At 46.9% G+C, this 57,671-nt stretch carries 49 protein-coding genes, 2 pseudogenes and 2 other annotated features (1 of these 53 running past the window's edge); of the genes and pseudogenes, 40 read left to right on the top strand and 11 right to left on the bottom strand.

Annotation, left to right across the window (positions count from 1 at the left end; genetic code table 11):
• The 4 genes from AC0QUU_RS00255 to murC form a co-directional block, all read right to left on the bottom strand.
• On the bottom strand, nucleotides 1-120 hold the start of the coding sequence (locus tag AC0QUU_RS00255) for a ribose-phosphate pyrophosphokinase (protein ID WP_474543789.1). Its footprint begins 1,065 nt before the window's first position; only the first 120 of its 1,185 coding nucleotides appear in the window; it begins with the start codon at nucleotides 118-120; the stop codon falls past the left edge of the window.
• A complete protein-coding gene (locus AC0QUU_RS00250) occupies nucleotides 93-1,118 on the bottom strand; it encodes an ATP-binding protein (RefSeq protein WP_474543787.1) in 1,026 nt (341 codons plus the stop codon). Before AC0QUU_RS00250 ends, AC0QUU_RS00255 begins: the two co-directional genes overlap by 28 nt.
• 13 nt (nucleotides 1,119-1,131) lie before the next feature.
• Nucleotides 1,132-2,163 carry a DnaD domain protein gene (locus tag AC0QUU_RS00245; protein WP_474545489.1) on the bottom strand — a complete coding sequence of 344 codons (1,032 nt, stop codon included), beginning with the start codon at nucleotides 2,161-2,163 and terminating at the stop codon, nucleotides 1,132-1,134.
• 247 nt (nucleotides 2,164-2,410) lie between these two features.
• On the bottom strand, nucleotides 2,411-3,790 hold the full coding sequence (gene murC / locus AC0QUU_RS00240) for a UDP-N-acetylmuramate--L-alanine ligase (RefSeq protein WP_474543786.1): 1,380 nt from the start codon (nucleotides 3,788-3,790) through the stop codon (nucleotides 2,411-2,413).
• Between the two features lie 246 nt (nucleotides 3,791-4,036).
• On the opposite strand from murC, the gene AC0QUU_RS00235 reads away from it, so the two are divergent.
• The 3 genes from AC0QUU_RS00235 to spoVG all read left to right on the top strand — a co-directional run bounded on the left by AC0QUU_RS00235 (nucleotide 4,037) and on the right by spoVG (nucleotide 6,822).
• Nucleotides 4,037-5,311, top strand: a complete 1,275-nt coding sequence (locus AC0QUU_RS00235; RefSeq protein ID WP_474543784.1) for a glucose-1-phosphate adenylyltransferase — start codon at nucleotides 4,037-4,039, stop codon at nucleotides 5,309-5,311.
• Entirely contained in the window at nucleotides 5,308-6,426 is a 1,119-nt protein-coding gene (gene glgD, locus AC0QUU_RS00230; RefSeq protein WP_474543782.1) for a glucose-1-phosphate adenylyltransferase subunit GlgD, read from the top strand. The genes AC0QUU_RS00235 and glgD overlap by 4 nt, the downstream gene beginning before the upstream one ends.
• Nucleotides 6,427-6,534: 108 nt before the next feature.
• Nucleotides 6,535-6,822, top strand: a complete 288-nt coding sequence (spoVG, locus tag AC0QUU_RS00225) for a septation regulator SpoVG (RefSeq protein WP_474543780.1) — start codon at nucleotides 6,535-6,537, stop codon at nucleotides 6,820-6,822.
• Nucleotides 6,823-6,899: 77 nt separating this feature from the next.
• Here spoVG and AC0QUU_RS00220 read toward each other — a convergent pair whose 3' ends face one another.
• Complete coding sequence (locus AC0QUU_RS00220; RefSeq protein WP_474543778.1) at nucleotides 6,900-7,598, bottom strand: RluA family pseudouridine synthase; 699 nt, start codon at nucleotides 7,596-7,598, stop codon at nucleotides 6,900-6,902.
• Between the two features lie 108 nt (nucleotides 7,599-7,706).
• On the opposite strand from AC0QUU_RS00220, the gene AC0QUU_RS00215 reads away from it, so the two are divergent.
• The 9 genes from AC0QUU_RS00215 (at nucleotide 7,707) to AC0QUU_RS00175 (ending at nucleotide 17,895) form a co-directional block, all read left to right on the top strand.
• Complete coding sequence (locus AC0QUU_RS00215) at nucleotides 7,707-8,990, top strand: 5-bromo-4-chloroindolyl phosphate hydrolysis family protein (RefSeq protein WP_474543776.1); 1,284 nt, start codon at nucleotides 7,707-7,709, stop codon at nucleotides 8,988-8,990.
• 58 nt (nucleotides 8,991-9,048) lie between these two features.
• A complete protein-coding gene (locus AC0QUU_RS00210) occupies nucleotides 9,049-10,188 on the top strand; it encodes a toxic anion resistance protein (RefSeq protein ID WP_474543774.1) in 1,140 nt (379 codons plus the stop codon).
• 120 nt (nucleotides 10,189-10,308) lie between these two features.
• Nucleotides 10,309-10,574 (top strand) — a binding site (T-box leader).
• An 87-nt stretch (nucleotides 10,575-10,661) separates the two neighbouring features.
• Nucleotides 10,662-12,104 carry a proline--tRNA ligase gene (gene proS / locus AC0QUU_RS00205; protein ID WP_474543772.1) on the top strand — a complete coding sequence of 481 codons (1,443 nt, stop codon included), beginning with the start codon at nucleotides 10,662-10,664 and terminating at the stop codon, nucleotides 12,102-12,104.
• Nucleotides 12,105-12,346: 242 nt separating this feature from the next.
• Nucleotides 12,347-12,769 carry a 30S ribosomal protein S12 gene (rpsL, locus tag AC0QUU_RS00200; protein ID WP_087150353.1) on the top strand — a complete coding sequence of 141 codons (423 nt, stop codon included), beginning with the start codon at nucleotides 12,347-12,349 and terminating at the stop codon, nucleotides 12,767-12,769.
• A gap of 184 nt (nucleotides 12,770-12,953) precedes the next feature.
• Nucleotides 12,954-13,424: a 30S ribosomal protein S7 gene (gene rpsG / locus AC0QUU_RS00195; protein WP_009243127.1), complete on the top strand. Its 471-nt coding sequence runs from the start codon at nucleotides 12,954-12,956 to the stop codon at nucleotides 13,422-13,424.
• A 21-nt stretch (nucleotides 13,425-13,445) separates the two neighbouring features.
• Entirely contained in the window at nucleotides 13,446-15,563 is a 2,118-nt protein-coding gene (fusA, locus tag AC0QUU_RS00190) for an elongation factor G (protein WP_474543769.1), read from the top strand.
• Between the two features lie 118 nt (nucleotides 15,564-15,681).
• Nucleotides 15,682-16,875, top strand: a complete 1,194-nt coding sequence (tuf, locus tag AC0QUU_RS00185; RefSeq protein WP_474543767.1) for an elongation factor Tu — start codon at nucleotides 15,682-15,684, stop codon at nucleotides 16,873-16,875.
• A gap of 328 nt (nucleotides 16,876-17,203) precedes the next feature.
• Nucleotides 17,204-17,617 carry a hypothetical protein gene (locus AC0QUU_RS00180; RefSeq protein ID WP_474543766.1) on the top strand — a complete coding sequence of 138 codons (414 nt, stop codon included), beginning with the start codon at nucleotides 17,204-17,206 and terminating at the stop codon, nucleotides 17,615-17,617.
• Nucleotides 17,618-17,661: 44 nt separating this feature from the next.
• Nucleotides 17,662-17,895 (top strand): hypothetical protein, encoded by a 234-nt coding sequence (locus AC0QUU_RS00175; RefSeq protein WP_474543764.1) that lies wholly within the window; start codon nucleotides 17,662-17,664, stop codon nucleotides 17,893-17,895.
• A 358-nt stretch (nucleotides 17,896-18,253) separates the two neighbouring features.
• Here AC0QUU_RS00175 and AC0QUU_RS00170 read toward each other — a convergent pair whose 3' ends face one another.
• Nucleotides 18,254-19,600, bottom strand: coding sequence for an MATE family efflux transporter (locus AC0QUU_RS00170; RefSeq protein ID WP_474543762.1), 1,347 nt, complete (start codon nucleotides 19,598-19,600; stop codon nucleotides 18,254-18,256).
• A 21-nt stretch (nucleotides 19,601-19,621) separates the two neighbouring features.
• Nucleotides 19,622-20,059 carry a MarR family winged helix-turn-helix transcriptional regulator gene (locus tag AC0QUU_RS00165; RefSeq protein ID WP_474543760.1) on the bottom strand — a complete coding sequence of 146 codons (438 nt, stop codon included), beginning with the start codon at nucleotides 20,057-20,059 and terminating at the stop codon, nucleotides 19,622-19,624.
• A 199-nt stretch (nucleotides 20,060-20,258) separates the two neighbouring features.
• Between AC0QUU_RS00165 and AC0QUU_RS00160 the strand changes: the two genes are divergently transcribed.
• The 10 genes from AC0QUU_RS00160 to AC0QUU_RS00115 all read left to right on the top strand — a co-directional run bounded on the left by AC0QUU_RS00160 (nucleotide 20,259) and on the right by AC0QUU_RS00115 (nucleotide 30,481).
• Entirely contained in the window at nucleotides 20,259-21,137 is an 879-nt protein-coding gene (locus AC0QUU_RS00160; RefSeq protein ID WP_474543758.1) for a YitT family protein, read from the top strand.
• Nucleotides 21,138-21,311: 174 nt separating this feature from the next.
• Nucleotides 21,312-22,163, top strand: a complete 852-nt coding sequence (locus AC0QUU_RS00155; protein WP_474545488.1) for an energy-coupling factor transporter ATPase — start codon at nucleotides 21,312-21,314, stop codon at nucleotides 22,161-22,163.
• On the top strand, nucleotides 22,148-22,996 hold the full coding sequence (locus tag AC0QUU_RS00150; RefSeq protein WP_474543757.1) for an energy-coupling factor transporter ATPase: 849 nt from the start codon (nucleotides 22,148-22,150) through the stop codon (nucleotides 22,994-22,996). Before AC0QUU_RS00155 ends, AC0QUU_RS00150 begins: the two co-directional genes overlap by 16 nt.
• Nucleotides 22,989-23,813, top strand: a complete 825-nt coding sequence (locus tag AC0QUU_RS00145) for an energy-coupling factor transporter transmembrane component T family protein (protein ID WP_474543755.1) — start codon at nucleotides 22,989-22,991, stop codon at nucleotides 23,811-23,813. The genes AC0QUU_RS00150 and AC0QUU_RS00145 overlap by 8 nt, the downstream gene beginning before the upstream one ends.
• Before the next feature lie 47 nt (nucleotides 23,814-23,860).
• A complete protein-coding gene (gene truA / locus AC0QUU_RS00140; RefSeq protein ID WP_474543753.1) occupies nucleotides 23,861-24,601 on the top strand; it encodes a tRNA pseudouridine(38-40) synthase TruA in 741 nt (246 codons plus the stop codon).
• A 259-nt stretch (nucleotides 24,602-24,860) separates the two neighbouring features.
• Nucleotides 24,861-25,592 (top strand): glucosamine-6-phosphate deaminase, encoded by a 732-nt coding sequence (gene nagB / locus AC0QUU_RS00135; protein WP_474543751.1) that lies wholly within the window; start codon nucleotides 24,861-24,863, stop codon nucleotides 25,590-25,592.
• Nucleotides 25,593-25,674: 82 nt separating this feature from the next.
• Nucleotides 25,675-26,463: a copper homeostasis protein CutC gene (locus AC0QUU_RS00130; RefSeq protein ID WP_474543749.1), complete on the top strand. Its 789-nt coding sequence runs from the start codon at nucleotides 25,675-25,677 to the stop codon at nucleotides 26,461-26,463.
• Between the two features lie 182 nt (nucleotides 26,464-26,645).
• Nucleotides 26,646-27,965: a transposase gene (locus AC0QUU_RS00125; RefSeq protein WP_474543747.1), complete on the top strand. Its 1,320-nt coding sequence runs from the start codon at nucleotides 26,646-26,648 to the stop codon at nucleotides 27,963-27,965.
• Between the two features lie 265 nt (nucleotides 27,966-28,230).
• Nucleotides 28,231-28,477, top strand: a binding site (T-box leader).
• A gap of 151 nt (nucleotides 28,478-28,628) precedes the next feature.
• Nucleotides 28,629-29,852: a tyrosine--tRNA ligase gene (gene tyrS / locus AC0QUU_RS00120; RefSeq protein ID WP_474543745.1), complete on the top strand. Its 1,224-nt coding sequence runs from the start codon at nucleotides 28,629-28,631 to the stop codon at nucleotides 29,850-29,852.
• Between the two features lie 110 nt (nucleotides 29,853-29,962).
• Nucleotides 29,963-30,481, top strand: a complete 519-nt coding sequence (locus tag AC0QUU_RS00115; RefSeq protein WP_474543743.1) for a flavin reductase — start codon at nucleotides 29,963-29,965, stop codon at nucleotides 30,479-30,481.
• A 156-nt stretch (nucleotides 30,482-30,637) separates the two neighbouring features.
• Here AC0QUU_RS00115 and AC0QUU_RS00110 read toward each other — a convergent pair whose 3' ends face one another.
• Entirely contained in the window at nucleotides 30,638-31,861 is a 1,224-nt protein-coding gene (locus tag AC0QUU_RS00110; protein WP_474543741.1) for a 6-phosphofructokinase, read from the bottom strand.
• A 156-nt stretch (nucleotides 31,862-32,017) separates the two neighbouring features.
• Here AC0QUU_RS00110 and AC0QUU_RS00105 point away from each other — a divergent pair, with 156 nt between their 5' ends.
• From AC0QUU_RS00105 to AC0QUU_RS00030, 16 genes and pseudogenes are all read left to right on the top strand, one after another.
• Entirely contained in the window at nucleotides 32,018-33,034 is a 1,017-nt protein-coding gene (locus tag AC0QUU_RS00105; protein WP_474543739.1) for a glycosyltransferase family 2 protein, read from the top strand.
• A 74-nt stretch (nucleotides 33,035-33,108) separates the two neighbouring features.
• Entirely contained in the window at nucleotides 33,109-33,720 is a 612-nt protein-coding gene (rbr, locus tag AC0QUU_RS00100) for a rubrerythrin (RefSeq protein ID WP_474543737.1), read from the top strand.
• A gap of 79 nt (nucleotides 33,721-33,799) precedes the next feature.
• A complete protein-coding gene (locus tag AC0QUU_RS00095) occupies nucleotides 33,800-35,545 on the top strand; it encodes a S8 family peptidase (RefSeq protein ID WP_474543735.1) in 1,746 nt (581 codons plus the stop codon).
• Nucleotides 35,546-35,784: 239 nt separating this feature from the next.
• Nucleotides 35,785-36,530, top strand: a pseudogene (locus tag AC0QUU_RS00090) (iron-containing alcohol dehydrogenase); the annotation flags it as partial.
• Nucleotides 36,527-36,748 carry a flavodoxin gene (locus tag AC0QUU_RS00085; protein ID WP_474543733.1) on the top strand — a complete coding sequence of 74 codons (222 nt, stop codon included), beginning with the start codon at nucleotides 36,527-36,529 and terminating at the stop codon, nucleotides 36,746-36,748. The pseudogene AC0QUU_RS00090 and the gene AC0QUU_RS00085, both read left to right, overlap by 4 nt.
• Nucleotides 36,745-37,149, top strand: a complete 405-nt coding sequence (locus tag AC0QUU_RS00080) for a hypothetical protein (protein WP_474543731.1) — start codon at nucleotides 36,745-36,747, stop codon at nucleotides 37,147-37,149. Before AC0QUU_RS00085 ends, AC0QUU_RS00080 begins: the two co-directional genes overlap by 4 nt.
• 202 nt (nucleotides 37,150-37,351) lie before the next feature.
• On the top strand, nucleotides 37,352-37,606 hold the full coding sequence (locus AC0QUU_RS00075) for a hypothetical protein (RefSeq protein WP_474545602.1): 255 nt from the start codon (nucleotides 37,352-37,354) through the stop codon (nucleotides 37,604-37,606).
• Nucleotides 37,607-37,686: 80 nt separating this feature from the next.
• On the top strand, nucleotides 37,687-39,162 hold the full coding sequence (locus tag AC0QUU_RS00070) for an AAA family ATPase (protein ID WP_474543729.1): 1,476 nt from the start codon (nucleotides 37,687-37,689) through the stop codon (nucleotides 39,160-39,162).
• A gap of 11 nt (nucleotides 39,163-39,173) precedes the next feature.
• Nucleotides 39,174-39,881, top strand: a complete 708-nt coding sequence (locus tag AC0QUU_RS00065) for a hypothetical protein (protein WP_474543727.1) — start codon at nucleotides 39,174-39,176, stop codon at nucleotides 39,879-39,881.
• Between the two features lie 126 nt (nucleotides 39,882-40,007).
• Nucleotides 40,008-41,822 (top strand): ABC transporter ATP-binding protein, encoded by a 1,815-nt coding sequence (locus AC0QUU_RS00060; protein ID WP_474545601.1) that lies wholly within the window; start codon nucleotides 40,008-40,010, stop codon nucleotides 41,820-41,822.
• Nucleotides 41,815-43,605, top strand: a complete 1,791-nt coding sequence (locus AC0QUU_RS00055; RefSeq protein WP_474543725.1) for an ABC transporter ATP-binding protein — start codon at nucleotides 41,815-41,817, stop codon at nucleotides 43,603-43,605. Before AC0QUU_RS00060 ends, AC0QUU_RS00055 begins: the two co-directional genes overlap by 8 nt.
• 45 nt (nucleotides 43,606-43,650) lie before the next feature.
• Nucleotides 43,651-44,121: pseudogene (locus AC0QUU_RS00050) on the top strand (NUDIX hydrolase); the annotation flags it as partial.
• Nucleotides 44,101-44,673 (top strand): flavodoxin family protein BilS, encoded by a 573-nt coding sequence (gene bilS / locus AC0QUU_RS00045; RefSeq protein ID WP_474545600.1) that lies wholly within the window; start codon nucleotides 44,101-44,103, stop codon nucleotides 44,671-44,673. The pseudogene AC0QUU_RS00050 and the gene bilS, both read left to right, overlap by 21 nt.
• A gap of 241 nt (nucleotides 44,674-44,914) precedes the next feature.
• Nucleotides 44,915-49,375, top strand: a complete 4,461-nt coding sequence (locus tag AC0QUU_RS00040) for a LamG-like jellyroll fold domain-containing protein (RefSeq protein WP_474543723.1) — start codon at nucleotides 44,915-44,917, stop codon at nucleotides 49,373-49,375.
• Between the two features lie 638 nt (nucleotides 49,376-50,013).
• On the top strand, nucleotides 50,014-50,427 hold the full coding sequence (locus AC0QUU_RS00035; protein ID WP_474543721.1) for a hypothetical protein: 414 nt from the start codon (nucleotides 50,014-50,016) through the stop codon (nucleotides 50,425-50,427).
• 73 nt (nucleotides 50,428-50,500) lie between these two features.
• Entirely contained in the window at nucleotides 50,501-51,838 is a 1,338-nt protein-coding gene (locus AC0QUU_RS00030) for an MATE family efflux transporter (RefSeq protein ID WP_474545599.1), read from the top strand.
• A 321-nt stretch (nucleotides 51,839-52,159) separates the two neighbouring features.
• On the opposite strand, the gene AC0QUU_RS00025 is transcribed toward AC0QUU_RS00030, so the two are convergent.
• Complete coding sequence (locus tag AC0QUU_RS00025) at nucleotides 52,160-53,473, bottom strand: IS30 family transposase (RefSeq protein ID WP_087210550.1); 1,314 nt, start codon at nucleotides 53,471-53,473, stop codon at nucleotides 52,160-52,162.
• Between the two features lie 240 nt (nucleotides 53,474-53,713).
• On the opposite strand from AC0QUU_RS00025, the gene AC0QUU_RS00020 reads away from it, so the two are divergent.
• Nucleotides 53,714-54,586: a metallophosphoesterase gene (locus tag AC0QUU_RS00020; protein ID WP_474543719.1), complete on the top strand. Its 873-nt coding sequence runs from the start codon at nucleotides 53,714-53,716 to the stop codon at nucleotides 54,584-54,586.
• A 154-nt stretch (nucleotides 54,587-54,740) separates the two neighbouring features.
• Complete coding sequence (locus AC0QUU_RS00015; RefSeq protein WP_474543717.1) at nucleotides 54,741-55,016, top strand: PqqD family protein; 276 nt, start codon at nucleotides 54,741-54,743, stop codon at nucleotides 55,014-55,016.
• Between the two features lie 397 nt (nucleotides 55,017-55,413).
• Here the strand turns inward: AC0QUU_RS00015 and AC0QUU_RS00010 are convergent, their stop codons facing one another.
• Nucleotides 55,414-56,565 carry an IS91 family transposase gene (locus AC0QUU_RS00010; RefSeq protein WP_474543423.1) on the bottom strand — a complete coding sequence of 384 codons (1,152 nt, stop codon included), beginning with the start codon at nucleotides 56,563-56,565 and terminating at the stop codon, nucleotides 55,414-55,416.
• The gene (locus tag AC0QUU_RS00005) at nucleotides 56,558-57,409 is read right to left on the bottom strand and encodes a tyrosine-type recombinase/integrase (RefSeq protein WP_474543715.1); all 852 of its coding nucleotides are present in this window, start codon (nucleotides 57,407-57,409) and stop codon (nucleotides 56,558-56,560) included. The genes AC0QUU_RS00010 and AC0QUU_RS00005 overlap by 8 nt, the downstream gene beginning before the upstream one ends.
• Nucleotides 57,410-57,671 lie beyond the last annotated feature (262 nt).

Below are 57,671 nucleotides of genomic sequence, written 5' to 3'. Positions count from 1 at the left end.
GCGCCATCTGACAAGATAGTCGTTGACTTTCTCTCCCAGCTCTTCGCATCCGGGCAGACAAATCATCCCCAGACTTCCTACCGGAATATTTTCTAAGATTCGTTCTGTTCGACGTAACATGAATGATCCTCCCTGTGTTTTATCTTCTTTTTAATACGTATATCATCACCGACTATTTTCAACAGTGAATAGCTGCTGGTAATTCTGGAAAAGGACCGTTCTGTGTACAGGTCGGCAAGGGATTCCAGCGACAGATTTGTTGAAATAATCGTTGATTTCCTGTGTAAAAGCCGCTCGTTAATGCAGGTAAAAAATTGTGAAGCAATAAACTGATTTGTATATTCACTGCCCAGATCATCGATAATCAGAAGATCGCAGCTGAAAATATACTCGTTCATATTTTTTGCATCGGCATCTTTCCTGTCAAAGGCTGTCTGAGCAAGAGCGTTAAAAAGCTGAGGCGCCGAAAGATAAAGCACTGAGAATTCTTTTTCCATGATTTTTCGCGCAATGCATGTGGATAAATATGTTTTTCCAACTCCTACACTGCCGTAGAAAAACAGGTTGCGGAATTCCGTGCCGAATGTGTCTATAAACTGATGGCAGACTTTGAGTGTATCCTCCATCATGGCGCGCGCCGAACGGCCGGTTTTTTTATCATAATAGGATGTGGGATAAAAATCAAGCCTGAAATTGTCAAAAGAAGCGTCTGCGGACAATTCTTTTATATTGGACTGATCATATAAAAGGTCAATTACGGCCTTTTTGAAACAGTGACATTTTTCGCTGCCGATATATCCGGTATCTTTGCAGTCTCTGCATGTATAAACCGGATCCAGGTAGTCTTCCGGATATCCCGCGGACAGGAGAAGCTTTTTCTTGCTGCTGCGGAGAATTGCCAGTTCTTCTTTCAGTGAGGAGACAGCTTTTTCATCTCCGTTTAAAAGTTTTTTCCCGTACTGAACGGAAAGAATGGCAATTGAATCATCAAGCGCTTTGAATTCCGGGAGCTTTTCACATACTTCATTGTAATGCGCGGTCTGTATATCGTGATTCTTTAACTGCCGCTGCTCATACTCGCGCATGATGCTGTAATACTGTGAGTTTTTTAAAGCCATGAATCTGCTCCTTCTAATTACTGTTTAACAGTTGTTCTTCCAGGGCGTCCATATCATAAGTACGCCTTTCGAAATTGTTCATATTTTTTACTGCGGCCCGTGGTCTGGACGCTGTCCTTCCGGCGTTTTTTTCCTTCTGATATGCATCATCAAGAGCGGAGATATCCGAGAGATGTTTTACTCCGTTCTGACGCCATCTGCCGAGGATTGTATCGGCATATTCAAAACTGGGCTGATGGGTAGCCGAGATTGTACGGCGGCAGGCTTCCTGAATTATATCAGAAGAAAAGCCGTATTCTTCCGCCCACTTTTTAATATATGTAAGTTCCGATGCTGCAGGCCCCCGGTTCTTGATGCCGAATGCATTGAGCACAGTGTAACAGTTCCGGCTGTAGAGCATGGATTGCTCTTTCGCCTGAGAAACAGTCTCTATGCCTTCCTCGACCCAGGAGAAGGCAACCTTCTGGATATAATGCATACTCTTATGGCCGTTTTCCACACAGGTTTCAATCAGATATTCGATCAGATCTGCAGACATATGCAGTGTTTCGTAAAAATAAGTAATTGTATCCACATCTGTACGTGTCAGTGTCTTGCCCAGATATTGCTCCGCGATAAAAAGAAGTGATTTAAGCTCCTTTTGTGTGCGGAATGCGTCCAGGGGAACGGCTTTGCTTCCAGAAGAAACGGCGCTTTTTGCCGCCGGTGTTTCCGGCATGGAAACAGGAGCGCTTTCTTTTCTGGAAAAAGAATTTCTTCGAAGCTCCAGCCCTGTGATTTTGCCGTCGGAATCCCGGACTACAGTCAGAAGACCTGCAGATTCCCAGTAGCGGAATGCGCGCAGAATATCCTTTTCAGTATTGTTCAGGCAGTCTGCAATAGTAGAAATTGTAATGGACGAACAGGGGTCGTCCAGGTGGCGCAGCAGAAAAAGATACACCTTAACAAATTCACCATTGGCATCGGCCATATAATGGTCTATAAAATCATTCGGCAGCAGAGTTGCATTTGTCTGAAATTTGTTTTTTAATGTCAGTGTTTTCATAAACATCAGGTCCCACTTTCTATATCAGTCCCGGAAAACAGCAGCGTATAAAACAAACAGAAACGCTGCGGCAGGAATGCCGGGGCATTCCTGCGCTAAAAGGCATAAAGCGGACTTCCGTCCCGTCCGCTTCGTTACTCCAATAATATATCATTATATCATCGGGTTAAAAAGTACTTTTTCGTGGGTAACTCCGGGTTTTTTGTAGATAACTCTGTGCAGAAAATGTGGATAACTCTGGAAAGCCCTATTTTTTAAGGAGATCTTCGCCTACCGTTACAATATCTCCGGCTCCCATTGTAATAAGGAGATCTCCGGGAGAACAGTTTTCCTTCAAAAAGTTTTCTATTTCTTCAAAACTGGGGAAATAATGGGTATCTGTTCCCAGTTTTGCCGTCTCTTTAGCCAGATCGGCGGAAGAGATCCCCAGCGTATCGGTTTCCCTTGCGGCATAAATATCTGCAAGCACCAGATGATCTGCATGGGAGAGCGCTTCTGCAAATTCATGGAAGAATGCCTTTGTACGTGTATACGTATGGGGCTGAAATACACACCATACACAGTTGTGCGGGTGATGTTTTGCAGCCTTCAGCGTGGCGCTGATTTCTGTAGGATGATGTGCGTAGTCATCTACGATGGTGACTCCGTTGAATTCCCCTTTATATTCGAAACGGCGGTCTGTTCCGGTAAAGGAAAGCAGGCCTTCCCTGATCGTTTCCATGGGGATATCCAGCAGTTCTGCTACCGCAATGGCAGAAAGCGCATTTGACACGTTGTGATCGCCTGTAACGGAAAGGGTGATATGTTCCTGTGAACCGTCCCGGCGGATCATATTAAAGGCAACATGGCCCTGATCGTCATAGGAAATATCAGCGGCATGGTAATTAAAATCAGCAGAAGAACCGTAGGTTATCACCTGACAGGAAAGTCCCCGGCAGATTTCTTCATAATTTTTAATATCGCCGTTGATGACAAGCGTGCCGTCATCAGGAAGCAGTTCCGCAAACTGGCGGAAAGAGTGCCGGATATCTTCCAGATCTTTGAAGAAATCCAGGTGATCTTCTTCAATATTCAGGATGACGCTGATTTTCGGGAAAAAATGAAGAAAGCTGTTGGTATATTCACAGGCTTCTGTAATAAATGTCCCGGAATTTCCAACCCGGATATTTCCTCCGATTGCTTTCAGAATACCGCCTACGGATATGGTGGGATCCAGATCTCCGGCAAGAAGGATGTGTGAGATCATAGAAGTTGTAGTTGTCTTGCCGTGGGTTCCGGATACCGCGATGGGCGTTTCGTAATTTTTCATAAGCTGTCCCAGCAGCTCGGCACGGGTGAGCATGGGGATCTTTTTCGCCACCGCTTCAATCAGTTCGGGATTGCTGCGGCTGATGGCCGCTGTATATACCACGCATTCAATTTCATCGGTAATATTTTCTGCTTTCTGCCCGTAAAGAATATGTGCGCCTTCCGATTCCAGCTTACGGGTCAGAGGAGATTCTTTGGAATCAGAACCGGATATGGTAAATCCTTCTTCCAAGAGAATTTCTGCGAGGCCGCTCATGCTGATGCCTCCGATTCCGATAAAATGAATGTGTATCGGTTTCTTAAAGTCAATTTTGTACATATGGATTCCTCTTCTCATTAAAAAATCATAGTATTTCACGTATTTGTGAAATCAAAATCAGTTTTTTTCAGTCATAAACAGGTATCATCTTCTATATTATACTATATATAAAAGAAATTTAAAGAAGTTCTTTTTGTGTGAAGTTCACAAAAAGGTGTAAAAAAATAGAAAAAAATTGTAAATAATATTGGCGAAAAACAAATATATGGTATAATAAATGCATCTAACCAGAAATGAGGTGACGCAATGTTTAAAAAGGAAATGATTGCCATGCTGTTGGCGGGCGGACAGGGCAGTCGACTGGGAGTTCTTACGGCAAAGGTTGCAAAACCTGCTGTGGCTTTTGGCGGTAAGTATCGTATTATTGATTTTCCGCTGAGCAACTGTATTAATTCCGGAATAGACACTGTGGGGGTGCTGACTCAGTATCAGCCGCTGAGGCTGAATACACATATCGGTATCGGTATCCCGTGGGATCTGGATCGTAATGTGGGAGGCGTATCAATCCTGCCCCCTTATGAGAAGAGCTCCAACAGTGAGTGGTATACAGGAACAGCAAATGCTATTTATCAGAATCTGAATTATATGGAAACCTATAATCCGGATTATGTTCTGATTCTTTCCGGCGATCATATTTACAAAATGGACTATGAAGTTATGCTTGATTACCACAAGGCAAATCATGCGGATGTAACAATAGCGGCAATGCCGGTGCCGATTGAAGAGGCAAGCAGGTTCGGTATTGTTGTGACAGACACAGACGGAAGAATTAAGGAATTCGAGGAGAAACCGGAAAAACCCAGCAGTAACCTGGCATCAATGGGTATTTATATTTTCAGCTGGCCGGTTTTGAGAGATGCGCTGATTCAGCTGAAAGATCAGCCGAACTGTGACTTCGGAAAACATGTTATTCCGTACTGTCACCAGAAAGAGGACAGGCTGTTCGCATATGAGTACAACGGATACTGGAAAGATGTGGGAACGCTCAGTTCATACTGGGAAGCTAATATGGAACTGATCGATATTATACCGGAATTTAATCTCTATGAAGAATTCTGGAAGATCTACACGAACAGCGCGAATATTCCACCTCAGTATATCGCGGAGCAGGGGGTAGTAGATCGCTGTATCATTTCCAATGGTTCGGAGATATATGGGGAAGTTCACAGCTCCGTGCTGGGCGGCAGCGTGACGATCGGAAAAGGAAGCGTGGTCCGGGATTCCATTATCATGCAGGGCGTGAAGATCGGAGAGAACTGTGTGATTGACAAGGCGATCATTGCAGAGGATGTGACCATTGGCGATAATGTCGCAGTGGGTATCGGAGCGGATGTGCCGAATAAGATGAAACCAAATATTTACAGCGGCGGGCTGGCTACGATCGGAGAAAATTCGATGATCCCGTCCGGTGTGCAGATAGGAAAGAATACCGCCATTAGCGGTGTGACATCAGCGGAGGATTACATCGATGGAGTGCTGGAAAGCGGTGAAACATTGATAAAGGCAGGTGACAGATTATGAGAGCAGTAGGTATTATTTTAGCAGGCGGAAACAGCCGGAAGATGCATGAGCTGACGGCAAAACGCGCGGTGGCGGCCATGCCCATTGCAGGCAGTTACAGAGCCATAGATTTTGCGCTCAGCAATATGACCAATTCTCATATTCAGAAGGTCGCAGTGTTGACTCAGTATAATGCAAGATCGCTTAATGAGCATCTGAATTCCTCAAAATGGTGGGATTTCGGAAGAAAGCAGGGCGGTCTGTTCGTGTTTACACCGACCATAACAGCAGACAACGGTTACTGGTACCGGGGAACCGCGGATGCGATCTACCAGAATCTTGATTTTCTCAGGAAATGTCATGAGCCTTATGTAATCATTACTTCCGGCGATGCGGTGTACAAGCTGGATTATAATAAGGTACTTGAATATCATATTGCGAAAAAGGCAGATATTACCGTAGTGTGCAAGGAACTGGAACCGGGCGAGGATGCGACCAGATTCGGTACAATCCGTATGAATGAAGCCTGCAGAATAGAAGAATTTGAAGAGAAGCCCATGGTGGCTCATTCCCAGACAGTGTCCACGGGAATTTACGTAATTCGGAGAAGACAGCTGATTGATCTTGTCGAGCACTGCGCGGAGGAAGAGAGACATGATTTTGTAACCGATATATTGATTCGTTATAAGAATCTGAAGAAAATATACGGTTATAAAATAAACAGCTACTGGAGTAACATTTCAACTGTAGACGCATATTATCAGACGAATATGGATTTCCTGAAACCGGAAGTGCGGAATTATTTCTTCAGAGAGCTTCCAAGCGTTTACTCAAAGGTAAGCGATCAGCCGCCCGCAAAATATAATCCGGGTGCGGTTGTGAAAAACAGCCTTGTGGGAAGCGGAAGTATTATTAATGGTACAGTAGAAAATTCCGTTATTTTCAAAAAGGTATTTGTAGGAAACAATTGTGTGATCAAAAATTCCATCATTCTGAACGATGTGTATCTTGGGGACAACACGTACATTGAAAACTGTATCGTGGAGAGCCGTGACACGATAAGAGCGAATACAAGACATGTAGGAGAAAATGGTGTGAAAGTAGTAGTAGAAAAGAACGAAAGGTACGCAATATAGCAGGTTCGGAAAAAGAACCGCAGGACGCACGAAAAAGGGAGGATAAAATCTGTTTGGGTATGTGCGCCCTGTACAGGCAGTGCGGCCGGAGAAAGGAGACCTGAGAGTATGCAGATAACAGATGTACGTGTGCGCAAAGTCGCAAAAGAGGGGAAATTAAAGGCTGTCGTTTCTATCACGATTGATGATGAATTCGTTGTACATGATATCAAGGTGATAGAGGGCGAAAAAGGATTGTTTATCGCAATGCCGAGTAAAAAAGCAGTGGACGGGGAATACCGTGATATTGCTCATCCCATTAATTCAGGAACAAGAGAAAGAATACAGACAACAATTCTCAATAAATATGAAGAGTCATTGGAAGCGGAAGAACCGGTTCTGGTTGACGAGATGTAGATAAAAAGACGGGAAAAAGTAAATATGGAAAAGTATCGGGCTGCCGCATTAATGCGGCAGCCCGATTGCTGCAGACGTTATTCCGGCAGTTCAAAAACCATCCTGCGTCCGTCCCGGGGATGGCGGAATTCAAGACGGTATGCGCAGAGCCTGAGGGGCTCTGCGTTTTTGCTGTCTGCAGGTGAATTTTCACGGACCGGATTTCCGTATTTTCTGTCTCCTGCCAGCGGGTGTCCGAAATGCGCCATCTGCACCCGGATCTGATGATGGCGCCCGGTGTCCAGCCGGATTTCAACAAGCGCCGAGGCGGGGGCGGTTTCTTCGTATTTCTTTTTTACCTGATAGTGAAGCCGTGCCGGCTTGGCGCCGGGAGTATCCTTTGTACAGACCCGTGAGGTATTGGTGCGGCCGTCTTTTATCATATAGTTTTCCAGCATGCCCTCGGCAGGTTCCGGTATGCCGGTGACAACGGCACGGTAGTATTTTCCGAAACCGGAGGAGGTAAGCTGCTGATTTAGATTCTTTGCGGCAGCAGGAGTCTTGGCAAATACAAGCAGCCCTTCTACCGGCTGATCAAGGCGGTGAATGACAGCCAGATAGGGCTCTCCGCGGGAAGAGGAAAGCTTTTTGGATCCGGAAGCCAGGCGTGTCTTAAGAAGACTTACCATATCCGGTGTACGGATGCGCGCGCTCTGAGTAGGAAGCCCGGCGGGCTTGCGGCAGACAATAATATCTGAATCTTCATATATAATTTCCGGTGAAATAACCTGTGCCATTTTCCTCTCCTTTTCCGTTTTCGCTTATCTTGACTTTTCTACTGCCTGAGGCTAAACTGATTATCATATAAAAGAATTTCGGAGTCAAGCTCTTTAAGGAGGAAATCCATGATAAATAATGAATGGGAAAGATTTGGTGAGGATATCCGCAGAACAATACAGAATGCTGTGGATTCCCGTGATTTCAGCAGGCTGAATCAGACGGTATCGGATACCATAGGCCAGGCCATGAATACGATTTCCCGGGGACTGAATAACGGCGGATGGTACAGAGAGCCGGGAGACGCCGGACGCTGCGGTCCGGGCGGAGGATTCGGATCAGAAAACTGGAATCAGGCCGGGCAGAACCGGTACGGAGAGACAGCTGGAACGGCAGCATACGCCGGCAGCGGAAGTGAGTATGGAAAAGGGAATACAGAGGTGAAAAGCAGAAGCTCCGCCCTTTATCTCAAAGGGACTTCTGCCAGAATAGGGGGTGCGTTTCTGGCTGTGACAGGCGGGGTGTTCGGCCTTATCAGCATTGCGTTTCTTCTGTTCATAGTAATCAGCAGTATTGCTGCAGGATGGGATGTGCTGAATGTGGCTGGTTCGGCTGCAATCGGTATTTTTACAATTGCGTTTGCGGTTATGTTTGGCGCGGGACTTGGGATGTCCTCGGAAGCCGGCCGCTTCCGCCAATATGTAAAGATTCTTCAGGAAAGGGAGTACTGTGATATAAAAGAACTGGCTGGACGGACGGGCCGGTCGGCCAGGGCGGTTATCAAAGATCTGAAAAGAATGATAAAAAAAGGATGGTTCCGGCAGGGGCATCTGGATGAACAGGAAACCTGCCTGATGGTCAGTGATGATGCATACAGACAATATACAAGCCTGATGGATCGGGTGCGCAGGGAAAAGGAGGAAAAGGCCGCGGCTGATGCCAGAGCGCGGCAGGAACATGAAAAGCTTTCCCCGGAGGTGCAGAAAATTCTGGCGGCAGGAGATGAGTATGTGAGAAAGATCCGGGAGGCTAATGACGCTATTCCCGGAGAGGAGATTTCGGCAAAGATATCAAGAATGGAAATGCTGGTGGGCCGTATTTTTGACCGGGTGGAGCAGAATCCGGATTCTGTTGACGATATCGGCAAGCTGATGGAATACTATCTCCCCACAACGATCAAACTTCTGGAAGCTTATGAGGAACTGGACGCCCAGCCTGTTCAGGGAGAAAATATTCTGTCATCCAGGCGGGAGATAGAAAAAACAATAGATACGCTGAATACTGCTTTTGAGAAACTGCTGGACGATCTGTTCCAGGATACTTCATGGGATGTATCGTCAGATATTTCAGTGCTTGAAATGATGCTGGCCCAGGACGGGCTGACTGAAGACGGGCTGAAAAAGAAGCGGTAAAAGTACAGGCTGAGAATAGTTGAAAATAAAAGAAAATGCAATCACGGAGGCTAAGATTATGGGCAGCGAATTTAAAGATCTGGACACAGCACCTACATTAACATTGGATCCATTTCAGACACAGGAGGAGAAGAAACCTCCGGTAGTTCAGCAGCAGGAAGATCCTGCGATGGATGACAGTATTCTTACGGAAGAGGAACGCAGACAGGTAGACGCATTTGCCAGTCAGATTGATCTGACAAATTCCACACTGGTGCTTCAGTATGGGGCGGGAACCCAGAAAAAGATGGCTGATTTTTCTGAGTCTGCCCTGGAAAATGTGAGATCAAAAGATCTGGGAGAAGTAGGGGAGCTGCTTTCCGGTGTGGTTACAGAACTGAAGAGTTTTGACGAGGAAGAAGAAAAAGGTTTTTTCGGTTTTTTCAAAAAGACATCCAATAAAATTCAGGCCATGAAGGCCAAATATGCGAAAGCTGAGGAAAATGTCAGTCAGATTGTCAAAGCGCTTGAAAAACATCAGGTACAGCTTATGAAAGATACAGCCCTGCTGGATAAGATGTATGAGCTGAATCTCACATATTTTAAAGAACTGTCCATGTACATTCTGGCGGGAAAGAAAAAACTGGCGGAAGTCAGAAATACCCGGCTTGCGGAACTGACGGCAAAGGCGCGGACTTCCGGCCTGCCTGAAGATGCCCAGGCCGCGAAAGATCTGGACTCAATGTGCAGCCGGTTTGAAAAAAAGATTCATGACCTGGAACTGACAAGAATGATTTCCATTCAGACGGCGCCTCAGATCCGCCTTGTTCAGAATAACGACACATTAATGGTAGAGAAGATTCAGTCCACGATTGTTAATACAATTCCTTTGTGGAAAAGCCAGATGGTGCTGGCTCTTGGAGTGGAGCACTCATCCCAGGCGGCGGCGGCGCAGCGTCAGGTGACGGATATGACAAATGAACTGCTCAGAAAAAACGCGGAGAAGTTAAAAATGGCCACCACAGAAACGGCCCGGGAGTCTGAACGGGGCATTGTGGATATGGATACGCTGAAAGCCACAAATGAGTCGCTTATCTCTACCCTGGATGAGGTGATGAATATACAGAAAGAAGGCCGGCAGAAACGGCAGGAAGCAGAAGCGGAACTGCGTAATATGGAGCAGGAGCTGAAGAAAAAACTGCTGGAAATACAGGGCTGAAGCAGTGAAGAACGGCAGCGAAGCAAAAAGGGATGCCTGCATGCTTGACAGAACGGCTCTTTTTCGTTAGAATCACATTTAACGCCAGATACTGGCGGAATATGCTTTACAGTATGAGTAGGGCGGGCGATGAACGGGATTAGTATATATGAGAAAATGCCACAGAGAGAAGGCGGATGGTGCAAGCCTTTTGCAGGACTGTATAGAACCGGCCCGGGAGCTTCTGCATGAAAGTGCAGCGTATATTCTGCGTTAAGGGATAAAGAGTGAACAGGATACAGAGGATCTGTGCCGGCAGTGTGCATATTTGCGGACAGGCACTGTGGCAGACGATTTTAAGTATAATGTTAATTAGGGTGGTACCGCCGGGATATCCGGTCCCTTGCTGTGAGGGACTTCAGATGTCCCGGCGTTCGTTGTTTTTTGAAAGAACGCATTTAGAAATACAAGAATGCGGTAAAGGAGAAGAGAAGATGGCAAAGGAAAAGAAGCTGGTACAGTCAATCACTTCAAGAGATGAAGACTTCGCTCAGTGGTATACAGACGTTGTTCGTGAGGCAAAACTGTGCGACTACTCAGGAGTGAAAGGATGTCTGAATTATCTGCCGAACGGATATGCTCTGTGGGAGAATATTCAGGCGGATCTGGACAAAAGATTTAAAGACACAGGAGTGGAAAATGTATATCTTCCGGTATTGATCCCGGAGAGTCTGCTTCAGAAAGAGAAGGATCATATTGAAGGTTTTGCGCCGGAGGTTGCATGGGTGACCCACGGCGGTATGGAGCCGCTGCAGGAGCGCTTCTGTATCCGACCCACATCTGAGACGCTGTTCTGCGATGTGTGGAGCAAAACGGTGCAGTCCTACCGCGATTTGCCGAAAGTATGGAACCAGTGGTGCTCCGTTCTTCGCTGGGAGAAGACCACAAGACCGTTTCTGCGTTCCAGAGAATTCCTGTGGCAGGAGGGGCACACCATCCATGCCACATATGAGGAAGCAGAAGAGCGTACGAAAATGATGTGGGAAGTATATAAGAGCTTTGTGGAGGAAGATCTGGCGATTCCGGTTGTGGCGGGAAGAAAGACAGACAGCGAGAAGTTTGCCGGAGCACAGGATACCTATACAATCGAGGCACTGATGCATGACGGACAGGCGCTGCAGTCTGCCACCAGCCATTTCTTCGGGAATGCATTCCCGGATGCGTTTAATATCAAATACGCAGACAAGAATAACGAACTGCACAGTGTATATGAGACATCCTGGGGACTGTCCACAAGAATTATCGGAGCTATCATCATGGTACACGGTGATGACAGCGGTCTGGTGCTTCCGCCCAGAATCGCGCCTGTGCAGACAAGAGTCATTCCGATCGCCCAGCATAAAGAAGGCGTGCTGGATAAGGCGAATGAGCTGCTGGATGCTCTGAAGGCAGCAGGATACCGCGCGAAGATCGATGATTCCGAGAAGAGCCCGGGCTGGAAATTCAGCGAGCAGGAGATGCTTGGCATTCCCACCCGTATTGAAATCGGACCGAAAGATATCGAGAACGGACAGGTCGTAGTTGTCCGCCGCGATACAAGAGAAAAGATCGTTGTTGCCATTGATGAGATTGCTGAAAAGCTGGGAGAGATCCTGGAGACAATTCAGAAAGACCTGTATGCGAAAGCAAAAGCATTTCTTGATGATCATATCAGCACAGCTGTTACAATGGACGAGATGAAAGATGCCGTTCAGAATAAGAAAGGTTTCGTCAAAGCCATGTGGTGCGGCGAGGAAGAATGCGAGGATGAGATCAAGGCTCAGACGGGCGGGGTCACATCCAGATGCATTCCCATGGAGGAAGAACATCTTTCCGATGTGTGCGTATGCTGCGGCAAACCGGCGAAACACATGGTATACTGGGGAAGAGCATATTAAAATCCGAATATTCAGACAATATGGGCGAAAGGGGACTGTCCCCTTTCGCCCATATTGTCTGAAATTTTCAAATCATTGTAAAATCCCTTGACTTTCCATATTAAACGTAATAAAATGATCAGGCGTGCATGAAAATGCATCCTTATTTTCGTGTGCGAAAAAGGATAATGACATATAATTATCCGCAGCCCCTCACGGAATAGCCCGTGGGGAAACGAATAATTCATAGGAGGTGAAAAGGAATGCCAACATTTAACCAGTTAGTTAGAAAAGGACGTCAGACTTCTGAGAAAAAGTCTACAGCACCGGCACTTCAGAAAGGATACAACTCTCTGAGAAAACGTGCGACAAACACATCTTCACCGCAGAAGAGAGGTGTCTGCACAGCTGTTAAGACTGCTACACCGAAGAAGCCTAACTCAGCTCTGAGAAAGATCGCCAGAGTTCGTCTTTCTAACGGAATCGAAGTAACAAGCTACATTCCGGGCGAGGGACACAACCTTCAGGAGCATAGCGTTGTTATGATCCGTGGAGGAAGAGTTAAGGACCTGCCTGGTACAAGATACCACATCATCCGTGGTACACTGGATACAGCAGGTGTTGCGAAGAGACGTCAGGCGCGTTCAAAATACGGCGCTAAGAGACCGAAAGACGCAAAGAAATAAGTAACTGATAGTTAAATCGTATCACAAACAGAACTATGATTATCGTAAGGTTGCGGATTAAACATCTATAAATAGAGTCCCGCGGCCGCGAGCACATGAAATGCGATTCCATAGAAAGACACATGTGAGTACCGATGAATTAATCCCGGTTTGACCGGAAAATATGATTAAGGAGGGAAGGACCGTGCCACGTAAAGGACATACTCAGAAAAGAGATGTATTAGCGGATCCGATATACAACAATAAAGTTGTTACCAAACTTATCAACAACATCATGCTGGATGGTAAGAAAGGCGTAGCACAGAAAATTGTATACGGCGCATTTGAGAGAGTTGAAGCAAAGGCTGAGAAGCCGGCAATCGAGGTGTTCGAGGAAGCTATGAACAACATGATGCCGGTTCTGGAAGTTAAGGCAAGACGTATCGGCGGTGCAACATACCAGGTGCCGATCGAGGTTCGTGCCGACAGACGCCAGGCGCTCGCTCTTCGCTGGCTGACAATGTACTCCCGTCAGAGAGGCGAGAAGACAATGGAAGAAAGGCTGGCAAATGAGATTCTTGACGCAGCAAACAACACAGGCGGAGCTGTGAAGAGAAAAGAAGATATGCACAAGATGGCAGAGGCAAACAAGGCGTTTGCTCACTATCGTTTCTAATTATCTTAGGAGGAAAAAACCTTGGCTGGAAGAGAATATCCATTAGAGAGAACCAGAAACATCGGTATCATGGCGCATATTGATGCAGGTAAGACTACACTGACAGAGCGTATTCTCTACTATACCGGTGTTAACTATAAGATTGGTGATACTCATGAGGGTACTGCTACCATGGACTGGATGGAGCAGGAGCAGGAAAGAGGTATCACGATCACATCAGCCGCTACCACATGCCACTGGACTCTGGAAGAGAAAACAAAACCGAAGCCGGGAGCCCAGGAGCACCGTATCAATATCATTGATACTCCGGGACACGTTGACTTTACTGTAGAGGTTGAGCGTTCACTTCGTGTACTGGACGGCGCTGTCGGCGTTTTCTGTGCGAAGGGCGGTGTTGAGCCTCAGTCAGAGAACGTATGGCGTCAGGCTGATACGTACAATGTACCGAGAATGGCATTCATCAACAAGATGGACATTCTTGGAGCTGATTTCTACAACGCAGTAGATCAGATCAAGACAAGACTTGGGAAAAATGCTATCTGTCTTCAGCTCCCGATCGGAAAAGAAGACGAATTCAAAGGTATTATCGACCTGTTCGAGATGCAGGCTTATATCTATAATGATGATAAGGGTGATGATATTACAGTATGCGACATCCCGGAAGAAATGCAGGATGAGGCTGAACTGTACCACACAGAGCTTGTAGAGAAAATCTGCGAATTGGACGACGATCTGATGATGGAATACCTGGAGGGCGAGGAGCCGTCCGTAGATGCAATGAAAGCAGTGCTGAGAAAAGCTACATGTGAATGTACAGCTGTTCCGGTTTGCTGCGGTTCTGCATACAGAAATAAAGGTGTTCAGAAACTTCTGGACGCGATTCTTGAATTCATGCCTGCTCCGACAGATATACCGGCTATTAAGGGTGTTGACGATGACGGTAACGAAGTAGAGAGACACTCTTCAGACGAAGAGCCGTTCTCCGCTCTCGTATTCAAGATCATGACAGACCCGTTTGTAGGTAAACTTGCTTACTTCAGGGTTTATTCAGGAACAATGAACTCAGGTTCTTATGTTCTGAATGCAACAAAAGGCAAAAAGGAACGTGTCGGACGTATCCTTCAGATGCACGCAAATCACCGTGCAGAGCTGGACAAAGTTTATTCAGGAGATATTGCTGCTGCAATCGGATTTAAATTCTCCACAACCGGAGATACAATCTGTGACGAGCAGCATCCGGTAATCCTTGAGTCCATGGAATTCCCGGATCCGGTTATCGAGCTTGCCATTGAGCCGAAGACAAAGGCTTCTCAGGGCAAACTTGGTGAATCTCTTGCAAAACTTGCAGAAGAAGACCCGACATTCCGTGCTCATACAAACCAGGAGACAGGACAGACGATTATCGCCGGTATGGGCGAGCTTCATCTGGAGATTATTGTTGACCGTCTTCTCCGTGAGTTCAAGGTAGAGGCCAACGTAGGCGCACCTCAGGTTGCTTACAAAGAGACAATTACCAAACCTGCGGATATCGACAGCAAATATGCAAAACAGTCCGGTGGACGCGGACAGTACGGACACTGTAAAGTTAAATTCGAGCCAATGGATGCAAACGGTGAGGAGACATACTCATTTGAGTCCACTGTTGTCGGAGGATCTATTCCGAAGGAATACATCCCGGCTGTAGACGAAGGTATCCAGGACGCTATGAAGTCCGGTATCCTCGGAGGATTCCCGGTAGTAGGCGTTCACGCGAACTGCTACGACGGATCCTACCATGAGGTCGACTCTTCCGAGATGGCGTTCCATATCGCTGGTTCTCTTGCATTTAAGGATGCTATGAAACAGGGCGCTCCGGTACTGCTTGAGCCGATCATGAAGGTTGAAGTAACAATGCCGGAAGAGTATATGGGCGATATCATCGGTGACCTGAACTCCCGCCGCGGACGTATCGAGGGTATGGATGACCTTGGCGGCGGAAAGATTGTACGTGCATTCGTTCCGCTTTCCGAGATGTTCGGATATTCTACAGATCTTCGTTCCAGAACACAGGGACGTGGTAACTACTCGATGTTCTTCGAAAAATACGAGCAGGTACCGAAGTCTGTACAGGAAAAAGTATTATCCAATAAAAATGATTAAATCATATAAAAAAGCTTGAAAAACGGCTAGGTTTGAAATATAATCAAACTTAGCCGGGTAAAATCGAAGTAAGTAAAATGCCTGAAAACAGGCGATATTTTTAAGGAGGACATTCAAAATGGCAAAAGCTAAATTTGAAAGAACAAAACCGCATTGTAATATTGGTACAATCGGCCACGTTGACCATGGTAAAACAACTCTGACAGCTGCTATTACAAAAGTACTTTCTCACAGAGTATCTGGTAATGCAGAGGTTGCTTTCGACAACATCGATAAGGCTCCGGAAGAGAGAGAGCGTGGAATCACAATCTCTACAGCACACGTTGAGTATGAGACAGAGAATCGTCACTATGCACACGTTGACTGCCCGGGACATGCCGACTACGTTAAGAACATGATCACAGGTGCTGCTCAGATGGACGGCGCTATCCTTGTAGTTGCTGCTACTGACGGTGTTATGGCTCAGACAAAAGAGCATATCCTTCTGTCCCGTCAGGTTAACGTTCCGTATATCGTAGTATTCATGAACAAATGCGATATGGTAGACGACGAAGAGCTGCTTGAACTCGTAGAGATGGAGATCCGTGAGGTTCTCAACGAGTATGAGTTCCCGGGAGATGATACACCGGTTATTCAGGGTTCTGCTCTGAAAGCTCTTGAAGATCCGGACAGCGAGTGGGGCGACAAGATCATGGAGCTCATGGACGCTGTTGACGAGTGGATTCCGACTCCGGAGCGTGATACAGATAAGCCGTTCCTGATGCCGGTAGAGGACGTATTCTCTATCACAGGACGTGGTACAGTTGCTACAGGTAGAGTAGAGCGTGGTACACTTCACATTTCTGATGAAGTAGAAATCATCGGTATCCATGAGGATGTTAAGAAGACAGTTGTAACAGGTATCGAGATGTTCCGTAAACTGCTCGATGAGGCTCGCGCAGGTGATAACATCGGTGCTCTTCTTCGTGGTGTTCAGAGAACAGAGATCGAAAGAGGACAGGTTCTTATCAAACCGGGTACAGTTACATGCCATACAAAATTCACATGCCAGGTTTACGTTCTGACAAAAGATGAGGGTGGCCGTCATACACCGTTCTTCAACAACTATCGTCCGCAGTTCTACTTCAGAACAACAGACGTAACAGGTGTTTGCGAGCTTCCGGAAGGCACAGAGATGTGCATGCCTGGAGATCACGTTACAATGACAGTTGAACTGATCCACCCGGTAGCTATGGAAGAAGGTCTGAGATTCGCTATCCGTGAGGGTGGCCGTACAGTAGGATCAGGTACAGTTGCTTCCATCATCGAGTAATCATATCTGATAACAGAATATTGATGCGAATACAACCCCAGAGACTTCGGTTTCTGGGGTTTTGTAGTATATAAAATAATTAGGAAATTGGGAAAGCAATGACGAATATATAGAAAATAGCCACATCGATACTTAGTCTGAAGTATGTTTATGATAACAGTTTAATAACAAAATTAAAAGCAGTAAATCAATCGAAAGTGTCTGCGTTTATAAATCAATCGAAAGTGTCTGCGTTGTTCTAATTTACAGGGTTCCGGGTACAGTGTATAATGTAAGAAAAAATGATTGCGATTTAACTCTCTGCTGAATGTCCAGGAGGTGTTACGAAATGAGAAAAATCAGAACTGTTTGGCTCACATTGTTCCTGTCTTTTAATATATTGTCAGGCTGCGGGAAACAGGAGCCGGATATTGATCTGGCGAGTATTGACATAGCTGAGATCGATAAAATCGAACATACAGGAACTACAGGCGGGCAGGACGGAGGATTTTCATATTCTCTTTCAGAAAGTGAAAACAGCAGTTTTATCGATCTGTTGAATCAGGTGGAACTGGGTAATGCCGTGGATGAAAGAGAAGCATTATCAAATGGAGCAGTTTCTTATTACACACTTTATTTTACAGATGAAGAAACGCTGACAATCAGTCCGGGACGATATTTTAAGATTGGCGATACATATTATGAGTTCAGTAACTATGATGAATTGTGGGATGAGTTTATAGGATTCAATAGTATACATTAGAGGCGACTCCGGAGCAGTTATATTCAAATAATCATAGTATAGACATGTTTGTCTATGAAGGCGCCGCATATGTAAATGCTGCAGACGTAGATTGGATAAAAAATGAAATTTTTGAAAAGGAAAAGTGCAGCAGGAAAATAAACAGTTTCAAAATAACAAAGGATTTCCAGAAAATAAATATTTCGGCAGGAGCAGCAGGGACAGTGGGTTTTCTTAATATTTTTTTAATTCTTCCAGGAATTCTGTACAGACCTGAAACATATGGTATTCTTTTATAGAAGGAAACATATGTAAAGGAGCAGACAGGATGACGGGAGATATTTTAAGATTTTTTGCGGCTATAATATTAGGAATGCATTTGTTCGATAAATACAGACAGGCCAGGCGACAGGGAGAAAGTCTCAGCTTCGTCTGGGGAGGAAGGTCTGCATTAATTGCAGCGGCATTTGTTGCCTTGAATCTGCTGATCGGCTGCTGACAGGAAGCAGCGAAGCGGCTGTTCGGTTATGGATAAGCAGATTGCGAATATCCGGTTGAATATGAAAATTTTATTTGAAAGTAAAAGAGGAAAGATATTTCAGATTACAGAGATATCTTTCCTCATTTTGTCTTTAAAACAGCAAATTATTTTTAGTTTTAGCCTGCCGTATCCGGCTGATGGAGTTCCTGCCGCAGTTTCCTCAGTATTACTGCTGACAGCAGCGCTGCCAGAAGAGAGGTGCCAGCCATGTTAATCCACAGACCTGTAAGACCCAGCGGCCAGAAGACGCCGATCAGGATCACCGGAAAGATCAGCGCGGTTGACACAGAGATCAGCGTGGCCGGGAGAGGTTTTTCTACTGCCAGCATATAGCTCTGGGTGGCAAAGGAAAACCACCGGGTGAGATATGTTATGGAAAACAGCTGCAGTGCCGTAACGGCCAGAGCCAGAAGTTCCGGATCGGGTGACGGAACAAACAGCCGGGTAATCTGTTCCGGCGCAATGAAGAGTACCAGAGCTGACAGAACAGAGATAAAAGCGCTTGCCAGAAAACAGCAGCGTTCAATGGCCCGTACGCGGGAAAATTTACGGGCGCCCCAGTTATAGCCTACAGCAGGCTGCAGAGAATCGCACATGCCATAGAGGAGGGGCTGGATGAATCCGTCTGCAAACATCAGGATCCCATATACAGAGACTGCCATAGTGCCGCCCAGCCGCACCAGGATGGCGTTCATCAGTATAGATGTAATCCTTCCCGCGATATTGTTAAGAAAATTGGGGCTGCCGCAGCTCAGTATCTGGCGGAACATCTGCAGGTGAAAACGGGGACGGCAGAAGCGCAGCAGCGCTTTTCCGCGGAAAAACGGGATAAGAGCAATCAGCGCGCAGATAAACATGCCGGTACATCCTGCAAGTGCCGCTGCCCACACGCCCCAGCCAAATGCGTCCAGAAACAGAATTTCCAGCAGTCCGCATAAAAGGGACATGAAAATATTGAGGAACATGCTGCCACGGATGTAGCCGCAGATCCGCAGATAGTTGTCCAGAGCAAAGACTATGGTGGTGCCTGGGGAGCAGACCGCATAGACCCGCAGATACTGGACGGCCTGGCCGGCAAATGTGCCTTCCGCGCCCATAAGGCGGATCAGAAGAGGTGCTGCCAGATACATGGCGGCTCCGATCAGGATGCCGGTCAGCAAAATGAGAAGGCAGGCACAGGTGAAAATGTTGTCAGCCCGTTCCTTTTTCTTCTCCCCCAGACTGATGGCAATAGGGACAGAAGAACCAACGCCGATCAGATCTGCCAGAGAGAAATTGATGATTACAAAGGGCATGGCAAGGTTTATGGCGGCAAAAGCAGTCGGACCGATAAACTGCCCCACAAAAACTCCGTCCAGTGTCTGATAAAGGGAAGACGCCAGCATGCTGACGGCGCCCGGAATGGACGCGGTAAAGAAAAGTTTTACCGGATGCGTTTGAGTAAAAAGCTTTGTTGAATCCATATAATACCTCTTGTGCTTTGATTAGTGAATTTCTTTCTGCAGACAGGCGGAGTATTTCCCGGTTAATTCAAGAAGAGCGCGCTGCTCCTCCCCCGTCAGGTTCTGCAGAGCTCTGTTTTCTGCCAGAATCAGGGGAGAGATAACATCGTCCATGAGTTTCTGCCCCTGTTTTGTCAGAAGGATAACTTTGGTTTTCTGACTGCCGCTGGCAGGAGCCAGAACCAGATATCCCTGCCGTTCCATTTTTTTCAGCAGCGAATTAATGGTCTGGGGCGGATAGTGCCAGGCAGCGCAGAGCGCAGTCTGAGTGAGAGGCTCGCTGCTTTCATACAGGGAATAAAAAAGCCACAGGGCCGAGTCGGACAGGTTACATTTTTTTGCGTAAATATGATAGATTTCATCAATTTCTTTATAAAGCTGATTGAAAAGCTCCATAGCTGCGGACAGATGTTCTCGCATAGCATTCTCCTTTATTTCGAAACATGGTATATGCATTTTAATCCGATTTCGGATAAAAGTCAATGCGCAAGAATAGAAGTCTGATGCGGCGGGGGAAATTGCCGGAGCACTGTTTGAAAAGTTCCCGTATAAAATTTCAGTAATATACATATTCTGATTCTGGCTTATAATTTTTATTATGTATTCAGCGGGGGACGCTATGAAAACAGAGATCAGCAGAAATACAAAAAGAGCCGGGCGGATTGCGGCGGATATTCTTTATGATATTGCCGGCAGTATTCTGTATGCTGCCGGTATCTGGACTTTTGCGAAAAACGCGGATTTCGCGCCGGGCGGGATCTCCGGTCTGTCTTTGATCCTGAATCACCTCTGGGGAGTTCCTCTGGGGCTTACAACCCTTCTTCTGAATGTTCCTCTTGCAGTGATCAGCTACAGGGTAATCGGGAGGGGATTTCTGCTGAAAACCGCTGTCAGTATGCTTATTTCCACATTATTTCTGGACATTATATTCCCTGCGTTTCCCATTTACCGGGGGCATCGGATTCTGGCGGCTGTGTATTCCGGCGCGTGTCTCGGGGCAGGAATGGCTTTGTTTTATATGCACGGTTCTTCATCCGGGGGGATTGACTTTGTAGCAATGGTAGTGAAAAAAAAGAAGCCCTATTTTTCCCTGGGGGTAATTACCATGATTATAGATGTTGTAATTATCGCGCTCGGCTGGCCGGCTTTCGGAGACGTGGACTCCGTGCTCTATGGAGTGGCATCGACAGCCGTTTCTACTATCGTTGTAGATAAGATTCTGTATGGAATTGCGGCGGGAACGCTGGCAATTATAATAACAGGCAGAGGAAAAGCGGCGGCGCGTCAGATCAGTGAAGTAACAGAGCGGGGAGTGACGATTGTCAGGGGAACGGGAAGTTATACAGGAGAGAGCAGGGAGGTGCTTCTGTGCGCCTGCTCCAAGTCGGAGGCATATCGGGTAAAAAATGCAGTGCTTGAGGTGGACGAAAGCGCATTTCTTATGTTTACCGAGACAAGTGAGGTGTTCGGAGAAGGGTTTATGGGGAAGAAAATATAGAAAAGAAAGCAGAAGTGTCTGAAAAAGATGCTTTTGCTTTTTAATTTATGAGGCTCTATATCCGGGGTTGAAAAATGCTGTCTCATGCCGTAAAATAAAATGCAATGGACTGCAGTCAGCCATATCGAACAGCCGGCAGGTGTCAGTCAGATAGAACGGAGGTCGGATAAACCGATGGAAATGATACATTCCGAAAATCTCATATATGAATATGACAAGCGTGATGAGGAAGGCAACATCATAGGGACAAACCGCGCTATTGACGGTGTGAATATTGATGTGCCCCAGGGCTCTTTCGTGGCCATACTGGGACACAACGGCTCAGGGAAATCTACCCTGGCCAAGCACATGAATGCGATTCTTGTTCCCACAGGCGGAACTATGTGGGTGGACGGCCGGGACACGAAAGATCCGGCAGAGCTGTGGAATGTAAGACAGACCGCCGGCATGGTTTTCCAGAACCCGGACAACCAGATTATCGGAACTGTAGTAGAAGAAGATGTGGGATTCGGCCCGGAAAATCTGGGCGTGCCTGCAGACGAGATCTGGAAGCGGGTGGAGGACAGTCTGCGTGCGGTAGGAATGCTGGAGTACCGTACTCATTCTCCGAACAAACTGTCCGGCGGACAGAAGCAGAGGGTTGCCATAGCCGGAGTCATTGCCATGGAACCAAAGTGCATTGTCCTGGATGAACCTACTGCAATGCTGGATCCAAATGGACGGCGGGAGGTTATTGATGCGGTAGAAAAGCTGCAGAAGAAAAAAAATGTTACAGTTATTCTGATTACCCATTATATGGAAGAAGTGACTGACGCGGATCAGGTGTTTGTTATGGATGACGGGCATATTGTTATGCACGGTACACCCCGGGAAATCTTCAGCCGGGTGGACGAGCTGAAGCGGTACCGGATGGATGTGCCCCAGGTTACCATGCTGGCAGAGGAACTGAGAAACCGGGGGCTTGACCTGCCCCGGGGTATCCTGAGAAGGGAAGAATTGGTGGAAGCATTATGTCAATTAAGTTAGAACACGTGAATTATGTATACAGTGAGGGGACGGCTTATGAGAAGCGCGCGCTGAAAGATGTAAATCTTGAGATCCCCCAGGGACAGTTTGTGGGAATTATCGGACATACCGGTTCCGGAAAATCCACCCTGATTCAGCATCTGAACGGACTGATTAAAGCTACGTCGGGAACGGTGTACTATGACGGACGCAGCATATATGAAGAGGGCTATGATATGCGAAAGCTGAGAGGACAGGTGGGGCTTGTATTTCAATATCCGGAGTATCAGCTTTTTGAAGTGGATGTTATTACCGATGTATGTTTCGGTCCGAAAAATCAGGGCCTGTCCCAGGAGGAATGTGAGCGGAATGCCCGGTGGGCGCTGGATCTGGTGGGTTTTCCGGAAAAATATTATAAACAGTCCCCCTTTGAGCTGTCCGGAGGGCAGAAACGCCGGGTGGCAATAGCAGGCATTCTTGCCATGCATCCGAAGGTGCTGGTGCTGGATGAGCCTACGGCCGGTCTGGATCCGAAAGGGCGCGACGAGATACTGGATCAGGTGGAACATCTCCACAAAGAGACCGGAATGACAGTAATCCTTGTGTCGCACAGTATGGAAGATATTGCCCGGTATGTGGAGCGGATTATTGTGATGAACCGGGGAGAAGTGATGCTGGACGGGACGCCCCGGGAAGTATTTTCCCACTATAAAGAACTGGAAAAAGTGGGGCTTGCGGCGCCCCAGGTAACCTATGTGATGCACGACCTGAAGGAGAGAGGTTTTTCGGTATCTCCGGATGCAACTACGATTCAGGAGGCGGCAGATGAGATAATGAGGAGTTTACATGGTTAGAGATATTACAATCGGACAGTATTATCCGGCAGAAAGCCGGATCCACAGACTGGATCCCAGGGTGAAGATTGTCTGTACCCTGCTTTTTCTGATATCCTTATTTATACAGAACAGCCTTCTGGGATATGTTGTTGCCACAGCCTTTCTGGGGACAGTCATACATCTGTCAAAAGTGCCGTTGAAGTACATTGTCAAAGGGCTGAAACCTGTTGTAATTCTGCTTCTTTTTACAGTGGTCATGAATCTGCTGCTTACAAGAGGCGGGGAGACTCTGGTTCATTTCTGGATAATCACAATTACGGAAGGCGGTCTGCGGACATCGGTTTTCATGGCAGTGAGGCTGATGTATCTGGTTGCAGGATCTTCCATCATGACATTTACCACTACACCGAACGGTCTGACAGACGGAATCGAGAAGCTGCTTCATCCGCTGAACAAGATCCGTGTTCCGGTCCATGAGGTGGCCATGATGATGTCCATCGCCCTGCGGTTTATTCCGATTCTTCTGGAGGAAACGGATAAGATTATGAAGGCCCAGATGGCCAGGGGAGCGGATTTTGAGTCAGGCAATCTGATCCAGAGAGCCAGGGCCATGATTCCCATCCTGGTGCCTTTGTTTGTGTCTGCGTTCCGTCGGGCAAATGATCTGGCAATGGCAATGGAGGCCCGCTGCTATCACGGCGGTGAGGGACGGACCAAGATGAAACCGCTGAAATATCATGGAAGAGACCGGGCAGCTTATGCTGCGACGATCCTTTATATGGTAGTTATTTTTGTTGTGGGCAGATTTGTTCCATTTAAGCTGTGGATTTTCTGACGGGCTGGTACAGATGTGTATCTGCGGAGACGGGGAGAGCAAAGATTATGAAGAGAATCAGACTGACAGTTGCCTATGACGGTACAGGCTACTGTGGATGGCAGGTGCAGCCAAACGGTATAACTGTGGAAGAAGTATTAAACGCGGCTCTGTCGCAGCTGACAGGCGAGGAGATTAAAGTAATCGGCGCCAGCCGGACAGATGCAGGGGTACATGCAGAAGGGAATGTGGCAGTGTTTGATACAAAAACCGGCATCCCTCCGGAGCGGATTGCATATGCGGTAAACCGGTTCCTTCCGGAGGACATTGTAGTTGTAAAATCGGAGGAAGTGCCGGAAAACTGGCATCCCCGTTACCAGGATTCGGTAAAGACTTATGAGTACCGGATTCTCAACCGTGAGATGCCGGATCCGGTGCGCAGATTTACGACATTTCACGTGTCTTATCCGCTGAATCCGGAGGCAATGAGAGAGGCGGCGGGCTATCTTCGGGGAGAACATGATTTTAAAAGTTTCTGCAGTATTCACACGAATGTAAAAAGTACGGTGCGTACGATCTATGATATTACGATTGAAAGAGACGGCGATATTATTACGCTTCGGATCAGCGGGAACGGGTTCCTCTACAATATGGTGCGCATTATAGCGGGAACTCTGATCAATGTGGGGAGAGGCGCATGGCCGCCGGAAAGAATAAAAGAAATTCTGGAGTCGGCAGACCGTGGAAAAGCGGCTGCAACGGCTCCGGCCAGAGGACTTATATTAAAGGATATCCGGTATGAGGAATAAAAGCATATTATCCCATGCCGGATATTTCCGGTTGGGCGGATTTGCCCTTCTTTTGCTTGCTATTTGTTCATAATATTGTTAGTATAAATTTAGTTGGATGCAGTCTTCAGGCAGGGCGGATCAGGCACAGATACAGGGACCGGGGAACTTTGAACGTAAGCGGGGACGGGCAGAAGCCAGCGCCGGCGCTGTGCGGACAGCGGTACATGCTGACAGGCTGCAGAATGCACGAATATGTAATTTGAGGAGGAAAAAAGATATGAGAATCTATGAGGCAAATGATTATCAGGACATGAGCAGAAAAGCGGCCAATATCCTGGCGGCACAGATTATTCTGAAACCGGACTGCGTACTGGGGCTTGCAACCGGTTCTTCGCCCATCGGTACATATGATCAGCTTGTGGAAGGATACAACAGAGGAGACCTGAATTTTGCTGAGGTAAAAACAGTTAATCTGGATGAGTATATCGGGCTGGATCATGAGAATGACCAGAGCTATTATTATTTTATGCACAGCCATCTTTTTGACCGTGTCAATATTGATCCGGCAAATACAAATGTGCCGGACGGCATGGCGGAAGATATTGACGCAGAGTGCGAAAGATATGAGAAACTGATCCGTTCACTGGGAGGTGTGGATATTCAGCTTCTGGGAATCGGGCGCAACGGACATATTGGTTTTAATGAACCGTCAGATATTTTTGATAAGATGACGCACTGCGTTGATCTGACAGAGAGCACTATTGAGGCGAACAAGAGATTCTTTGCATCCGCGGATGATGTGCCCAAACAGGCAGTTTCCATGGGAATCGGAACGATTATGAAGGCAAAAAAGATCCTTTTGATTGCCAGCGGAGAAGATAAAGCAGACGCGGTTGCACAAGCGTTCTTTGGCCCGGTGACGCCGGAAATGCCGGCTTCCATTCTTCAGTTCCACAGTGATGTTGTTGTAATCGCAGACAGCGCCGCACTGTCAAAGTGCCCTAAATAGAAAGAATGTCCGGAACAGGGAAGTAAAGAAACGGGCCGGCACAGTAAAGATATGAAAAGCCTGAAACAGGAGAAGGGAACGGATGGAGACGACAGAAAAAGGCAGGTATGAGAATCATCGCTGTGTGCTGGAAGTGTGCGCAGACAGTGTAGAGTCTGCAATTGCGGCACAGACAGGAGGAGCAGACCGGATAGAATTGTGCTCTGATTTGATTATCGGAGGCACATCGCCGGGCGCGGCTCTTTTCCGCCAGGTCCGCAGATATACAGATCTTGAGGTACGTGTTCTTCTGCGCCCCAGATTCGGCGATTTCTGTTACAGCAGATATGAACAGGATGTGCTGAAGGAGGAAGTGCAGATGTTTCGGGAACTGGGAGCTGACGGAGTTGTAATCGGCAGCCTTAATCCTGACGGAACGCTGGATATGGAGCAGATGGATGAGATGGTACATCTGGCCCAAGGCATGAAGATAACCATGCACCGGGCTTTTGACGTGTGCCGGGATCCTTTTGAAGCGCTGGAGCAGTGCAGAAAACTGGGGATTAATACAATCCTGACCAGCGGACAGAGAGCGTCCGCATGGGAGGGGAGATTTCTGCTGGCAGAGCTGATAAAAAAGGCGGAAGGGAAAATCGAGATACTGGCCGGCGCGGGAATCGGACCGGAGACGATTCCGGATCTTGCGGCATTTACCGGAGTGAGATCTTTTCATATGTCAGGAAAAACCGTGAAAGAGAGCAGAATGCTCTTTCGCAGGGAAGGGGTGCCCATGGGGCTGCCGGGATTTGATGAATATAAAATCTGGCAGACTGATGAGGCAAATGTCAGAGCTGCGTCCCATATCCTCAGTCATCTGACAGAATCCGGCTGAATTTATCCGGCGGTATGGGTCTGAAACAAAAATAAAATCAGACGAAAAGAACGGTAAAAGAAAGAACAGACAAAGAGACAGCTTTGACAGGTAAAAATAATTCGCACTAAATCTATTGAAAATACACAGCTTCACTGCGAAAATAGAATTATTACAAAAAATTTTTTCGCGGTGAGGCTGAAATGGGAAGAAAAGAACAGAGAATACAAAAGAAACTTGAAAAAAATCCAATTAGAGAACTTAATAAAATCCAAAACAGATATTATAGTCAGCTGTTTTGGAAGTTTGCCCAAACAAAGGATCCCCGACATCCGAGCTATATCACATATACAAACCGGATGATGCTGGGGACTTTATATTATAAGGGAATCGCGGGGATTGACAGTATGCAGGAGATGACAGAACAGTTTAATGAAGAGACGGTTTCTAAAAATCTGTCTGCATTTATAGGGGAAAAAGCCGGGGAATACGTTCCCCATCATGTAACAGAGAATGAGTATCTGGAAAGGCTTGCTCCTATGGAGTTGGAAGAAATCAAGCAGGACCTGGTGTATCATCTGATCCGGAGACGATGCTTTGAGGATGCAAGATATAAGAAAAAATGGCTGATCATAGTGGATGGGACACAGCTATACTGCGGACAGAGAAAACTGAATGAGCATTGTCGGGAACGGTGCTGTAATAAGGGAACAGACAAAGAGATCACACTGTATCACCGGGATGTGCTGGAGGCGAAGATCTTCTTTGGAGAAAAGCTGGTAGCCAGTATAGGGAGTGAATTCATCGAGAATAACGGGGAAGACCGGAAACGCCAGGAAAAAATGAGTGCGGAGGAGATCAAACAGGATTGTGAGACCAAAGCATTTACCCGATTGGCAGGACGGATCAAGAAAAGATTTCCCCGGCTGCCGATCCTGCTGCTGGCAGACAGTCTGTATGCATCAAAACCGGTTATGGATCTGTGCAGGGAATATAAGTGGGAATTCCTGATCCGGTATAAAAAGGGAAGTATTCCGAGCATAGCGGAAGAATACGAAAAGATACCGGAAAAAGGGAAAACAGAGAAAGCCGAATTCGTGAATGATATTGATTATGATGGCAAACCGGTACACGTATTAAGATATCGGGAAGAAAAGGCTGGAGAAACAACAGAATTCCAATGGCTGAGCAGCATAAGGATTACCAAAGGGAATGCGGAAAAGATGGCGGAAACGGGAAGAAAGCGCTGGAAGATAGAGAATGAAGGATTTAACCGGCAGAAGAACTGGCAGGGAAGCATTACCCATACATGCAGCTGGGATGACCAGGCGCAGAAGAACCATTATCTGATGGCACAGATCTCGGATTTTGTGAAACAGTTGTATGAGTATTATTATCTGGAGAAGAATGGGATCAAAAAGAAGCAAAAAAATATATCTTCTGATTTGTTAGCCAGCTTTGGACGGCAACTAACAAAAGAAGATATATTCCCAGTTGATGAAAATACACAGTCATTCAACTGAGATAAGTATAGCAAAGGAAGTGGTGCCTGCCAAGAGGAAAATGAACTGAATTATCTACAAAAAGAGGAAATTCGGTCATCAGGGCCTTAAAAGTGAATAAGTTCGGAAGAAAAACCAGTGTTGTGGATAACTTATTTTTTCTTAGAAATTCATTGGCATATGGCAGGTAAATATATTTTTACCGTTTAAAACTGACAAAGAGAAAACAGGCTTGACAAACGGCGGGGGATAGTCTAATATCTCTCTGTAAGAACAGAAATATAAAACAAACGCTGTGAAGGGAAGAAGTAGCAGAATACCGCGAAAACAGAAAGCAGCCGGCTGATGAGAGGCGCATGATACGGTTTTGTGAATACATCCCGGAGCTTCACACCGAAAATCAGTTTATTGACCAGTAGGCTGTGACGTGAGTGCACGTTACCGCACAGAGTGCTGATTTAGGCACTTACAGAGCCGGACAGTGTGAGCTGCCCGGAAAACAAGGTGGTACCGCGGTTATATCCGTCCTTATTGTCAGACAGTAAGGACGGATTTTTTGTTACGTCAGACGACTTCGGCGAAAGGGGACGGACCCTTTTTCAAAGGGGTCCGTCCCCTTTCAGCGAAGTTGTCTGACATTTTGGAAAATCACAAACGGGAAAACAAGAAAAGGAGAGAAAGAAGATGGGAATTTACGAAGAACTTCAGGCGAGAGGGCTGATCGCCCAGGTTACGGATGAGGAGGAAATCCGGGAGCTTGTTAATAATGGAAAGGCTGTTTTTTATATCGGCTTTGACCCTACGGCGGACAGCCTTCATGTAGGCCATTTTATGGCTCTGTGTCTGATGAAGCGTCTGCAGGAGGCGGGCAATAAGCCGATCGCGCTGATCGGCGGCGGCACGGGATATATCGGAGATCCTTCCGGAAGGACAGACATGCGAAGCATGATGACACCGGAGCAGATTCAGCACAACTGTGACTGTTTCAAAAAGCAGATGAGCAGGTTTATCGATTTTTCCGAGGGCAAAGCTCTTATGGTAAATAACGCGGACTGGCTGCTGGATCTGAATTATATTGAACTGCTCAGAGAAGTGGGCCCACATTTTTCTGTTAACAGAATGCTTGCCGCAGAGTGCTACAAGCAGAGGATGGAGAGAGGATTGAGCTTTCTTGAGTTCAACTACATGATCATGCAGGCATATGACTTCTACGCATTGTTCCAGAAATACGGCTGCAACCTGCAGTTCGGCGGAGACGATCAGTGGAGCAACATGCTTGCCGGAACAGAACTGATCCGCAGAAAACTGGGCAAGGATGCAGGCGCTATGACGATAACCCTGCTTCTCAACTCAGAAGGAAAGAAGATGGGAAAAACCCAGTCCGGCGCTGTATGGCTTGACCCGGAGAAGACTTCTCCTTTCGACTTCTACCAGTACTGGAGAAATGTGGCTGACGCCGATGTGCTGAAATGTATCCGCATGCTTACCTTCCTTCCGCTTGAAGAGATCGATAAGATGGATTCCTGGGAAGGAGCGCAGCTGAATACGGCAAAAGAAATCCTGGCATTTGAGCTGACCAAGCTGGTACACGGCGAGGAAGAAGCGAAGAAAGCCCAGGAAAGCGCACGTGCGCTGTTCAGCCAGGGAAATGCGGCAGAGATGCCAACAGCAGAGCTGACAGAGGAAGATTTCAAAGATGGCAGCATTGATATTTTATCCATGCTTTCCAGAAGCGGTCTGGTGCCGTCAAGATCTGAGGCAAGACGTGCCGTACAGCAGGGCGGCGTTACCGTGGACGGTGAGAAGGTAACCGACATCAGTGCATCTTACACAAAAGACGCGCTTTCAGGAGACGGAGTCATTCTCAAAAAAGGAAAGAAAAACTTCCGAAGAGTTATAGCAAAATAATAGCGTTTCAGCGCCGGCATACAGGGACAGACGCCCGGATGCCGGCGCTGACGTAAAAAGCAGAGATATAAAAAGCAGAGACATAAAATGCACAGACAGGAGGAGATATTATGGCATTTCGTGAAATCAAAGCAGAGGAGCTTCAGTTCAATCCCTTTACAAAAATCGGAAAAGAATGGATGCTGGTCACAGCCGGCGACGAGAAAAAGCACAATACCATGACTGCAAGCTGGGGCGCCATGGGCGTTATGTGGGGCAAAAATGTAGTAAGCGTATACCTCCGTCCCCAGAGATATACAAAAGAATTTGTGGATGCGGGTGAACTGTTTACAGTGTCTTTTTATTCCGCGGATCACCGCGGCGCTCTGAATATATGCGGCACAAAATCAGGCCGGGACTGCGATAAGGAAAAAGAAGCCGGACTGACTCCGTATTATACAGATGGAACAACAGCATTTGAAGAGGCAGATATGATCTTTGTCTGCAGAAAAATGTATGCTCAGCCAATGGGACCGGAGTATTTTACCGAGGACTGGATTGACGGAAAATGGTATCCGGATAAGGATTATCATGTGATGTACATGGCGTCCATCGAGAAAGTTCTGGTGAAAGAGGACGCCGGGAAATAAGAATTGTCCGGAGAAACACAGGGCAGAAGACCCGGGATCCGGGAAAATGGAAAAAAGGAAGCGGCTTTTCAGGAGAAAGCCGGCTTCCTTTTTCTGGTATAGTCTTTTTTCTGGTATATAGTCTGCTTATACAGATTTTCCCGGTTATACAGAAATCTATTTCCGGTACGCGAATTTCGGAAGGCCGTTTTCTTCGGGAACTTCTACGCTGCCCTGAACAAGTGGAAGAGCATAGTCGATAAAGGCCTGGCCGATGTCGGAGCCGTTGTTTGTGATCCAGTCCAGAGGAACTGTTTTTTCCTGATTGCAGATCTGGTTCACGTCTTCTGTAGCATATTCCATCTTGTATGTATCGCCGTCGATCCGCTTAAAGGAGATCATCTTTCCGGTCTCGCCTGCAAGTGCGGCCTGTACGCCGTAAGCGCCTGCTCCGATGGCCTCCTGATGGTCCGCGGCGGAAAGCATGGAGGAAGAGCAGCGCTGGCAGACGTTGAGCTCAATGGAGCGAACCTTAACGCCCAGGCGTGCTTTTACCAGGTTTTCCAGATATTTACCGGATCCGGTGAGCATCTTGTGACCGAAGTTGTCCACACCCACGTCGCTGGCAAGCTCGCAGACGAAAGTTCCCTTGCCGTCGTTGATTCCCTCGGAGATGCAGACAACCAGGTTGGATACTTTTTCCAGAGCGTCCTGTACCTGGGAGATAAATGTCTCCTGGTCAAAGGCGGTTTCCGGAAGATAGATCAGCACCGGATTGTCCCCTTCAAATTTGCGGGCCAGGACGCTGGCTGCGGTGAGCCATCCTGCGTGGCGTCCCATGATTTCCACGATGGTAACTGACTTTTTGTTGTCATATACAGATGCGTCCACTGCCACTTCGCGAACGGTGGAAGCCACATATTTTGCCGCGCTTCCGAATCCCGGTGTGTGGTCGGTGAGCACCAGATCATTGTCGATGGTTTTCGGAACGCCGATAAAGCGGATATCGCTCTGAATGCCTTCTGCGTAGCGGGAAAGCTTGCTTACTGTATCCATGGAGTCATTGCCTCCGATGTAGAAGAAGTAGCCGATACCGTACTCTTCAAATCTGCTGAAAAGGGCCGGATACACTTCATCGCTCAGATCTTCGGGAAGTTTGTAGCGGCAGGAACCCAGATAGGAGCCGGGAGTTGTCTTTACCAGTTCCAGTTCTCCGCTTTCTTCCAGCGGTTTCATATCCATGATATGGCCGTTCAGGAAGCCTTCAATTCCGTTTACCATGCCATATACTTTGTCAAAGGAATCGCTTCTCTTAAGCGCTTCGGAGACAACTCCGTACAGGCTTGCATTGATCACTGCTGTTGGTCCGCCGGACTGTCCGACGATTACATTTTTCTTCATGTGTTACCTCCTGTTTTCCGGGCAGAAACGATCCCGCCCGGGATGTATTTTCTAGTATCTACTATATCGGAAAAAAATAAAATTTACAATACACATGGAATAACCTTTAAAATAATGGTATACTATCCGTAAACTCATACTAGGAGGAAAAGAGTTATGAAATATATTTCATTCGCCATTCCGTGCTATAATTCGGAAGCCTATATGGAAAAAGCCATTAATTCCATACTGGAAGGCGGAGAAGATGTGGAGATTATCGTAGTAAACGACGGATCAAAAGACGGGACACAGAAAATTGCGGAGCGCTATGCCGCGAAGTATCCGACAATTGTCAAAGCAGTCAATAAAGAAAACGGCGGGCACGGAGATGCAGTCAACTGCGGACTTGCCCATGCCACGGGACACTATTTTAAAGTTGTGGACAGCGATGACTGGGTGGACAAAGATTCTCTGATGAAGATTCTGGAAGCAGTAAAAGGGTTTGTAGATACTGATACCCAGGTTGATATGGTGATTGCAAATTACGTATATGAGAAGGTAGGTATGACAAAGAAAAAAGTTATCCGGTATGATAACGTGCTTCCGGAGAACCAGATCTTCCGTTGGGATGATATCGGCAGATTCCACCTGGATCAGTATATCCTGATGCATTCAGTGATTTACCGGACAGAGATGCTCCGGCTGTGTCAGCTGGAACTTCCGAAGCATACCTTCTATGTGGACAACATTTATGTGTATTATCCGCTGCCCCATGTGCGCACCCTGTACTATCTGAATGTGGATTTCTACAGATATTTTATCGGGCGCGAGGATCAGTCGGTTAATGAAAAAGTCATGATCAGCCGGATTGACCAGCAGCTGTTTGTTACCAGGACCATGATCGCGATGTATGAGCTGAAAATGATTACGAGCAAAAAGCTCAGAAAATATATGATTAATTACCTCGCGATTATGATGACCGTATCTTCCATTCTGTGCATACGTTCAAAGAAGCCGGAAAACCTTGTAAAGAAAAAGGAACTCTGGGCTTATCTGAAGAAGAAAGATTATAAAACTTATATAAAAATCCGATATGGTATTCTGGGTCAGACCATGAACCTGCCGGGACGCCCGGGACGGAAAGTATCTTCTTTGGCATACAGTGTCGCGAGAAGGCTGATCGGATTTAATTAAAAATTCCATAATTTGAATAATTTTTCAGCCATGGCGCATATTACTATTTAAAAAGTAAAGGAGTAATATGTATCATGGCTATTAATTTTTCAGAGAGTATGACAAAAGAAAATCTGATGCGGGCGTTTGCCGGGGAGAGCCAGGCCCGGAACCGGTATACTATCGCGGCCGAGCGCGCGGACAAAGAAGGAATGTATACCATCGCGGAAATCTTCAGATATACGGCAGACCAGGAACGAGCCCACGCGGAGCGGTACTATGATCTGCTGAAATCTCTGGCCGGAGAGTCTGTCCATATTGACGGCACATATCCGGTAGATCCTCAGGAAAGTCTGGAGGTGGTTCTGCGGGCTGCTGAGCACAACGAGCATGAGGAATACGCGGATGTATACCAGGCTTTCGGCGACACGGCACGGGAAGAAGGCTTTCTGGAGGCGGCCTCTGCATTTTACCAGATCGCGGAGGTGGAGCATATCCATGAGCAGCGCTTCGGGAAACTGGCGCAGATGCTGGGAAATGATACTTGGTATAAAGGAACGGAAGTGCGGAAATGGATGTGTACCAACTGCGGCTATATACATGAAGGAAAACTGGCCCCCGAGCTCTGCCCGGTATGCCGCCATGAGAAAGGATATTTTATTCCTTATGAGCTTGCATGCTATAAGGTGGAGACGCCGGGGAAATAGCACAGAAACAGAAGCAGGCATAAAAACGGACGGCAGAGATGAGGGAATAAAGTGTATTTGTATAATGGAGAGGAGACAGATGTTGAGCCAGAAAATGGAAAACCTGCTGAATCTGGCGCTGGACGCGACGCCGGAGGAACTCCGGAAATCGCAGGAACTGGATGTGGGGTATATAACAGAAGCAAATGAATGGGAGCTGATCATAAAATATTCCGCCTCCCTGGACCGGGTAAGAGAAGTGTCTGTTTCTGTTACAGAGCTGCTGAACGGGTATGCAGTAGTAATTGTAAGGGAATCTCAGATCGAAGTGCTGGCGGGACTGCCGGAGGTGGACTTTATTGAAAAACCGAAAAGTCTGTTTTTTGAGGCGGAAAACGGAAGGCGGACATCCTGTATCGATGCGGTACAGGCTCCGCCTTTTTCACTGTCCGGGCAGGGTGTGCTGGTAGGAATTGTAGACAGCGGTATTGATTATGCCAATCCGGATTTCAGAAACGAGGACGGAACCACCCGGATTGCAGCGCTCTGGGATCAGTCGGTTCCCGGAAATCCGCCGGAGGGATATAATCTGGGCCGTGAATTTACCGGCGAACAGATCAACCGGGCGCTTCAGGAAACGGATCCCGCGGCACGGCTGGATCTGCTCCCCAGCCGGGATCTGAGCGGACACGGAACAGCGGTGGCGGGCATTGCCGCGGGAAACGGCCGGGGCAGCGAAAGCAGAAGGTACCGGGGAGCAGCACCCGGCGCGGAACTGATTGTAGTGAAAATGAATTCGCCCAGGCAGGATGGTTTTCCCAGAACCACAGAACTGATGCAGGGAGTGGATTATATTGTACGCACTGCTTTGAGGCTGGGTAAACCGGTGGCGGTGAATATCAGTTTCGGAAATACATACGGCTCCCATGACGGAACGTCCCTTATGGAGCGATTTCTCAATGATATTTCACAGACATGGAAGAATGTAATCTGTGTGGGAACCGGAAATGAAGGCAGCAGCGGCGGGCATACCGGCGGGCAGGTATCTGATGAGGAAGAGGAAAAAGTGGAGATTGCTGTCCAGCCAAGAGAGACCGGTCTGAACGTACAGATCTGGAAATCCTATGTGGATGAGATGGACATTTCCGTAATCAGCCCGGCAGGCATGAGGGCAGGCCCCATTCAGGAAATTCTGGGGCCTCAGCGGCTGTTTCTGGGAGGGACGGAACTTCTTCTGTATTATGGGGAGCCAAAGCCATACAGCGTAAAGCAGGAGATTTACATTTCTTTGCTTCCGGAGTCATCCTATATTGAAAGCGGAGTATGGCAGATTGTCCTGACTCCCCGGCACATTGTGGACGGCTCCTATGAGATGTGGCTGCCCAGCCAGAATGTGCTCAATGTGGGAACCGCTTTCCTGCGGCCCTCTCCTGACACCACGCTGACGATTCCATCCACAGCGTCTCTGGTCATTACCGTGGCTGCCTATGACGCTCTGACTTTTTCCTATGCGGATTTTTCCGGAAGAGGGCCGGTTTCCCTTTATGAAGGGGAAGGGGCAAAACCGGATCTGGCGGCGCCGGGAGTGCGGATTACTGCTCCGGTGCCCGGCGGAGGCTACCGGGAGAATACAGGAACATCTTTTGCCGCGCCTTTCGTCACCGGCAGCGCGGCCCTTCTGATGGAATGGGGAATCGTGCAGGGCAACGACCCATATCTGTACGGGGAGAAGGTAAAGGCGTATCTCAGGCGGGGCGCCCGGGAAGTGCCGGGGTATGACCGGTGGCCGAACGCGCAGCTTGGGTACGGGGTACTGTGTGTCAGGGACAGCCTGCCGAACAGCTGAGAAGCCCCTGGGGATTATCGGCTGAACAGATGTACTGTGACAGGCATAATTTATCAGTATAATGATAAGCGGATAAAAAAGCACTTGCAGTAATTGCGGGTGTTTTTTATTGAAGGCAGAGGGGATATTGACACATAAGGAAATAAATTTTCAACAGAATGTTGACACTGTGTCAGAATAATGGTGTATTGCAATTAATGACACTATGTCAGAATAAAAATATAGAAACAAAATGAACAGGAGGATCAGTCTGTGATTATGCCAAGGCAGTTTCTGTATCCGTTAACTGCGGGGAAGACCCGTGGGAGAAGTATTATATACGTTTTGAAGAGCCGTCTTGTGAGACGCTGCCGGTGGGCTGCGTGCTGACCATGGTTGGGACCGGATCAGAGATGAATGCAGGGGCGGTGATCAAGAACCCGCATACTCATCAGAAGATCGGGCATGTGTTCGCTGATGAGAAGATCATGCCAAAGTTCGCCATCCTGAATCCGAAGTACACACCAGCCGTATAGCGAATGAAGATCCGCAGGACTATGAGGCGCGCAGCAATCTTATGTGGGCGGCGACATGGGCTCTGAATACTCTGGTATCCAGAGGAAAATCAACAGACTGGATGGTGCATATGATCGGTCAGTCTGTGGGCGCTTATACCAATGCGACTCACGGTATGACGCTTGCCGCTGTATCTCTGCCTTATTATCGGTATATTCTGCCTTACGGCGTACAGAAGTTCAAACGCTTTGCCGTGAATGTATGGGATATCGATCCGGCAGGAAAGACGGATGAACAGACCGCGCAGGAAGGACTTGACGCAATGGAGGCGTGGATGAATGAACTGGGGCTGGTCATGAATATTTCTGATCTGGGAGCCACAGAAGAAATGCTGGAGGGAATCGCCGGCGGCACGATTATCCTGCCGGGCGGATACAAGGTATTGGAGCATGACGAGATTGTTGAGATATTAAAGGAGAGTATGAAATGAAAAAAATATTAGTTGCATATTTTTCCGGGAAGACGTTGATCCCGTTCGCTACTTCCGGAGGCAGCGGTATCGGCGGGGCACAGAAGAGTATGCGGGAACACTGTCCGGAAGCGGAACGAGAACGTCGATCTATAATTATTTTCAGACAAAGGAAGAAATTTTTCTCGCCCTGCTTCAGAAAGAACATGAGGCGTGGATACTCGATCTGGAAGAAATGATGAAGCAGAATGATTCCATGAGCGCGGAGAAGTTCGCCGGGACTATGGCGCGGATACTGGAGAAACGGCGTACGATGCTCAAACTGCTGTCCATGAATATTTATGACATGGAAGTAAACAGCCGTCTGGAAAATCTGGTGGAATTTAAGAAAGTCTACGCAGTTGCTTTTGATGCTGTGGGCAGATGCCTTGAAAAATTTTTCCTTTCAATGCCGAAAGAGAGTATACAGCAGTTTTTATATGCTTTCTTTCCGTTCTTATTCGGCGTGCATCTCTATACTTGTCACACGGAAAAGCAGCTGGAGGCGATGCGGATTGCCGGAGTGGAAATCGCAGAAGGTTCTATTTATGAGCTGACAGAGGCTTTTGTGTTCCGGATGCTGAAATCCTTTGGGCAGTAATGACCGATCCGGAATTGAAGCGCCAGTGAGCGGATGCAGAAGATCGCAGGATATTTCGGGAAATAAACGTATATAATATAGACAAAATACAGACAGAAAATTGTAAAAATGCGCGGGAAGCGGAAAGCACCCGTGCATTTTTACTATGAGAGCAGCTCAATTTTTCCCTTAGTTATAATGAACACATGACGGAACCTCCCTGATGGAGCGGTTTCTCAACGATATTGCGGGCAGCTGGAAAAATGTGATCTGCGTGGGCATAGGAAACGAGGAAAGCAGCGGCGAGCACACCGGCAGCGCGGCTCTTCTGATAGAATGGGGGATTGTAAGAGGCAAAGCCCCCTATCTGTACGGGGAGCCCGGGAAGTGCCGGGGGATGACCAGTGGCCGAATGCACAGCCGGGGTACGGGATATTGTGTGTGGAGGAGAGGCTGCTTGGAAATATTTAAGACATAAAAATATAAAACTGGACATTTTGTATGAATTTGATATAATTGGAGAATATAAAACTGAACTGTAAATAGAGAGGTGATTTTATGGATAATAACAATTTAGTCAGGATAATAAAAAATGAACTGCATTATTTCAAAAATGTAAATTATGGCGAAATTCGTTATATGAATTACAGTTCTGTCGAAAGAGATGCGGAAATAAAATGCAAAGATATTGTGGGAATTTATGGACAAAATGGTTCCGGAAAAACTGCTATGGTTGAAGCTCTGGATATTTTAAAAAATATATTAGCAGGTGAAGAGATTCCTTATGAACCATATGAAGGTCTTATTGATTCTGAAAAGGGAACAAAAATAATTACGTATTTTTACATGGAACAACAGAACACGAAGTATAAAATATGTTATGAAGTTTTACTAAATGTAGATCATGATGAAAATAAAATAAAACTTGCTTCTGAAAAGCTTACTTATTGGTCGCGTGGAGCAACATGGAAAACGGAAAGAGATTTAAAATTTATTAATCCTTATTATAATACGGATTTTATTTTAGAGGATGTGTCAGTTGAATTTGAATCTGAGCATAAGAAAGAATTTGAGGATACTTTATTAAATAAAGGCTTACAAAATTTAGCAGTATTTTGTGCTCAGAAAAATGTGTCAATTTTCTTTAATGATTTGTTTTTGAATAAATTTGCGGGGAGAAGTAATAAGCATATAGAAGAGGAGAAATTGTCCACTATTATTAAAGGACTCTCAGATTTTGGAAAATTATATTTTCAAGTTGTAAAGGTAAATCAGCTGGCAGACATAAATAGGAATGCAGTATTACCTGTTAATATTCATGCGGAAAATGATTATTTCGTGATGCAGGGCTGTTTGCCGTTGGTAATGAATGGAAAGGGAAAAATTCCGGAAAGTTTATTTATTCAATTAAATTCGGCGATTGAAGCGATTAATATTGCACTAAAGGCAATTATACCTAATTTGAGTATAGAATTAAGGAATATAGCTGAAGAACCGGATGAAGAAGGGGATAAAAAAATTTTTGTTGAGGTGTATTCAGTAAGAGATAAGAAAGAATTTCTTACGAGATATGAATCTGAAGGTATAAAAAGAATAATTTCATTGTTAAATTATCTTATCGCTTTATATAATTATCCGCAAATTTGTTTGGTTGTTGATGAGTTGGATTCAGGTATTTTTGAATATTTGTTGGGTGAAATTTTAAGTGTGCTTAACGATGAAGCCAAAGGACAGTTGATATTTACATCTCATAATTTACGTGCTTTTGAAAAATTAAGTATAAAGAATATTATTTGCACCACGATAAATCCGGAAAACCGATATATACGATTGACAGGAAAAGAAAAAAATCATAACCCGCGTGATTTTTATCTTAGAACAATTACAGTAGGAGGACAAAAAGAAGAATTATATGATGAAGCGGATTTACAATCCATAGGATATGCCTTTAGAAAAGCCTGTCACCCAGAGAGAAAGGTAAAGATTAATTTTTCAGAAGCCTTTCGAAAAAAACTTCAAGAAGTAGATAAATAAGGTAATGCAATATGACGAGGAAGAAAGTAGAAACAAAAAAGGCGGTTATATTTATTGTAGAAGGCAGATCAGATAAAAAAGCGTTAGAAAATATAATCCAAAAAATTTATCAATATAAGGATATCGTTTTTAAATTCATGGACGGGGACATTACCAGTGATAAAAATGTGAACAAGTTAAATGTCCAAAATTTGATATATGAACAAGTCGAAGAGTATAGAAAAGATAAGAAATTAAAGAAAAGTGATATTTGGGAAATTGTCCATATTTTTGATACAGATGGAACATATATACCAGATGAAGCAATAGAAGCAGGGGATTCTTCAAAGTTTTTTTATACCCCTGATAAAATATTTTGCAAAAATGTAGAGAGTGTAATTGCCAGAAATAAAGTAAAAAGAGAAATGATGGACTATTTACTTAGTTTAGACAATATTAAAGGGATCCCTTATATTGGCTATTTTATGTCATCTAATTTAGATCATGCTTTATATAATGAACAGAATTTGGATGATGAATTGAAAGGCGAATATGCAGATGCATTTTACGAGGAATTTCAAGGAAAAGAAAAATTATTTGTTGATTTTTTGAAGGAAGAAGTGGCAAATGGCGTACCAGATTCTTATCCGGTTTCCTGGAGATACATAAAAGAAGGGGTACATTCGCTGGAAAGACATACAAATTTATATATTTACTTTGATAAAAATCCATATCAATAATGATATACTCTGTTGATTGTATTATGAATCGCATTGTATTGATTGAAACTTTATGCGAGGAAGTTCGCCTGTCCTTCCGGCAGGAAATATGTTAAGATAGACAAAGAAATGAAAAGGGGAAATGATATGCGTTCACTTCTTGTCTATCTGAAACAATACAGAAAAGAATCCATACTGGCGCCTCTCTTTAAGATGTTGGAGGCGTCTTTTGAATTGCTTGTGCCGCTTGTAATGGCTGCTGTGATTGATGTGGGCATTGCAGAAAAAGACAGCGGCTATATTATACGGATGTGTCTTCTGCTGATTGCCCTGGGTCTGATCGGGCTGGTCTGCTCCATTACGGCCCAGTATTTTTCGGCAAAGGCGGCGGCAGGCTTCGGAGCGGGGGTAAGACATGCTCTTTTTGCCCATATTCAGAATTTTTCCTTTACGGAGATGGACACCATCGGTACCTCCACCCTCATTACAAGAATGACAAGTGATATCAATCAGGTGCAGTCCGGCGTCAATCTGGTGCTGCGCCTGTTTCTGCGCTCGCCGTTTATCGTGTTCGGCGCGATGGTTATGGCCTTTACCGTGGATGTGAAGGCTGCCCTTGTGTTTGTGGCGGCCATACCGCTGCTGTCCGTTATTGTGTTCGGGGTTATGCTGATCACCATGCCCCTCTACCGGAAAGTACAGGCAAGACTGGACCGGGTCCTGCTGGCTACCAGGGAAAATCTGACCGGCGCCAGAGTAATCCGTGCCTTTAATCAGGAGAATGAGGAGAGAGAGCGGTTTTATACAGCCAATCAGCTGCTGACCGACGCCCAGAAGTTTGCCGGGCGGATCTCAGGGCTTATGAATCCGCTGACCTATGTAATCGTAAACGGCGCTATAGTTGTGCTGATCTATGTCGGGGCGGTGCGGGTAAATATCGGCGACCTGACCCAGGGAGAAGTTGTGGCCCTCTTAAATTATATGTCTCAGATTCTGGTGGAACTTGTAAAGCTGGCCAACCTGATTATTACAGTGACAAAGGCGGTGGCCTGCGCCAACCGGATCGAGAAGGTGCTGTTGGAGAAGCCGGATATGAAGGACGGAAGCCTGCAGTGGAATTCTGCGGATCAGGCAGAAGCCAGAAGAGAAGCCGGAAAATCAGACCGGAAGGCGGAGAGAGAAGAAAAGCAGGAGAATGGGAAAAATCAGGGAAAACCGTTCCTGGAATTTTCTCACGTCTCTCTTACGTATAAAGGAGCGGCAGGGGAGGCCCTGACCGATATTTCCTTCCAGGCGGAGCGGGGCCAGACCATCGGCGTCATCGGCGGAACCGGATCGGGGAAATCTTCCCTTGTAAATCTGATTCCCCGTTTCTACGACGCCACAGAAGGAACGGTCCGTCTGGAAGGAAGAGATGTGAAAGAATATCAGACAGACAGCCTGCGGGCCCATATCGGAGTCGTGCCCCAGAAGGCGGTGCTGTTCCGGGGGACGATCGGGGACAATCTGCGCTGGGGAAATCAGCAGGCTTCAGATGAGGAACTGCAGGAAGCGCTTCAGATCTCCCAGGCGGCAGAGTTTGTGGGAAAGAAAGAAGGCGGACTGGACGCGCAGGTGGAACAGGGCGGACGGAATCTGTCCGGCGGACAGAAGCAGCGTCTTACTATTGCAAGGGCGCTGGTGAGAAAGCCTGAGATCCTTATTCTGGACGACAGCGCTTCCGCTCTGGATTTTGCCACGGACGCGGCGCTCCGGAAAGCTATCGCGGGGATGAAGGAGCAGCCTCTTGTATTTATTGTCTCCCAGCGGGCGGCATCTATCTGGCATGCAGATCAGATTCTTGTGCTGGACGACGGCAGGCTGGCGGGGCGGGGCACCCACGAAGAGCTGCTTGAAAACTGCCCGGTTTATCGGGAGATTTACTATTCCCAGTTCCCGAAGGAGGCAGTGTCAAATGGCTGACAAGAAGAAAAAGAACAAACAGATTAAGAAAGCAAATCAGATAAAAACAATAAAAAAAGTGCTGCAGTATCTTGGAAAGTACCGGATTTTCCTTATCTTTTCCATTCTGCTGGCGGCTCTGAGTGTGGCGCTGACTCTTTATATTCCGAAACTGACCGGACAGGCGGTGGACTATATTGTGTCAGAGGGACAGGTGGATTTTCCGGCGGTGTTCCGGGTAATGATTCAGATCGGCGTGTGTACGCTGATCACAGCCCTTGCCCAGTGGCTTATGAATGTGTGCAACAATAAAATGACCTATCAGGTTGTGCGGGATATCCGGAACGAGGCCTTCCGCAGGATTGAGATTCTGCCGCTGAAATACATTGACGGGCATCCGGCGGGAGATGTGGTCAGCCGCGTGATCGCGGACGTGGATCAGTTCGCGGACGGGCTTCTGATGGGATTTACTCAGTTTTTTACCGGGGTGGCTACCATTGTGGGAACTTTCGGATTTATGCTGTCGGTAAATGTGGGCATTACTTTTGTGGTAGTTCTCATTACGCCGGTTTCCTTCCTTGTGGCAGGATTTATTGCAAAAAAGACCTTTGATATGTTCCGGCTCCAGTCTGAGATCCGGGGAGAACAGACGGAGATGATTGAAGAAATGGTGGAAAATCAGAAGATCGTCCGGATGTTCGGAAAAGAAAAAGACGTAACAGAGCGGTTTGACGAGATAAACGAGCGGCTCAGAAGCAGTTCTCTGCGGGCTACATTTTTCTCTTCAATTACAAATCCGTCCACGAGATTTGTAAACAGTCTGGTTTATACGGGAGTCGGTATCGCGGGAGCTTTCGGTGTTATCCATCAGGCTCTTACTGTGGGGCAGCTGTCCAGTTTTCTAAGCTACGCCAACCAGTATACCAAACCTTTTAACGAGATCTCGGGAGTGGTGACGGAGCTTCAGAACGCCATTGCCTGCGCTGCCCGGATCTTTGAGCTGATCGAGGAGGAACCCCAGACGCCGGAGCCGGAGAATGCAGTGGAGCTGAAGGATGTAAAAGGATATGTGTCGGCAAAGGACGTGTCTTTCTCCTATCTGCCGGGCCGGAAGCTGATTGAGCATTTTAATCTGGATGTAAAGCCGGGGCAGAGGATTGCCATTGTAGGTCCCACCGGCTGCGGCAAGACCACGCTGATCAATCTGCTGATGCGTTTCTATGATGTGGATAAGGGAAAGATCGAAGTAGATGGCGCGGCGGTGGATCAGATGACCCGGCACAGCCTCCGGGCGGCCTACGGCATGGTGCTGCAGGATACCTGGCTGAAGACCGGTACGATCCGGGACAATATTGCCATGGGACGGCCTGACGCGGGGATGGATGAGATTATCGAGGCCGCAAAGGCTTCCTATATTCACAGCTTTATCATGCGTCTGCCGGACGGCTATGATACATGGATCACAGAAGAGGGAGGCGGCATTTCCCAGGGACAGAAGCAGCTTCTGTGTATTGCCAGGGTTATGCTGTGCAGGCCGCCGATGCTGATTCTGGATGAAGCCACATCTTCCATAGATACCAGGACAGAACTTAAGATCCAGAACGCATTTGCCCGTCTTATGGAGGAACGGACTACATTCATTGTGGCCCACAGGCTGTCTACCATCCGGGAGGCGGATCGGATTCTTGTCATGAAGGACGGAAAGATCATCGAACAGGGGAAACACGAAGAACTGCTCAGGCAGGGCGGATTTTATAAGAAACTCTATATGAGCCAGTTTGCGGAAACAAGCGAGGCGTCATAAGAGGAAACGCAAAGTTTCAGACATAAGAAAGAAGGAACGGATACAATGACAAAAGAAAGCACACTCTGTTATATCGAAAAAGACGGAAAATATTTGATGCTTCACCGCACAGTGAAGGAGAATGATGTAAATAAGGATAAATGGATCGGCGTGGGAGGACATTTTGAACACGGGGAAAGTCCGGAGGAATGTCTTCTGCGGGAAGTGAAGGAAGAAACCGGATATACGCTGACAAGCTGGAAATACAGGGGGATTGTAACCTTTGTGTACGGAGCGGATACCGTGGAATACATGTCCCTGTACACGGCAGACGGGTTTGAAGGGGAGCCCATTGCCTGTGATGAAGGAGACCTGGAATGGGTGGAGAAGGAGAGACTGTATGATCTGGAACTCTGGGAGGGAGACAAGATCTTCTTCCGCCTGCTGGATGAGGGAAGGGAGTTCTTTTCACTTAAGCTTGTTTACGATACAGAGGATGTTCTGAAATATGCGGCTCTGGACGGGACGCCCCTTGATCTGGAGGAGGAGCGCGGAAAGAACCGGAAGAGCAGCGGGAAATATGCGGTAGTCTTTGCAAGCGCTACAGGAAATACGGCTCTTCTGGCGGAAGAAATCCGAAAGGCAAAAGGTGAGGAGAACTGTGTATACTTCGGAGCGCCTTCAGAAGACATATCCGGCCGTCTGGACGGCGCGGAAATAATATACGCGGGATTCTGGACGGACAAGGGGAGCTGCAGCGCTGAGATGGAGCAGTTTCTGGGAACTCTGAGCGGCAGGACGGTATTCCTTTTCGGAACGGCCGGATTCGGCGGGGCTCAGGAATATTTTGACCGGATCCTGGACCGGGCGGCGGCTTTCCTTCCTGCTGACAGCACGGTGGCCGGACGCTACATGTGTCAGGGCAAGATGCCTTTCAGCGTGCGGAAACGCTACGAAGCCATGCTGGAGCAGAATCCGGAAGATGAGAGGGTGAAGGGCATGATCCGGAATTTTGACAGCGCTCTGTCTCATCCGGATGAGGCGGATCTGGGACGGCTTGGGGATGCGGTTGCACAGCTGCGGCAGTGAGAAGAGCGCAGAAAGACATGTCCGGGAACCGGGAGTCAGAATCTTCCGTCTGACCTGGAAACCAGAAGAAAAACAAAGACATTTTCAGAAAGGGACTTTGCTGTATGATGCAGGAAAGTCCTTTTTACTTTACAGAACTGTATCAAAGATTTTACATAATGATGATATTTCCATCGGAACCGGTATGCTAAAATTACTCCGGCACAATTAGAAATATGAACTGGATGAAGGAGGAGAAAGGATGAAAAAGAGACGTGTGCGGGAATGGGCCAGAAGATTTCTCGCAGCAGGAATCTGCACAGCAGTTGCAGCAGGCACAGTTCCGGCAGGCCTTGTACATGCCGAAGAAAATCAGACAGAAACTTCTCAGGCTGAAAGCGCGCCGGAGGTAGTAGCAGACTGGAAATTCAGCGAAAGCGGGGTGGAAAGCGGAACTATTGCCGACGGAAATCTTGTCATTGCCGATCAGAGCGGGAATGACAATGATCTGAGAATGCAGCTGTATACCGGCAAACAGCCTACAGAAGATACATCAGCAGCCGACTGGACACAGTACCTGTCATTTTCTGATGACAGTATGACCGGAGACGGCAGTATGGTATTTAACGGCGACAGCAGCAACGCGGGAGCCGATTTTATCACCGTAGACGACGCGGCGATTAATTCAGAAACTTTTGAAAACGGATATACAATGGAGTTTATTTATTACTTCCCCACAGACTGGACTACAGCAGACTCCTGGATGAGTCTGATTGCCAGACAGGGAAGAGCGGATTCTGTATCCGAATGGCAGCAGGGAACAATGTTTACCTCTGTCTCAAATTGTAAAGAGATCCAGTTTATTGCGGCAAACAAGGACGACAGCCACATGATGTCCAACGCGGCATGGTCCGTAACAATGGATAAAGGCGGTGTATGGTATCACATTGCCGTTACTTCCGACGGACATGAGATCAGTACATATGTAAACGGATGCGAGGCATTCCGTGATTATGTTTCCGATGATATGAAAGGTCTGTACGCAGATCCGGAAGACGGCCGTTTCCGTATCGGATCCAGCTGGTGGCAGGAAGGCGGACAGACGCTGGATAAGTTCCTTCAGGGCAATCTTCAGGAAGTAAGAATCTCCGAAGGATGCCTGGATAAAAGCCAGTGGCTTGTGGAGAATCCGGAGCAGTATCTGGGAGAGTACGGAAGCAATGAAAGCTACACTCTGAAAAATGAGGACAACTACAATATCGTCCTGATCCCGGATACACAGAATACGGTAGAATACTGCGGAGACGTTATGGACGCGGCAGTTGACGGCCTGATTGATACAGCGGATGAACTGAATGTCAAAGGCGTAATCCATCTGGGCGATGTAGTTGACGATAACAATGATGATGCGCAGTATGTTACCGCGCGGAATGTATTTTACCAGCTTCCGGACGCCGGCATCAAATTCCTTGTTCAGATGGGAAATCATGACGGCTGGGCAAGCGGAACCCATAACTACTACAACAGCTTTTCCGGAAAGAGTACCAGCTTTTTAAGAAGAGCGTCCTGGTATCTGACAAATTCACCCAACGGGGACGGCAACAGCTCTTACATGTTCGTACAGGGCGGCAGCTATAATTACCTTGTGATTTCTCTGTCATGTACAGGAAGCGGCTCCGGGCAGAATAATAATACATCATGGGATTCGAGAGATGAAGAGTGGCTCAGAAGCGTTCTGGAAGAATATCCGGACTGCCCGACCATTGTAACAACTCACGACCTTCAGAACTGTTCTGAGACAGAGCCAAGTTCCATTACGCTCAGTTCACAGGGAACAAGACTCTGGAATATTGTAAAAGACTATGATCAGGTATTTATGATGGTAGGCGGACACAGCCACGGTTCGGGCGTGGAGATGCTGGAAAATACAAACGGACAGCCGGTAATCAGCATTCTGACAGACTACCAGTTCGCTTATAACGGCGGAAACGGATTCTTCCGTTATCTGGAATTCGACGAGAGCGCAGATAAGATCTACTATTCAACCTATTCTCCGTACGCAGCGTCACTGCCGGAGAATGAGAAGAGCTTCTTTGATGTAAACTTCATGACCGGAGACGGAAATGAAGGAGAGATCAGCCTTGATTTTGACTCCCGTTTCCCGGGAATGGAGATCGCGGACAATACGGCGGATGACGACGGCAGATATATGAAGGGTGAGTATCATACCCATACCGGCCAGTCAAAAGACGCGACCTCAACTTATATGTCTCTTGAAAATGTACTTGGAGCAGCCTTCCGTAATGAAGCTGTAATCGGCGAAGCGGATCCGGCGGCAAAATTATCTGCTCTGACAGACGACGGCGAGTTTGATTTCCTCGGACTGGCCGACCATCTCCGCCAGTCCTATAACGGAGTTGACGGACAGGGCAACGGAAAGTACAACACTGCGTTCTATGTCGCTCTTCAGACCCAGATCAGGGAGATTGAGAAACTGAGAGTAAAGGGACTTTATACAGACAAAATCATTTCCAGCGGATTTGAATGGGATATGCCCGGACTGGATCATGCGTCCGTCGGCATTCTGGATGAAGACGGAGAAGTATCTATCAGCGGCGTTCATGAGTTTGAGTGGAAATACGCCAGCACAGGCAGCGGAGATGATCCCACCTCTCTGTATGAACTGGACGAAAAAGCAGATGACATGGACGAGCAGAGCGTATGGGGCGACCGTCAGGGCGGCAGTGGAGATCCCCAGACTGCATATGACGCAGCGGCATGGCTTCAGGAAAACTATCCGGACAGCTACCTTCTGCCGAACCACCCGTCCCGTCATAACGGCGGCAGCGGACAGGTAACCATCGAAAACCTGAGACGTCTCAATGACGCGGCGCCGGATGTTGTATTCGGATTTGAAGGAATGCCCGGAAACCAGATGTCCGGCAGCGGACGTGCGGAACTGCCGGCAGGAGATATCCGGAACGGCGCGGATGAGATGATTGCCGTAACCGGAGGCGTGTGGGATTCTCTTCTGTCAGAAGGCAGAAAGATCTATAACTTCGCCAACTCTGACTTCCACTTCAAGGTAAGCGCGGACGAGCAGTACTCCAGCGGATACTGGGCAAGTGAATATTCCTCAAACAATGTATATGTACAGCCGGGAGAGGACGGCGTCTATGATTATAGTGATGTGGTAGACGGACTCCGCTCCGGAAACAGCTACTCTACATACGGAAACCTGATTTCCGACCTGAGCTTTACAGCAGCGGCCGGAGACAGCAGCGCTACAATGGGCGGCGAGCTCAATGCCACAGAAGGCGATAAAATCACAGTAACTGTAAAATTCAAAGTTCCGGAAAAGAACAATTATGAGACACTTTACGGAACCGATACCGGAATCGATGCAGACAATACACCGGAGCTTGATCATGTGGATCTGATCGCGGGCAGCGTGACCGGAAAAGTAAGCGAAGATCAGTACGGCGAGATCAGCAGTGACGCGAAGATTGTAAAGACATTTACAAAAGAAGAACTGGCAGGGGCAAAAGGCGATGATGGTTACTACACTCTGACATTTACGGCAGACGCGGACCAGAACTGCTATTACCGCCTCCGTGGAACAACAGTAACTGAGGTAGATGAAAACGGAGATCCTCTTCCGGATCCGGACTACTCCGGCATTACAGATAACAAGACAAGATTTGACACAATCAATGATTACAATTACAGCAGTATGTGCTTCTACGCAAATCCGATCTGGGTCAATGTCAGTGAAAAGACTGTAACCGTTGATACGCAGGTGCTGGAGAAGACCCTGGAACTTGCGGAGGCAGCAGATACAGAGGGTACAGTACCTTCCGTTGTCGAGCGGTTTAATCAGATCAAGGCGGAAGCGCAGGGTATTCTTGAGAGAGCACAGGCAGGTGATCCGGAAGTGACACAGGAAATGGTGGACCAGAGCTGGATGAACCTGATTGATATTATGCAGTATCTCTCCTTTAAGCAGGGAGACAAGACCAACCTGCAAAAGGTAATTGATGTTGCGGAAGGAATTGACCTGGAGAAATACTTAAGCGACGGCCAGGAAGAATTTACCGCAGCGCTCGACGCGGCAAAAGCAGTTATGGACGATGCGGACGCCATGCAGAAGGAAGTGGACAGTGCATGGAATGAGCTTCTGACGGCAATGAGCCAGCTGCGTCTCAAACCGAGCAAAGAACTGCTGGAAGCGCTGATTCAGACGGCAGAAGGAATGGATCTGACCGGCGTGGACAAAGAAGTGGCAGATACATTCAACATCGCACTGGAAGAAGCTAAGAACGTATATGCCGACAGTGAAGCGGACGAAGAAGAAGTATCACTGGCAGTGACCAACCTTCAGGATGCAATCGCCGCAGTGGAGGAAAATCTGGCAAACCAGGGCGGAAATGATAACCCGGGCGGCAACGGCGGTCAGGACGGAGATACAGAAAATCCGGATGGAGACGGCAGCCAGGACGGAAATACAGACGATTCGAATGACCAGGGCGGACAGGATGATCAGAACGGCCAGAACGGAAATAATACATCAGGATCATCCGGCGGCTCCGGAAGTCAGGATGATGATCAGCAGAAAGCAGTACAGACAGGAGACGACAGCCCGATTCTGCTGTGGGCAGCAGTTCTGGCAGCATCAGCGGCAGCAATTGTCATATTTGAGAAAAAGAGAAGAAAACAGCTGTAATACAGCGTAAAACAAAAGAAGAGAACAGCCGGGGCATCCCGGCTGTTCTTTACTTTTCAGCTGTTTGGGTTCCTACTTGATATTAATTTGGTGGGAGTACGGTTGAGAACGGGGAGGGGGATGGTTTGAACCGTAAGAATGGGGGAGAAAGTACGGTTGAGAAGGAGGAAACTTGAATTGAACCGTAAGAATACAGGCGGGCTTACGGTTAAGAAGGAGAGAAGCTTGAATTGAACCGTAAGAATGCAGGCGGGCCTACGGTTAAAAATGAGTAAGACTTAATTTCAACCGTATGAATGCAGATGATATTACGGTTAAAAACAGGCAAAGCTTGATTCTGACCGTAGAAATAGATGAGATAATACGGTTAAAAGCAAGAAGAATTGATATTTAACCGTATCAGTCAGATTAAAGTCACTTAGAAAAGGTTCGCGACAGGAGAGGGATGATATATTCGGGGACAGTGGTACATGGTTTTTAGGCGATAGTGGCTGGCCCGGACCGGGAATTAAGGATTGGAACTGATCGGAAATTTTGTTGTGACGGAAATGCGAAATGCGGCGTTTTGAAAAACAAGGGACAGACAAATTCTGAAAGCAGGAAATCAGGATACAAAACAGGATTATATTGATTTTCCCATGAAGATGAAGCCCTATCTCAGGCCAAGAGTAAACGGAGTGAATAAGCTCTGGATGTTTACGGAAGGATTCGGAAGCTATCTGTCCGATATGGGGGAGCACTCTCTGAGGATGGAAGAATTTCCGGGAACAGAGGACTATCGCGGCGCGGAGACATTTATCAGAAGACACATCGACCGGGGATATCCTGTACCTTATTTTATGCTGCGGCATAAAAAGGCATATTATAAGGACTTTGTATGGCACTGGTTCCTGTGTTACGGGTATGAGGAGAGAAGCGACGGCATGTGGATTACCGTCGCCACATACGGAAAAGCATCCATATTTCGACTGAAAGACCTGTGGGATACCGGATATGAGGAAAAAGGAGGTCTGATCGGACTGGGTATTGACCCAGAGAAAAGAAAGCAGTAAGATAGGCAGGGCGAAAAGTGAATAGAAAATGAGTGGAGGGGTTTTTGTGAAAACAAGTAAATATGAGATTGACATGTGCAACGGATCAATCATGGATAAACTGATTTCTTTTTCTCTGCCCCTGATGCTTTCCAGTATCCTTCAGCTGATGTTCAATGCGGTGGATATCATTGTTGTGGGAAGGTTCAGCAGCAGTCAGGCGCTGGCGGCGGTGGGATCGACGACGGCGCTGATCAATATATTTACGAATCTGTTTATCGGGATTTCTCTCGGGGCAAATGTGCTGGCGGCAAGATATTTCGCGGCAGGCCGGGACAAAGAGATGTCAGAAGCAGTACATACGGCCATTACTCTGGCGCTGATCAGCGGCGTTATCATGGCGTTTGTGGGAGTGGGAATGTCCAGAACAGCTCTGTCTCTGATGTCTACGCCGCAGGATGTAATTGATCTGTCTGCAGTTTATATGAGAATTTATTTTATGGGAATGCCGTTTTTCATGCTGTACAATTACGGCGCGGCGATCCTGAGAGCGGTGGGCGATACAAAACGCCCCCTTGTATTCCTTATTGCCGCAGGGCTGACCAATGTGGTACTGGATCTGCTGCTGGTGATCGTGATTCCTCTGGGTGTCGCAGGCGTGGCCATCGGTACGGTGGCTTCCCAGATGATATCCTGTATTCTGGTTCTGCGCTGCCTGTATAAATCCGAAGGAAGTTATCAGCTCCGGTTCTCCAGACTTATGATTCGCTGGGTTTATCTGAAACGGATTTTTCAGGTGGGAATACCGGCCGGGATTCAGAGCACGGTAATCAATTTCTCCAATGCACTGCTGCAGTCGTCTGTGAACTCCTTCGGTTCCACGGCAATGGCAGGCTATACGGCGGCAAATAATATCCTGGGATTTCTGTATGCGGCCGTAAATGCAGTGACACAGGCGTGCATGAGCTTTACCAGCCAGAATTACAGTGTGGGAAAACAGAAACGTATGGACCGGGTGCTTCTGGACTGCATGCTGCTGTCCGCGGGAGTATCTGTCGTACTGGGCGTGGGAGCATATGTATTCGGTTCTCAGATCCTGCGGATCTATACGACAGAGACAGAAGTAATTCAGTGCGGTCTGGAAATACTGTCTATTACTACAGTGCCGTATTTCCTGTGCGGCATTATGGATCTGATACCGGGCGCTCTGCGGGGAATGGGACATTCCGCGGTGCCTATGATTCTGTCCGTGATCGGTACGGTAGGAACGAGGATTGTGTGGATCTACGGATTCTTTCCGCAGCACAGATCTCTGCATTTCCTGTTTATCTCTTATCCGGGGTCCTGGATTATTACAATTGCAATGCAGGCCGTGTGCTTCTGGTTTGTAAGGAAGAAATGCGTAAAGCAGCTGCAGAGTGTGCGGGGATAAGATATGGGATTCAGGCAAATGCACAGAGGTGTAAATTGCAGGAAAGTCAGGGGGCGCCGTTGACAGTGCTAACTTGAAATTTTAAATTCCAGTGCAGAGTTAAATTCCACCACACTTTGTTTTTTGCCGATTTTGCAGAAGATTTTTGAGCAAAATATCCTCTTTTCTGCTATAATTAGCTCAACTCATCGAAAAATACTTGATTTCTGGGCATAGGAAACGGACCGCTGAAAAATAGTGTGCGAGACTGAATTCCACCGGTCACATCTAAAAAATGTGAAATGTTTACTTCCAGTCTGACAGCAGATTTCGATCAGTTGATTAGTGATTAAAGCGGATCAGCTTAGGTGTCAGATTTACCTCATCCGGGGCAATCGGCCTAAGCTGAAATGCGTTTAAGACCTCTCCTCCCAGCGTTTCCAATGCAACGCTGTATGGCGTTCTTCCATCCAGGCTTTCCCTGGGAGTAGAGTTGATATGGTTCACGATCAGATTGACATCCCATTGTGTGAGAAACTCAAAGCTGGTGCCTTTCGGCAGAACCATCCGGAGCATCGTGTGTGTCTGCTCCAGTCCGCCCTTCTGCCCGCTCTGCATCGGGTCACAGTAATAAATGCTGGAACGCTGTATTCCGTTTACACCGGTCTCCAAAGCATCCGGGTCACCAAATTCAGAGCCCCGGTCCGTCAGGATATATTCAAACACGGAAGCGAATTCAAAAGTTCCCATACGCTTTTCCAGACGGTCAAAAACAAGACGGACAGCGCCTTTCGTGCATCGGTTCATCAGAAAGGCGAGGAAGAGCTTCTCTTTGGTGAAAAACATAGTCAGCAAGGTCTTTTTTGATTCCCTGGACGAATGTACGGTATCCATTTGAACATAGTCTGTTAGACCGAGGGAACAAAAGTCGCGATATAACCGGTTGGTGAAGACGGCTCTGTCCGTGATCTGTGTTTTATGGCACTTCCTTGGCTTGAAATGGACCTTCCGCTTCAGATCTATGTTACGTGCCGTAAAGAGTCCCTGATCAAGATAGGAATACATCGTACGGACGGACATATCCAGTTCTGGATGGTTTGTCAGGATATGATAAGGGGACTGTCCCTGTTCGATCAGAGGGGAAACGATCAGATCCTTTTCGTGAAGTTCCCGTTTCGTCATGTTGATCCCTGTTCTGGAATCCCGAAGTGTTTCCCGATACTTCCTGTCAGCAAACCTGGCGTTATAAGAGTATTTGTGGGCGATCGTGCAGTGACTGATTTTTTTCGTACAGCCGTTGCAGACATAGGGAGCCCGGTCAAGCCTTGAGCAGCGTTCTTTTTCGAAGTCTTTGCAGGTCTGGTTACAGGTAGGACAGGATGCGCATTTGATGCCGCACAGGACAATCTTTCCGCAGGCATTTGTCTTCCTGCAGTGATAGCGGTGGGTACAGAAGTTTTTGGCATTATAGAAAGTCCCTTTATGATACCAATCCGAGAGCCGGTGAGCCCTGACTTCTTTTGAGATTGTGGTAGGGTCCTTGCACAGGAACCTGGCAATATCTTTAAAGGATGTGCCTTTGTTCAGTTCATTTTCGATATAGATACGGTCTTCGAGGGTAAGATGTTTCTGGTTACCAGGAATATATTTACTCATCATGTGCCTCCTTCTACTGCTGTCAGAAGGAGAGATAACCATACCATGAATATATGAAAGAGTAAATATCAACTGTGCAGAAGTAAACTCTACTGTCCCTTAGAGGGGTGGAATTTAAAATTTCATTTTAGGCGCCGTTGACAGTGCCTCCGTTTTTTCGCTTATTTCTGGAAAAAGTGGTATAATACTGAACGTATAGGATATATTCATCTTATAGAAGGAGAAGGAGTAATATTTTGAATGAAAAGGAGAAAGAAGAAAACGGCTTTAATCGTAATCCTCAGTATTATAGTTATTTTTCTGGCATATATCCTGATCAGTCTCTGGGTATCTGTTAATCTTATTGTGACAAGAGAATATTCTATTGATACAGGAAAAAACGGGACTCCCTTCCGTGCTGTGGTTATTTCAGATCTGCATGACCATGAATTCGGAAAAGAAAATGAGAAGCTTGCAGAAAAGATCCGTCAGACAGATCCGGACCTTATCCTGATGGATGGAGATATGCTGAATGCAGAGTCGGAGGACGCGTCCGTACCGCTGGAGCTGATCCGGCAGCTGGCGGATACGGCGCCGATATACTATGCCCTTGGAAATCATGAGATTTCCTATATGGAAAACGGACATGCCGGTCTGAAGGAAGAGCTGGAAGAAGCGGGCGCGGTAGTTCTGGATAAAGAGTACCGGGATATTGAAGTAAATGGCACGCCGGTCCGCCTGGGCGGTCTCTATGATTATGCGTTCGGATTAAACGGAAATAATGACGCGGATGCGGCGCCGGAAGATATTAAAGATTTTCTGACAGATTTTCAGGATACAGACCGGCTGAAAATTATGCTTTCCCATCGGCCGGACAGTTTTATATTCGGCGATGCAAGCGTGGTGTGGGACGTGGATCTGGTAATCAGCGGGCATAATCATGGCGGACAGGTTATTATTCCATTTAAGGGCGGACTGTTCGGCGGCGATCAGGGCTGGTTTCCGGAATATGTACATGGAACATATGAAGTAGGAAATATGCAGATGTTTATTACCAGCGGGCTGGGAAGCGACAGACAGAAACTGCCAAGGTTTAATAATCCGCCGGAGATTGCTGTAGTGACAGTAAGATGATAAGAACCGGCAAATAAACCAGTCTGAAACCGGGAGACAGGGAGTGGGAAAATGTAATTATTTGCCGATTGACTGTAATGATTAGTTATTGCATACTTACTTATGGTAGTGTAAAATATACACGTATATTATATGTTCGAATAAGGAAAAAATAATGAAAATACAGAAAGAGTTTGTCCTGCGGGAGATCGCGGGAGATTATGTAATAATACCTACCGGGAAGACGGCGCTGACATTTAATGGGTTGATAACGGTAAATGAAGTAGGAGCTGAACTGTGGAAGATGCTGCAGTCAGATGTAACATTTGAAGATTTGACGCAGGGAATTCTTGATATTTATGATGTGGATGAGGAAACGGTAAAAGAGGATATCCGGGAATTTCTGGATACACTGGAAAAGGGCGGAGTACTGGACACGGAGGAGACATAGAAAGCAGACAAGAGAATACGGATATTATGGAGGAATGGTTTATCATTGAAAAATGAGAAAGCCATTCCTCTATTTGCGTCCGATAAAATAAAGCGTAAGTCAGATAAATTCGTTAGGTTAGAATCGATGATGGTGTAAACGAAAAAGCAGTTTATAAACTTTACAGTAAACTGCCCCTTCGTTTGCACCATTTTCGATTTGACCTAATTGAACAAAGTAAGCGGCCGGGCAACCAGTCTCTATGGATTTTTAATCTTTTGCTTCTGACGCTGATTATACCAGGGCGCTAGAAAAGATTCCTTTTCTGAATCTACAGTAATTAGCCATTTTCTGATTGATGGGCACAACAACAAAACCTCAAACGTTGAGGCTGAAAAAATATGAAAGAATGATATACTTAACACCTTTGAGGAATTTTAAGCTGTGGTTTCCCCATGCGTCCACCGCAGACTTTACATACGCAGATATTTATGCCATAAAGCAGCTCCAATACCTCTGGCATCTCTTTATTCTTTAGTCTGGAAAGATATTTCTTGCATCCGAGGAGATTTCGGCACAAAGTAAGCTTTTTACCTTTGCTGCGGGAGCAGAGCAGTCCATAATGCCGGATCCGGACAAATCCCTTTGGAGGAACATGCATCAAAAAACGCCGGATAAACTCAACTCCTGACAGAGTCAGATCTTTCCACTTCCCTTCATTCCGGTAATCCTTCACGGAAAAAGTTACGGTTTCTTCATCCACGCGGATGATCCGATGGTTGCTGACCGCAATGCGGTGGGTATATTTCCCGAGATATTTGATTACGGATTGGGCGCCATGAAATGTCTTTTTACAATAAGGAACCCATTCTGTACCATAACAGGCATCCAGCAGTTCCCTGAAGGCATAATGGTTACGGAATTTTTCGGCAGTACCATGAAAAACCAGCTTGCTCGCTTCCCATAGCTTTTTTAGTTCTTCCAGATATTTTCCACGAAATACTTTGGAAATGATCTGGACAGGAAGGAAGAAGCTTTCTCCGTTGTCTTTCCACTGATTGTCAGAAGTCAGGCCGCCACCAAGCAGAATGGCATGGATATGAGGATGAAAGTTCATCTCAGATCCCCATGTATGGAGAATGAAAATGTATCCAGCCTTTGCACCAAGATGTTTCGGATCTGCCGTCAGATCGCGGAGCGTTGCAGACGCTGCATAGTATAAGGCGTCATAAAGGAGCTTCTGGTTACTGTAAATGACCGGATTCAGAAGATCAGGGACAGTAAAAACCAGATGGAAATAGGGAGCATCCAGGACATCCTCCCTGCGGGCATCCATCCATTTTTCCTTCGGAACCGCCTGACACATGGGACAGCAGCGGTTGCGGCAGGAATTATAATGGATATGAACAGTACCGCAGTCTTCACAGATGCTGACATTTGCGCCATATGCCCCTGTTTTGCAGTTTATGATGTTCCGGGCCACTTTTGCCTGTTCGGGAGAAGGGGTATATTTCTCAAGATATGCAGGATAAAAGCGCTGAAAAATATCCTGTACTGTCGGTTTATTCATGACCGGCACCTTCTTTCCGGTCAAAGGGGCTCTGGATCCCCAGCAGAGATTTATTGCTGACATGAAGGTATATTTCTGTGGATTTGGGGTCACGATGTCCGAGCAGCGCCTGGATGTACTGACGTTCTACTCCCTGTTCCATCAGATGGGTGGCAAAGCTGTGACGCAGGCTGTGAGGTGTAGCTTTTACAGGAATCTTGGCGTCCGATACAGCCCGGCGCATCACCTTTTCCAGGGTACCCACAGACAGATAGCTGCCGGTAAACTGATTCGGGAACAGGATGCCGCATGGCCTGCCCTTTGCAAACCAGTATTCTGTGAGGAGATCCAGACACCGTTGGGAAAGGATCGTATAACGGTCCATCCGGTTCTTCGTATCCCTCACATGGATCTGCATATTTGTACGGGAAATGTCATTATAATGCAGATGGATCACTTCGGAAACCCGCATTCCGGAAGCGTACATGGTTGCAAACATTGCTCTGTATTTAATGTCATCAACAGCTTCCAGCAGACGGTCAATCTCATCAGATGTAAGTACAGCAGGGAGTTTCCGCTCTATAATCATACGCGGGACAATAGTATCATCCCATAGGATGTGCAGGACATTCCGGTAAAAAAAGTGGAGTGCAGAATTGTAAAGATTCAGAGTTGTCGATTTGAGTCCGCTGTCTTTTTTGGCAAGCAGGAAATCCCTGACGTCCTGGCAGGTAAGTTCTTTCGGGCATTTGCTGGTATAATTCAGGAAATAGGAAACGTAGTTTTTATAACAGTGAATGGAACGATCTTTGAGGTTGCGGATTTTTCCGGCTTCTTCAAGCTGTTCTATATATTTTTTATACATAATGAATCCTCCATATAAAATCAGTAGTAAATCAGGTACGCTGCTTTATATGGAGGTGCATTTGTGTCATAAAACCGCTTGCCAACCAGGCGGAGGAATGGTATTCTTTTCATAGGCAGTGGGGAGGCTCCTGTTTGATTGTTTGGTGTGGTAACTTAACAATACTACTATCAGGACTTACTTTCCACTGTTTTTGGTATAGAAAACAAAAAACGCTATGCGACAGCTTGCACAGGCCATCGCGTAGCGATTTTGTTCAATC

This window comes from Mediterraneibacter sp. HA8405 (genome assembly GCF_056148955.1).
Note: the sequence above shows the minus strand (reverse complement) of the source record. Positions and strands in the feature narration are given on the sequence as shown.

What these genes read in the sequence shown, in the direction of transcription:
- AC0QUU_RS00065 (WP_474543727.1), top strand. Translation starts at nt 39,174, where the DNA reads ATGACGAGGAAGAAAGTAGAAACAAAAAAGGCGGTTATATTTATTGTA.
- AC0QUU_RS00130 (WP_474543749.1), top strand. Translation starts at nt 25,675, where the DNA reads ATGGAGACGACAGAAAAAGGCAGGTATGAGAATCATCGCTGTGTGCTG.
- AC0QUU_RS00155 (WP_474545488.1), top strand. Translation starts at nt 21,312, where the DNA reads ATGGAAATGATACATTCCGAAAATCTCATATATGAATATGACAAGCGT.
- AC0QUU_RS00180 (WP_474543766.1), top strand. Translation starts at nt 17,204, where the DNA reads ATGAGAAAAATCAGAACTGTTTGGCTCACATTGTTCCTGTCTTTTAAT.
- AC0QUU_RS00095 (WP_474543735.1), top strand. Translation starts at nt 33,800, where the DNA reads ATGTTGAGCCAGAAAATGGAAAACCTGCTGAATCTGGCGCTGGACGCG.
- AC0QUU_RS00020 (WP_474543719.1), top strand. Translation starts at nt 53,714, where the DNA reads ATGAAAAGGAGAAAGAAGAAAACGGCTTTAATCGTAATCCTCAGTATT.
- AC0QUU_RS00015 (WP_474543717.1), top strand. Translation starts at nt 54,741, where the DNA reads ATGAAAATACAGAAAGAGTTTGTCCTGCGGGAGATCGCGGGAGATTAT.
- AC0QUU_RS00235 (WP_474543784.1), top strand. Translation starts at nt 4,037, where the DNA reads ATGTTTAAAAAGGAAATGATTGCCATGCTGTTGGCGGGCGGACAGGGC.
- glgD (WP_474543782.1), top strand. Translation starts at nt 5,308, where the DNA reads ATGAGAGCAGTAGGTATTATTTTAGCAGGCGGAAACAGCCGGAAGATG.
- proS (WP_474543772.1), top strand. Translation starts at nt 10,662, where the DNA reads ATGGCAAAGGAAAAGAAGCTGGTACAGTCAATCACTTCAAGAGATGAA.
- AC0QUU_RS00165 (WP_474543760.1), bottom strand. Translation starts at nt 20,059, where the DNA reads ATGCGAGAACATCTGTCCGCAGCTATGGAGCTTTTCAATCAGCTTTAT.
- nagB (WP_474543751.1), top strand. Translation starts at nt 24,861, where the DNA reads ATGAGAATCTATGAGGCAAATGATTATCAGGACATGAGCAGAAAAGCG.
- rpsL (WP_087150353.1), top strand. Translation starts at nt 12,347, where the DNA reads ATGCCAACATTTAACCAGTTAGTTAGAAAAGGACGTCAGACTTCTGAG.
- AC0QUU_RS00170 (WP_474543762.1), bottom strand. Translation starts at nt 19,600, where the DNA reads ATGGATTCAACAAAGCTTTTTACTCAAACGCATCCGGTAAAACTTTTC.
- AC0QUU_RS00150 (WP_474543757.1), top strand. Translation starts at nt 22,148, where the DNA reads ATGTCAATTAAGTTAGAACACGTGAATTATGTATACAGTGAGGGGACG.
- AC0QUU_RS00075 (WP_474545602.1), top strand. Translation starts at nt 37,352, where the DNA reads ATGGAGCGGTTTCTCAACGATATTGCGGGCAGCTGGAAAAATGTGATC.
- AC0QUU_RS00145 (WP_474543755.1), top strand. Translation starts at nt 22,989, where the DNA reads ATGGTTAGAGATATTACAATCGGACAGTATTATCCGGCAGAAAGCCGG.
- AC0QUU_RS00070 (WP_474543729.1), top strand. Translation starts at nt 37,687, where the DNA reads ATGGATAATAACAATTTAGTCAGGATAATAAAAAATGAACTGCATTAT.
- AC0QUU_RS00220 (WP_474543778.1), bottom strand. Translation starts at nt 7,598, where the DNA reads ATGGCACAGGTTATTTCACCGGAAATTATATATGAAGATTCAGATATT.
- AC0QUU_RS00210 (WP_474543774.1), top strand. Translation starts at nt 9,049, where the DNA reads ATGGGCAGCGAATTTAAAGATCTGGACACAGCACCTACATTAACATTG.
- AC0QUU_RS00245 (WP_474545489.1), bottom strand. Translation starts at nt 2,163, where the DNA reads ATGAAAACACTGACATTAAAAAACAAATTTCAGACAAATGCAACTCTG.
- AC0QUU_RS00125 (WP_474543747.1), top strand. Translation starts at nt 26,646, where the DNA reads ATGGGAAGAAAAGAACAGAGAATACAAAAGAAACTTGAAAAAAATCCA.
- AC0QUU_RS00025 (WP_087210550.1), bottom strand. Translation starts at nt 53,473, where the DNA reads ATGAGTAAATATATTCCTGGTAACCAGAAACATCTTACCCTCGAAGAC.
- truA (WP_474543753.1), top strand. Translation starts at nt 23,861, where the DNA reads ATGAAGAGAATCAGACTGACAGTTGCCTATGACGGTACAGGCTACTGT.
- spoVG (WP_474543780.1), top strand. Translation starts at nt 6,535, where the DNA reads ATGCAGATAACAGATGTACGTGTGCGCAAAGTCGCAAAAGAGGGGAAA.
- AC0QUU_RS00105 (WP_474543739.1), top strand. Translation starts at nt 32,018, where the DNA reads ATGAAATATATTTCATTCGCCATTCCGTGCTATAATTCGGAAGCCTAT.
- AC0QUU_RS00060 (WP_474545601.1), top strand. Translation starts at nt 40,008, where the DNA reads ATGCGTTCACTTCTTGTCTATCTGAAACAATACAGAAAAGAATCCATA.
- AC0QUU_RS00250 (WP_474543787.1), bottom strand. Translation starts at nt 1,118, where the DNA reads ATGGCTTTAAAAAACTCACAGTATTACAGCATCATGCGCGAGTATGAG.
- AC0QUU_RS00175 (WP_474543764.1), top strand. Translation starts at nt 17,662, where the DNA reads ATGTTTGTCTATGAAGGCGCCGCATATGTAAATGCTGCAGACGTAGAT.
- tuf (WP_474543767.1), top strand. Translation starts at nt 15,682, where the DNA reads ATGGCAAAAGCTAAATTTGAAAGAACAAAACCGCATTGTAATATTGGT.
- AC0QUU_RS00005 (WP_474543715.1), bottom strand. Translation starts at nt 57,409, where the DNA reads ATGTATAAAAAATATATAGAACAGCTTGAAGAAGCCGGAAAAATCCGC.
- AC0QUU_RS00055 (WP_474543725.1), top strand. Translation starts at nt 41,815, where the DNA reads ATGGCTGACAAGAAGAAAAAGAACAAACAGATTAAGAAAGCAAATCAG.
- murC (WP_474543786.1), bottom strand. Translation starts at nt 3,790, where the DNA reads ATGTACAAAATTGACTTTAAGAAACCGATACACATTCATTTTATCGGA.
- AC0QUU_RS00030 (WP_474545599.1), top strand. Translation starts at nt 50,501, where the DNA reads ATGTGCAACGGATCAATCATGGATAAACTGATTTCTTTTTCTCTGCCC.
- AC0QUU_RS00085 (WP_474543733.1), top strand. Translation starts at nt 36,527, where the DNA reads ATGAAAAAAATATTAGTTGCATATTTTTCCGGGAAGACGTTGATCCCG.
- rbr (WP_474543737.1), top strand. Translation starts at nt 33,109, where the DNA reads ATGGCTATTAATTTTTCAGAGAGTATGACAAAAGAAAATCTGATGCGG.
- AC0QUU_RS00035 (WP_474543721.1), top strand. Translation starts at nt 50,014, where the DNA reads ATGAAGATGAAGCCCTATCTCAGGCCAAGAGTAAACGGAGTGAATAAG.
- AC0QUU_RS00040 (WP_474543723.1), top strand. Translation starts at nt 44,915, where the DNA reads ATGAAAAAGAGACGTGTGCGGGAATGGGCCAGAAGATTTCTCGCAGCA.
- AC0QUU_RS00115 (WP_474543743.1), top strand. Translation starts at nt 29,963, where the DNA reads ATGGCATTTCGTGAAATCAAAGCAGAGGAGCTTCAGTTCAATCCCTTT.
- AC0QUU_RS00010 (WP_474543423.1), bottom strand. Translation starts at nt 56,565, where the DNA reads ATGAATAAACCGACAGTACAGGATATTTTTCAGCGCTTTTATCCTGCA.
- tyrS (WP_474543745.1), top strand. Translation starts at nt 28,629, where the DNA reads ATGGGAATTTACGAAGAACTTCAGGCGAGAGGGCTGATCGCCCAGGTT.
- AC0QUU_RS00110 (WP_474543741.1), bottom strand. Translation starts at nt 31,861, where the DNA reads ATGAAGAAAAATGTAATCGTCGGACAGTCCGGCGGACCAACAGCAGTG.
- AC0QUU_RS00080 (WP_474543731.1), top strand. Translation starts at nt 36,745, where the DNA reads ATGATGAAGCAGAATGATTCCATGAGCGCGGAGAAGTTCGCCGGGACT.
- AC0QUU_RS00160 (WP_474543758.1), top strand. Translation starts at nt 20,259, where the DNA reads ATGAAAACAGAGATCAGCAGAAATACAAAAAGAGCCGGGCGGATTGCG.
- AC0QUU_RS00215 (WP_474543776.1), top strand. Translation starts at nt 7,707, where the DNA reads ATGATAAATAATGAATGGGAAAGATTTGGTGAGGATATCCGCAGAACA.